This window comes from Paenibacillus sp. FJAT-27812, assembly GCF_001273905.1.
In the GTDB taxonomy this organism is placed as follows: Bacteria; Bacillota; Bacilli; order Paenibacillales; family Paenibacillaceae; genus Pristimantibacillus.
Genome location: NZ_LIGH01000001.1, coordinates 1,409,433 through 1,467,103, shown reverse-complemented (window position 1 = coordinate 1,467,103; position 57,671 = coordinate 1,409,433). Strand labels below are relative to the sequence as shown.

Here is a 57,671-nt window from a genome sequence, read left to right as displayed (position 1 = left end):
AGCTTTAATTCGCAGGCTGCATTACATGATGAAGATACAAAAACAGCAGGAGGGAGCATCTCGATTGAGCGCTCCAGCCTGCTGTTTTGTTTATAGAAATAATGTTATTGATCGTCGTCGGTTTTGTTGCTGCCCTCGTGACGGCGAGGATGCTGCATATGCGCTTCTGGATTATTGTCATCATCATGCGGCACCAAGCGCGGATCGGTATGCCCTTGATGATGGTTATTGAAGTATAGCTCGACCAGCTGCCATTCTGTTGATCCAAGCATAGGGTCTGCCGGGAACACGTCTCCGCGTTCAAGCTGTTCCTCACGGCCCCATTCGTTGCGGTAGGTACCTTTTACTTCAACCGGTTCGCCTGATAGGGGATTCATCTCATGATGGTTGTCTTGATTGCTCATTTAGTGTCATCCAACCTTCCTATGCTTATAATCCGTGCTTCGGCACCGCTGCGCGATCGGCATCTGATTGCAGCTCGCTAGCTGATTCTTTGCTTGCTTTATTGCGGTCTGCTTGGGATTGGGCTTTGCTTGCCGCTTTCTGCTGATCGGATGGCTGTTTGCCTGACATGTGGTCACCCTCCTGAGGTATTCATCGTTATCTTCGCAAGAAGATCCTCAACAGTGTGCCACAAAAGGAGGAATTGTATGAGTCCAGGCAATGGAGAGAATAAGGGAAGATTATAGCAGTTGAAGTCCGCAGGAGGGGCAATTCGAATCACGTTCAGTGACCGTTTCGCTGCAAGCCGGACAAGGCTCGGAGAAAGCCGCAATGGCGGCTTCAGCGCTCTTGTCGGATTTTACAATAGCTTTATCGGCGTTATTCTCTGGCTGCTGCCTAAGATGGGCGGGCGTGCCGAAGAGGGTCTCCACCATTTCCTTAAGCACCTTATACCGGTCAGAGTCATCCGATGCAATTCGAATGAACATGAACATGCCTGCGAGCAGCGTTCCCGCTATTAGAAGCACGATGGCGGTTGCGCCAAGGTCAAACCAAGTAAATAAGAGCGGCGCAAGCTGCGCCGCCCGATCATGTAATAAGCCCCAAGCAGCCACTTAAGCTCACCTCACCCATTCACCTGATAACGCGATTCGAGGCGCTTGCCTCCGAACCACATGACCAGAACGGCGGTAATCGAGACAAAAATACGCCAAGGCTCATCAACGAGATTGCCGATGTCGAAGCTAATCAGCGAGATGCAAAATATCATGACGGCCTTCCCAAGCAAAGTAGCAAGCAGGAAGGTGTGAAAAGGAACTTTGCTGAGGCCGGAGACAATCGTAATGACGACAGAAGGAGTGAAGGGAAAGCAAGCGAGCAGAAACAGCGGCGTGAACCCTTTGCGCTCGACCCAGTTGAAAAACCGTTCTGACTTTGGAAAACGTTTCTCCAGCCTTCCCTTAACGTTGCGCCCAAGCGTTCTGCTAATCCAAAATACGCATACAGCGCCTGCGGTTACGCCTAGCCAGGAGAATAAAAATCCAAGGCCGAGCCCGTATATGTTGGCATTAGCGGCTATGATGAGAATTAACGGAAGGAAAGGGAGGAACGATTCAGTAAAAGGAAGCAAAATGCCGGGCAAAGGGCCCCACTGCGAATAGCTTTGCAGCGTCCACTGAATGGAATCGAGATCCAAATGTTTTAAGTACTCCAGCCAATTGCGCCAATCATCCATAGATTTTACCCCGATCTATTTATTTGTAGCTTTTTCATTTGTAGCAAACGCCTTAAAAGGGAACCATAAATAAAACATGCCAATTGCTCCAAAAAGAATGGCGCTTATCCAAAAAACAGCAACTTCTCCGTTCCAAGCGGCGATCATGCCGCCAACGATCGGTCCAATCATAACGCCAACACCTTCGACAGTAGAGAGGATGCCCCAGCCTAGCCCCTCCTGATTAGGGGGAACATAAGTGGCAAGCAGCGCATTCCATGCGGGCAAAATTGCGGCATAAGACAAGCCTAACGCGACGGCAATAAGTAAACAATACCAGAACGTCTGGCCCGAAGCCAGCATATATAAGCCTAAAGCAAATATGCAAAAGCCGGTAACGAGAAACCATTTCTTGCCCCCAAGCTTGTCGGACAGCCTGCCCATCGGGATAAGCCCGGCAGCAGCGCAAAGTCCGCCTACTGTAAGGAGAATTGAGTATTGCGTGCCTGAGAGCGCTAGCTCATGATTGGCGAAGCTCGGCAGAATGGGAACCAGCATGCTTGCGCCAGTCGTTTGCAAAATCATGCCCGGAAGCAGCAGCTTCATTTGGCTGAGCCGTCCTTTTAGGATGACAAGCTGTTTGCGCAAAGGCATTCGGTTTGGCGTATCAGCCCTTTCCTTGCTCATGAAGAGCGTTAACAGGCATGCAGCCACGGACATGCTGACAAGCAGCTTGTACGTAAACGATACGCTGTAATCGAGCAAAATATTACATACAATCGGTCCGCTTCCAAGCCCAACCATCCATATGGTATAAAGCAATCCCATTTGGGTGGCGCGCTGCTGCTCGGTTACCTTCGTCAGGCAAACGATCCAAATCGGCGACATGCCGATGCCATAAAGGGCCGCCGTACCGATGAACATCCACGGAATCTCAGCGAATTGCAGCAAATAAACGCCGATAAGCGAAATAACCAGCCCGGCTTGCACGACGATGCGGATCGAAAATCGATCCAACAAGTAACCGATCGCCATTTTGAGCAGCGTATCGGTGACGTAGTGCGCGGATATAGCGGCTCCGATAACATCGGGTGAAAGCCCTAACGATTTAGCGCCGTAAATAGGCAATAAACTGACGAGTACGGCACCCCTCACAAACTCAACAACGAACAAAATAACGGAGATGAGTCGCATCTCCGCCCCAAACCAACCGCTCTGATTTGTACGCAAGGACAAGCTCCTTATCCATTTATAAAGTCGCTGCTCTCTCCATTATACGTGTATTGGATAACATATCCAAAACAATGCTGTCGGCTGCTGTTTGCGAGGCTTGAAGCTGCTTGGTGGACAGCTTGCTAATAGTAAGACGCAACGGATCATGCACGAGTTTCAAAATTTGTTCCGTCAGCTCACTCGCTTTACTCGCTAAAATAGCCGCGCCTTTGGATTCGAGATACAGCGCGTTTTGTTTTTCTTGACCGGGTACCGGCCGATAGATGAAAATCGGGAGTCCCGCTGCGATTGCTTCTGATAGCGTAACGCCGCCAGGTTTAGTAATGAGGCAGTCTGCGAGCGCCATAAGCTCATGAATAGGATCGATAAATCCATAAACATGAAGGCGCGAGGCTCCGTGATGAGCTTGAAAATGTTTTTCGATCGTATCTTTCAAGAGCAGATTGCGTCCGCACACCAGCGCAACCTGAACGTGTTCGTCTTCAAGCAAGCCGCCGCAAATACGGGATACGTCAGGCATAACGCCTTGCGCCCCCGCCATAATGAGGATTACAGGTTTATTGGGATTTAAATGATAACGTTCGTAGAGCTCGCTCGATGCTGTCGTTGCGCGGAAGCCGCGCTTGAGGGGGATGCCGCTGACTTGAATCGCGCTGCTCGGAATGCCAAGCTGCATTAGTCCATGCTTCAAGTCCTCCGTTGCGACGTAGTAACGCTCAATGCTCGGATGCACCCAGCGGCCGTGCAGGTCAAAGTCGGTGATAACGGCATAGGAGGGCGGGTGGTAGTCCCTGCGTCGTTTTAACTCCGGCAGGGCGAAGCTTGGAAAGGTGTGCATCACGATATCCGGCTGCTCCACTCTGAGAATACGCCTGATTTTATCTTTTCCAAAAGAGTGCAGCAGGCCGCCGAACAATGAGTCGTGCTTCATCAGCCTTGTGAAATCATACATCCAGCCGTAGAGCGAAGGCATATGCGTATAGCTCTTCAGATAAAACGACCGGGTTACCTGATTCAGCCATGGATGGGACTCTGCCATTAAATCCACCATTACGGTGCGATAATTGCCTTGTTCCTCGAGCGCACTTTTAATCGCATGTGCGACCTGCAAGTGGCCTTCTCCATAAGATGCGTATAAAATTAGCAATTTTGGCTGTGGATTGTTATTGAACATTATCATGTGTGCACCTCCTGCCGTTAGTTTAGCGGACGATTGTCATGCGAACATGAACGCAGTTTGGTTACTTTGTGTAATTTTTGTATAATGAATACGTAATCCATCCTATTTCTAATTTGAAGGAGCGATGATTAGAGTGCAGTATGCGAAGCTAGGAAGATCGGGGCTTAGAGTAAGCAGGTTATGTTTGGGTACAATGAATTTTGGCGTGGACACCGACGAGAAGGAATCATTTCGTATTTTAGATGCTGCTTTGGATGCAGGCATTAATTTTATTGATACCGCGAACATTTACGGCTGGGGCGAAAATGCGGGCCGCACAGAGGAAATCATCGGCAAGTGGTTTAAACAAGGCGACGGCCGGCGCGAGCGCACCGTACTTGCCACTAAAGTATATGGCGATATGCATGATGCTCATGACGGTCCTAACCGTGATGCAGGCTTATCCGCTTATAAAATCCGCAGACATTTGGAAGGCTCGCTTAAGCGCCTTCAAACCGATCATATCGAGCTTTACCAAATGCATCACGTGGATCGCAGCGTGAATTGGAGCGAACTGTGGGGAGCATTCGAAACAGCCGTATCACAAGGCAAAGTCGGCTACATAGGCTCAAGCAACTTTGCAGGCTGGGATATCGCGGTTGCACAGGGCGAAGCAAAAGCGAGAGGCTCGATTGGGCTCGTATCCGAGCAGCATAAATACAATCTGCTATGCCGTCTGCCGGAGCTGGAAGTATTGCCTGCATCGAAGGAATTAGGCCTGGGCGTTATTCCGTGGAGCCCGCTCGATGGCGGCTTGCTTGCAGGCAACCATCGCCGGAAGGACGGAGGCCGCCGCAGCGGCGATTCCAAGCGGCTTGAGCAGCACCGTGAGCAGCTTGATGCTTACGCTGCTTTCTGCGACGAGCTAGGCGAGCCTGAGGATCTTGTGTCTCTTGCATGGCTGCTTGCCAATCCAGCAGTAACTGCTCCGATCATCGGCGTCCGGACACTGGATCAGTTCGAGCGCTCGCTTCGCGCGGTCGAGATTTCATTAGACGAATCAGCGCTGAAGCGCATTGATGAAATATTCCCTGGCCCTGGCGGAGACGCGCCTCGCGCATACGCCTGGTAAAAACAAATCGCCCCGTTTCCATATGTGGAAACGGGGCGAATGCTATTTTAGATGAAGATCAAATTAAAAGGTTGAAGAGAACGGGATCCTTATTTAGCTCTAGAAACTGAAAACCTTTTTTTGTCATACGGTCGACGAGGGGATCATAGTCCTCACGGTGCTTGAGCTCGATTCCGACAAGCGCGGGGCCGTTATCCTTATTCGACTTCTTCGTATATTCGAAGCGGGTGATGTCATCATTTGGACCGAGCACCTGATCGAGAAACTCTCGAAGCGCTCCGGCGCGTTGAGGGAAGCTGACCATAAAATAATGTTTGTAGCCTTCATAAATGAGGGAACGCTCTTTGATTTCTTGCATACGGTCAACATCGTTATTGCCGCCGCTTACGACGCAGACAACTGTCTTGCCTCGGATCTGCTCGCGGTAAGCTTCAAGCGCTGCAATCGGCAGTGCGCCTGCCGGCTCGGCTACGATCGCATTCTCGTTGTACAAATCGAGCATCGTTGTACACACTTTTCCTTCAGGTACGGCAATAACATCGTCCAGCAGGTCTTTGCAAAGCTCGAACGTCAAATCGCCGATACGTTTGACGGCTGCGCCGTCCACGAACTTGTCGATTTGGTCAAGAGGCGTTACGTGTCCTGCATCAAGTGAAGCCCTTAACGACTGCGCGCCTTCCGGTTCAACACCGATGACCTTCGTTGAAGGAGAGACGATTTTGACATAGGAGGAGACTCCGGCTGCAAGCCCGCCGCCGCCGACGGTTACGAACACGAAATCGGGTACGCTCTCTGCCGCTTCCATAAACTCTTGGCCAACCGTACCGTTTCCTGCGATGATTTTTGGATCGTCGAAGGGGTGGATGAATGCCATTCCGCTGCGATTACTCTCGGCAATGGCCTCATCATAGGCATCATCGAAGGTATCGCCTGTCAGAATGACCTCCACAAACGATCCGCCAAAGAAGCTTACCTGCGTTACCTTTTGGCGAGGAGTCGTGCTTGGCATATATATTTTGCCGGGGATGCCGAGCGTTTGGCAGGAGTAGGCTACTCCTTGCGCATGGTTGCCGGCGCTAGCGCAGACAACCCCTTTAGCAAGCGTCTCCGGCGAGAGAGAACGCATCAAATGAAAGGCGCCGCGTATTTTGAACGAGCGAACGATTTGCAAATCCTCTCGTTTCAGCAGTACGTTGCAGTCATATCGCTCGGATAGCACACGGTTATGTTGAAGCGGTGTACGCGTAATGACATCCTTTAAATGCATTTGCGCTTGGACGATTTCCTCAAGCCCAATGCGGTGTAACGGTACGTTGTTCGTGTTCACGGGTGACCATCCTCTCAGCTTATCAGTTCAACAGCATAGATTATTTGAACTATTATAGCACTATCATTGTGTGTTGACGTATTTGAATATCAATTAATTGCTAATGGAGGGGAAGCCAAATATGGGGAAATGGCTCAAAAGATTTCTGACGGTTATCATTATCATCGTTTTACTGCTTGGCGGAGCAATTTGGTGGCTCCTATCCTATATTGCGCCGGATGAGAAGCTGGACATGAGCTATGCGCCTATCGACGTGAAAGAGAAGGCACTGGGTATGGTCCGTAAATTAAAGCCGGAGCTTGTCCTCTCGGAAGAGGATATCAACCATTTGATTAAAATGAACATGAAAAGTAAGTATGCGGCTGAAGGCGCTGAAGGTCCTTTCTTGGCGCTTGAGAAGGATATCCGTCTGGATGGCGCTACATTCGAGCTGGAAGAGAATAAGCTGATTGCACGCATGAACGTAACCTATAAGAATCGTATACCTGCCGAGCTGGATGCCGTATATTCGCTAGATTGGCAGTCGCCGAACATTACGCTAAGGCCCCAGTCGCTATCTATAAAGGAGATTGCTTTGCCGATCCGCATGATGGAAACGATCATCATCCCGCTTGATCTGCCGGCTCAGGATATCGTCACGGTAAGAGATGTGCAATTTGAGAATGGACAGATCAAAATACGGTTCAAGGTGAGTCTTCAATTGCCGCTTTAACGAAGCTCTTCATGTGAAAAAGGGGCACTCTCGAAAGGGTTGGAATAACCTTTCGGGACGGTTCTTTTTTAGAAGATTGGCGTAGATCCATGTACAGAAAAAATAGCGGTAGAGGTATAGCACCTGTACCGCTATTTTTAATATTAATGGCTCGCTTATTAGATGATAGATAAACCGGCGCTAGCATAACCTATTACAGCAGCAGCAAGTTCTAGATCATCTGTATCGGCAGAGTATACCAAGAGAAGGCGGGTTCCCGCGGTTACAGGAATAGCTAAAGCGGAAGCGAGGCCTGTTCTTGTGCTTCCAAGGGCAAGGAGGCCTGTAATTGGAGCGAATACGACGGCAGCGCCAGCAACGGGGTTGAAGGTATTGCTTCCCAAAGGAGCGCTGTACAATTGTGCAGTGAGCGTAACGGATGCTGTAAGAAGATTAACCGTTGCCGTGTTGCTGAAGAAGGCGGAAAGTGAATCTATCGTTCCATCGCGAGGAACGGAGAAGGCAAAATCAAGAATAGGTCCAAGAACAGTGCCTGTAAGATCAATAGATGTCCCTGAAAGCACAACGCCTGGAAGCGCGAGTCCGAAGCCCACTAGACTTACTGTACCGACCGAACCTCCTATTACGGTAGTCGCGGTAATAGGGGCGCCTGACGCAAAAGGAATAATGGCACCTCCGGATGACGGGCCAGTATTACCTGTAGCGCCAGTAGCTCCCGTAGCGCCAACAGGACCTGCTGCTCCTACTGCTCCAGTGCCGGCAGGTCCAACGGGACCTACTGCCCCGGCAGGACCTTGAGGTCCTCTGCGGCCGGAACTTCCTCTACGACCATGTTCGCCTCTCGGGGCATTTACGATTAGTTCCTTCTTGACGATAATGACTTTACCATTATGATTCTTTCTTTTTGGATGGCAGCCTGAAACCGGTTTTCTTACACAGCGTTTTTTGCGATTATCTGAATAACTCAGCGAAAGCACCTCCTTGGTATTTGCTCCTATTCTACGTTTATACTCTATCTATTGATTGGGTTTATATCTGCTATAGTCATAGGCCGTTAACTATATTTGCGGAAATGTATGTTTGCAGGGGAGCGGCTGCTTATCAGTTGTGGGAACGCCTTATAAAGAGGGAAGCTAGGAAGAGCTCATGCATAAATACATTGACATCCATGTTGAGAATGGTTATCATATTTACGAAAGTGATAATCATTATCAATACTGAGAATGCTTATATTTACATATAGCGGGAGGCAAAACTTGTGGGCTTGCTTTATGAAATGGTTATAAAAAAACGCAGCTCAGCATTCCTGCTGGAAGAGCGGCACGGCTGGAAGCAGAGCATCAAGGATGCTGCAAGAGAGAGGCTGCCGGAGCAAGGAATCAAGCATATAAAACAGCAGGGCCAGCAAACGGCTGGGAGCTAAGCTATATTTTCAAAAAGGAGCAAGAGACATGCAAACTGAAACGAGCAAGCCATGGAATTGGATGCTCTTTCCTTTCTCATCAGTAAAGGCAGGACCCGACTGCTTGTTCGCAGCTTCAGTAGGCCATGGCATTTATCAAATCGATGCGGAGAGCAATTGGAAGAAGCTCGACCATGGGATGGAAGAGCATGCGAACGTAAACCGGCTGCAGCTGCAGCATGAGCTGTTGCATGCCTGTACGAATAGCGGCTTATACGAATGGAACGGAGATGCGTGGGAGAACGACGGCTTAACGATTCCATGCTACCAATATCGCAAAATTGGCGGAAGCAGCTACGCTGCGACGGAATACGGGCTTTGGTCCAAAGCCAGCTCCAGATGGGAGCAGATCGCCTGCAACGACAAGCGTGTTTACGATTTTATCAATTTGCCTCAATATTTGATTCTGGCGCATGAGAGCGGAGTCTCGCTTTATGATCGCTTTATGGATGATTGGGCGCATTTTGAACTGGAAACCAGCGTTACGAGCTTAGCGGTGTTCAAGGGCCATCTCATCGGAACGAGCGATAAAGGCGAGCTCCTCATTGGCGATAAGAAGGGAAGGTTTGACCGCGTTCGCTTCGGCAAGCCGTTCATCTTCTCTGTGCTCGCCAAAGGAAATGACATTTATGTATGTACGGATCGCGGTTTGTTTCAGCTTGCTTATATTTGCAACCAAGTTACGCTGCTATCCGTTAAGCTGGGCTGCCCGGTAACCGATATTGACATGCAGGACGGCAATTTATATATGGCAACGCTTTTTCAAGGCATACAAACGGTAAGCGTATAAAACTAACATATAGGAAGCGGAGGAATCGCAGATGCCAAAGGTACTTGTCGTATATGCGAGCATGACGGGGAACACGGAAGAAATGGCCGAGGCTATTGTAGAGGGAGCGAAGGAAGCGGGCGCGGAGGTTGTATCCAAGGAAGCATTTGACGCGAGCGCTGATGAGCTTAATGATTATGAAGGCATCATTATTGGCGCATACACATGGGGTGACGGCGAGCTGCCGGATGAGTTTATCGATTTCTACGAAGCGATGGATTCGCTTGATCTAAGCGGCAAGAAAGCAGCGGTATTTGGCTCAGGGGACACGTCTTATCCGATTTACTGCGCAGCGGTTGATATCATTGAAGCGAAGCTGAAGGAGCTTGGCGCGGAAATTGCCGGCGAGTGCATTAAGTTCGAATACAATCCATCCGAAGCCGAGAAAGAGCAGGGCAGAAGCTTAGGCCGCCAAATAGCGGGCCTTGTAGCGGTTACCGGATAATTTAGCGAGAAGGGCGGCCATTGTGATGGAACAAATGCCAGCGGTATTAAGAATAGAAGACTATAAGCTGGAGGAACTGCTGCGCTGCCCTGAAAGATTCGCAAAAATGAAATCAGGCGGCAAACGGGAAAGCGACGTAAATTGGCGGCAAATGGTTCAGTTCGCGGCAAGCCATAGCGTGAATGATTTTTACAGGCTGCCTGAGGAAGCGCGCACGCAAGCGGCGATAGAGGCTGCGGTGGAGAAATGGTGGACAAATCGGAATTATAAATTTCATTCGGATGAGCATTATTTGCAAATGAAGCAATTGGTTAAGGCGCATTTGACGACTTTTCTGCTTGGCGGCTCGTGCCCAAGCATGCCGATTATTTTTTATGAGCAGCTCACGGCTTATGTGGATGAGCTTGATATGGAAATATCGCAAATCTTTCATTTGGTTTCCGTCGACCCGGAAGGCTCCGCTCAAGATTATATTGTACAGAAGCTGGCTATAGATACCGATCACGACTCACTCGAGCTGTTGTTTCACATGACGTCGGTGTTTTGCATGAGCGCCTTCGAGAAGCTTCCGACACGGATTGAGGTGCTGTCGCTGCAAAGCGGCAAGATTTCAGTGTTCGTACCGGATGAAGCATCGCTCGAGCGCTCCTATGATTATATGTATCTGGTCAAAAGCCTGCTGCCGGACGTGGACGTATTTAAGGTTAATCCGGGATCGCCGGTTCAGCTTGTTATGTGAAATTTGCAAGAATAGGATAGACGCTGCGAAGCTCTCAGACATTTTCCGGATGCGAAAATGATGAGAGTTTTGTTTTGTTGTAGACAAATGAAACGGTTTTCAAGTAACATGGGCTTTAGTCATTTTTTGCATATTTACACATGAAGTCTGTTTTGCTTCGCAAAACAAAGTAATGCTTACGAAAAATGTTTTGCTACGCAAAACAAATAAGGAGAGAGATTAGGTTGTCAGAGGAATTATTGCTTACATTTCGTTCACCGCCTTTGCCGTTTTTCATAGAATCAAACCGAATAACCTACCGCGCCGGCGAGGAGCACCCTAATCGGACTAACCTTGGCGTTTTTGATCTATTATTTGTAAATCAGGGCAGCTTGCATGTGGCAGAGGATAATCACCGCTGGACGCTTGGACCGGGCGATGTGCTCATTCTAAGGCCGGACCGCTGGCATTATTCGACTCGCCCTTGCGAGGAAGACACCGTGTTTGATTGGATTCATTTTCAGACGGTGGGCGCTTGGGAGGAAACGGTAGGCAATCAAAGCGGCTCGCTGAGAGGCGACTACTATACATATGCGATACGGCTGCCGAAAAAAATGAAGCTTACCTATCCGGATGAAGCGAAGCTTATTTTCTCACAGCTTCATGAAGCCGCCAAAAGCTCGTCGCATGGCGCGTTCTGGGACCGTCAGCAGCGGTTTTTGCATTTGCTGCAAATGCTGGATGAGGGCTGGCGCTCGGATGCGGCTAAAGCGGCGGTATCGGTTGCTGAACGGGCAGCTGCATATTTGAAGCTGAATTACCGCAGCCCAATCAGCAATACGATGCTGAGCGACGTGCTTCAGCTGCATACCAACTATATTACGCGCTGCATGACAGAGGTGTTTGATTGCACGCCGCAGCAATATTTGCTCTATTACAGGCTTGATCAGGCGAAGCTGCTGCTCATCAAGACGGATTGGACGATAGCGCGGGTTGCGGAGGAAACCGGTTTCCGGCAGACGCCGCATTTCTCCAGGTTGTTTGCATCGCATACAGGGATGCCTCCGCTTAAATTCCGGAAACGCTTTACGATGTAGGCTTTTAAATTAAGTGACGGTTCGGCTGCATGGTTGGAGGAATAGAAGCCGAGATTCAGAAGCAGCAGCTGCTGGTTCGATCATTTTGACTAGAAAGTTTGCATAAATTTCTTGCCTTTAACAAAAACTGGATTCAATAACGTGAAAAGGGTGGTCGCGATGATTGAACGGTTTTCGTTAACGGCAGATTTAGGCGATATGGTAGAAATGTTTCAGGTAGGCAAGGTGATTCGGGGGCATACGAACCGCTTTAATGTAGCGCCGACTCAGACGGTGTCGATCGTGATGAATGACCGTTTTGACCAAAGAACGATGGAAGAGTCGAGATGGGGCTTGTTCCCTTTCTGGGCGAAGGACGCGGTCAATGCAGATCATATGACACTGTCCGAGAAGCCTTTTTTAGAGCGGATGCTGCGGAGACAAAGATGCGTGCTGCCATGCAGCGGCTTTTTTGGGCAAAAGCAGTTCGGGAAAGAGCGTGACCCGCGGGCGATGCATATCGTCGTGCCAAGCCAGCAGCTGTTTGGCATCGCAGGCATTTATGACTGCTGGAAAAACGTGAGCGGCAAAGAGGTGCGTGCCTTTACGATGATAACCGCTGCCTCGACTGGCGCGATGTCGGTGTGGCAGCCTCGGGTTCCGGTTATTTTGGACGAGGAGGGCATCGAGGATTGGCTCAATCCGCGCATTACGGAATTTAGCAGCCTGCGCAAGCACCTGGAAGCGATGGATTCCTATCTCATGCGCGCCTACCCTGTAACGAATGCGGTGCATGATGATTTGTACGAGTCGCCGGATTGCATCCGTGAGATTCGACCGGATTTTGCATAAGCAAGAAGGAAAACGTTAAAAGGCGTTATTTCTTTTGGCTCGCTTCTAATGAAGCTGAACCGAAGGAAATAGCGCCTTTTTTGGTTTTGGGGGTTGGGGAGGCCTCTGCTAGAGCCGCTTGCAGCAGCTGGCAGGGACGCGATTAGTACTGATGTGAAAATAAATCTAGGCTCTTGCGCGCTCCAGCTCTGTCGTCAGCAATGGCACGACCTCGAACAAATCGCCGACGATGCCGTAATCCGCGACGCCGAAGATCGGGGCGTCCGGATCTTTGTTGATGGCGACAATAACGCGCGATTGGCTCATGCCGGCAAGATGCTGGATGGCCCCGCTTATGCCGCAGGCGATATAAAGCTGCGGGGTAACCACCTTGCCGGTTTGCCCGATTTGCAGCGCATAATCGCAATAGCCGGCATCGCAGGCGCCGCGCGAGGCGCCGACAGCGCCGCCGAGCGCGGCAGCCATCGCTTGCAGCGGCTCGAAGCCAGCCGCGCTGCGCACGCCCCGGCCGCCGGATACGACGATGTCGGCTTCGGCGAGATCAAGCTGGCCGCCGGTGCGGCGCACAAGGCTGCGCACGGCGGTGTAAAGCGGCGGCACCGTGAACGGCAGAGCCGTGACGGTGCCCGATATGTCGGCGGCGTCCAGCGGCTCCGCCGCCGGCAAGTTATTCGGGCGCACCGTGATAACCCACGGATGGCCCGGCACGAAGCTGCGCCGCTCGAACGCCTTCCCGGCGTAGAGCGGGCGGGTGAAAAAGACGTCATCGCCGCCATCTGCTTCAATGGCGATGACGTCAGCGATGTGGCCGGCGCCATGGTCCGCGGCCACGCGGGGCGCGAGCTCGCGCCCCATTGCGGTGTGGCCGAGCAGCAGCGCGTCCGGCTGCACCGCAGCCATGGCTGCGCCGAGGGCGGCGAAGTACGCCTCGGGCGCGAAGGCGCGGAGGGAAGGATCGTCGGCGATGTGCACGACGTCCGCCCCCCGCGCTGCCAGCGCTGCGGCTTCTTCCGCCGCGCCGCCGGTGCAGGCAAGGACGGCATGGACAGCGCCGTCCTTGCCTGCGAGCCGCCGTGCTGCGCCGAGTGCCTCCAGCGCCACCCGGCGGAGTACGCCGTCCCGGCTCTCTGCAAATACAAGAATGGTTTTGGACATAGGATGCAGCTCCTCTCCCCTAACTTTTATACTGAAACCAGGCATTGCCTTGGACAAACTTTTATTGCTGCTGCGCAGATCTTGGATAGCTGCTCAGTATGGCTTGCCAAGTGGCTGCGCTGCGGTTTATACAATAAAAACCTCACATCAGAGCTTAATTCGCTGGTTACGCTGCACCTCAGCGCAGTACGAAATCCCGCCCCGCTAACTCAAGTTCCGCAGCAACGAGCTATCCCACCCACTAACTCAAACCGTACGCCGAAGTTACATTCGCCTGTTACCTGTTACAGTTAATGCGCCGCCGCGTTGCAACGCTGTCAGCCATGATCGCACCGTCCTCCGTACAGGCTCCCTCATCAAAGCTGCACAAACTCCCACGCCATACTGCAAACACATTGCAACCTTCGCGCCGCGCTCGCAAACACACCGCAAAGCCCAACCTTCAAAGAAGCTTGGCTTCTTCCCGCAGCAGCGAAACGAGCGCTGTCGCTTGCTCCGCCGGCGCGCCGGGGATGCGCTTGCCCGCTGCGCGCGGCGGTGGCGGGAGCAGCTGCGAGCGGGCGGTGCGCGGTGCGACGCCCTCAGCCGTTAGCGCGCCGCTGCCGATCAGCTCCTCCAGCGTTACGGTGCGCAGCGGCTTGCGCTTTGCCTTCATAATGCCCGGCAGCGACGGATAACGCGGCTCGTTGAGTCCCTGCTGCGCCGTAATAAGCGCGGGCAGCGGGATCGATACGGTCTCCGTATCGCCTTCGACATCGCGCTCGACTAAGGCATAACGCTCGGCGGTCACCGATGCGGGAGCGCTAAGCACGCCATCCGCAGGCAGAGCGCTTAACTCGCCAGCAGTCACAAGGGTGAGCTTGATGGCGGAGGTGGCATGCGGCAAGGAAAGGCGCTGCGCCACTTGCAGCGCCACGCTTCCGGCGCCGCTATCGACTGCGAATAAGCCCGCCAGCAGCAGATCGGGAGCAAGCGGCTTGATCACGGCAGCCAGGGCAGCGGCGATAGAGGTACCGTCATCAGGCAGGGCTGAGCTGTCTAGCCGAACAGCCTCGTCCGCTCCAATCGCGAGCGCCGTGCGGAGCGCATCTTGCGACCGCTCGGGCCCGCAGGTGATGACGATGACCTCGCCGCCGAGCCGCTCGCGCTGGCGAAGCGCTTCCTCGAGCGCATACTCGTCGTATGGGTTAATGACAAATTTGGCTTCACTTTCATCGACACCCGTCTTTGTTACGACGATTTTTTCCTCGGTATCGAACGTTTGCTTGAGAAGCACCACTATTTTCAGCATAGAAGCTCCCTCACTTATTTCGATATTTGGTTAACACGTCCATCATTGCTACGATATGACGTTAATCAAATGAATAGACCGTACGCATTCCCCCTGCGAGCGGCATGTTCAACGCAAAAAGCTCATATACATGGAGCACCGCGGCTATTTTGAAAGCGTTCCAAAGCTTGTCCGACTACTTCACACGCAGAGGTGCTTGTTCCTTAAGCCGGCATATATGAGGGGGCGAGGCATATGCCAACGTATTTGGCGTTAAAGCAGGTCGATCAATGGCTGATCTGGGGAAGATGGACATTGTTTGCGGCGGTTGTGCTCATTGCTGTTTCTATGTTCGTGCTTGTTGTGCAGAGGCGCGTCTTGTACATGCGGCTTGGAGTGCCGACGCTGTTTAAGCGGTATGCGCGCAAGCCAAAAAGCAAAACCAGCTTCAGCGGCCAAGTGCTTGGCCATCGCAAGCTGCTTAATGACGTGCGGAGCGGAATCATGCATCTGGTTTATTTTTACGGCTTTATTGTGCTTCAGTTTGGCGCGGCGGACTTGATATGGAAAGGGTTAAGCGAAGGCGAGCCGCTTCCGCTGCCCTACTATAACGGGTTCTCGCTGACGCAGGAAATGACGGTAACGCTTGTGTTTGCAGCCGTTCTTTATGGCGCATTTCGCCGTTACGGAGAGAAGCTGCCCCGGCTAAAAAGGGGCTGGAAGCCGTCGCTCGTCATGTGGTTTATCGGCTCCTTGATGCTCACGGTTCTTTTCACCTTAGCCTTCGAGCGGCTGTCTGCCGCAAACGGTACGGGTGCCTCTGTCGTAGAAGCAAGCTATGCGCCGGTCAGCAATCAGCTGGCGAATCTCCTTGAAAGCATAGGCGTACAGCCGCAAAGCGCGGCCGCCCATGCGGGCTTTGAACTGTTTTGGTGGCTGCATCTTCTTGTGCTGTTGAGCTTCCTCGTTTATGTGCCGCAGTCGAAGCATTTTCACTTGCTGTCTGCTCCGGTCAATCTTTGGTTCCGGCGCAGCACCCCGCCCGGCCGCCTTGCGCCGCTCGATTTGGAGGACGAGGAGGCAGAGTCGTTCGGGGCTGGGAAGGTGGAGCATTTCTCGCAAAAGCAGATGCTTGACCTGTACGCCTGCGTCGAATGCGGCCGTTGTACGAATGTTTGTCCGGCAGCGAGCACCGGGAAGCTGTTGTCGCCGATGCATCTTATTGTGAAGCTAAGGGATCATTTGACCGAAAAAGGCGCCGCCATTACGTCAAAGTCACCGTGGCTGCCAGCCGGCATCTGGCAATCCAAGAGCAATGCTCCTCGCGCCCATGTGATGGGAGCGGTGCTTCCCGCTTGGGAGGCGGCCTTCGAGGGAGAAACAAATATTGAGCCGACGATGGCGGCGCAGGCAGGCGCATGGAGCGTGAAAGAGGGCGCTAAGCCGGAGGAGGTGGAACTGATCGGCGAGGTGCTGACCGAGGAGGAGCTTTGGGCGTGCACGACCTGCCGCAATTGCGAGGAGCAGTGTCCGGTTGGGAATGAGCATGTCGACAAAATCATCGATATGCGCCGTTATTTGGTCTTAATGGAAGGCAGGCTGCCGTCGGATGGGCAGAGAGCGCTTCAAAACATCGAGCGCCAAAGCAATCCGTGGGGCTTGCCGCGCGCGGAACGGGCTGCATGGATTGCCGATTGCGAGAGCCGCACCGGCATAAAAGTCAACACGATGCAGGAGCTGAAGCAGCAGGGCAAAAAAGCCGACGTCCTGCTATGGGCAGGCTCGATGGGAGCCTACGATATGCGGAGCCGCCGCGTGTTGTACGATGTGGTGCGGCTGCTTGTTCAGGCGGGCGTCAGCTTCGCTACGCTGGGCCTCGAGGAGAAAAGCTCCGGCGATACGGCAAGGCGGATCGGCAATGAGCTGCTTTTTCAAGAGCTGTGCCGCGAGAATATCGAGACGCTCAGCAAATATGACGTCAAGCATATCGTAACGGCTTGCCCGCATACCTATAACACGTTCAAAAATGAATATCCTGATTTTGGCCTCAGCACAGACATCGTGGTGGAGCATCATACGGAGCTGCTTGCTCGCTTGCTTGCGGAAGGCTCGCTGCTGCCGGTGCATACGATCGACGAGCGCGTGACCGTGCATGATTCTTGTTATCTCGGTCGTTATAACGACACTTACGAGGCGCCGCGCAATCTGCTTCGGGCGATCCCGGGCGTGACGATTGAAGAGATGGAGCGCTCGCGCTCGAACGGCATGTGCTGCGGCGCTGGCGGCGGCTTGATGTGGATGGAGGAGCATTCAGGCACCCGGGTTAACCATGCGAGAGCAGCTCAGGCGCTTGAAGTAAAGCCGTCCGTTATTAGCTCGGCCTGCCCGTATTGCCTCACGATGATGGAGGATGGACTGAAGGCTTTATCTGCTGATGAGAAAGTAATCGCGCGCGATGTGGCAGAGCTGCTGGCCGAGAGCGTATTCGGCGAGTAAGGCAGACGCATCGGATTTAGGGGAAGAAAAGAAGGAGGTCGCCTATGACATTACAAGCGTCGCAAAAAAACGCCAGTTCTATACGCAGAGCCGCCGTCATCGGCTCCGGCGTAATGGGCGCCGGCATCGCTGCGCATCTGGCGAATGCGGGCATGCAAGTCGTGCTGCTGGACGTAGTCCCGCGGTCGCTGACCGAAGAGGAGGAGCGGAAGGGGCTGACGCTCTCTGACGCCAAGGTTCGCAATCGGCTGGCGAGCGCGGCCGTTGCCAGGATGGGCAAGGCACAGCCGGCACAGCTCTATGACCCTTCTTGGTCATCCCGCATCACGCCGGGCAATTTAACCGATCATTTGGAAGCGCTGGGCGAGGCGGATTGGATCGTTGAAGCGGTTGTCGAGCGGCTGGATATTAAGCGCGAGGTGCTTGCAGCGATTGAATCGGCTCGCAAGCCGGGAGCTATCGTCTCTACAAATACGTCGGGATTATCGGCAGCTTCTATGGTTGAGGGCAGGAGCGAGGAGTTTCGGCGGCATTTTGGCGTGACGCACTTTTTTAACCCGCCGCGCTATATGAAGCTCGTCGAGATTGTTCCGACCGCGGATACGGCTCCCGATGTCGTGGCGCTGCTGAAGGAGGTTTGCGAGAAACGGCTCGGCAAAGGTGTCGTCATTGCGAAGGATACGCCAAACTTCATTGCGAACCGGATCGGAACCTACGGCATGCTCGTCACGCTCGAGGATACGATACGCTTCGGACTTACGGTAGAAGAGGCAGATGCGTTGACCGGCCCGGCGATGGGCAGGCCAAAGACGGCGACGCTGCGCATGCTTGATCTCGTTGGGCTCGATACGCTGCTGCACGTCGTGGACAATGTGCGGGAGCGAAGCGGCGACCCTGAGGAGCAGGCGATTTTTGCAAGGCCGCCGCTGCTGGAGCAGCTGGTTGCCTCGGGGAGGCTCGGCGAGAAGTCGGGAGCCGGCTTTTATAAGAAGGTGAAGGGAAAGGGCGGCAGCGAGATTGAATCGCTCAAGCTGGATACGCTCGAGTACGGGCCGAAGCGCTCCATTAATTCGCCAATCATCGATGCGTCCAAAGCGGCGAAAGGCGCGGCGGCAAAGGTGAAAGCGCTGCTTCGCACCGATCCTCGTGATCGCTACGCGAAATTCGCATGGTCGACGACCAAAAAAACGCTTCTCTACTCAGCCGCGCAAGTCGGAATCATCGCGGATTCGATCTCGGATATTGACCGCGCGATGCGCTGGGGCTTCAACTGGGAGCTTGGCCCGTTCGAGCTATGGGATGCGATAGGGCTGCGGGAATCGGTGCAGCAAATGGAGAAGGAGGGCGAGGAAATACCGGTTTGGGTGCGTGCTTGGCTCGAAGCAGGGCATGAAAGCTTTTATAAGGTCGAGGGCAATGAACGTGTTTATTCGGCGAGCGGCGCCTATAAGCAGGAGGAGGCGGAAGCGGACTCGATTTCTTTAGCGTCATTAAAGGCTTCGGGAAAAACCGTTCTATCGACTGCCGGCGCGAGCTTGATCGATATCGGGGATGACGTCGTGCTCCTCGAGTTCCATTCCGCGAACAATGCGATCGGCGGGGATATTTTGTCCGCCATCCAGCAAAGCGCGAAGGAGGTATCCCTGAATTGGCGCGGCCTTGTGGTTGCGAATGAAGGGCGGAATTTTTGTGTCGGCGCGAATTTGATGCTGCTGCTGATGGAAGCGCAGAGCGGCGAGTGGGATGAGGTCGAGGATATTATCCGCTTCTTCCAGGGCAGCATGCTGGAGCTTAAGCGGCTTGATCGGCCTGTCGTTGCCGCGCCGCACCGGATGACGCTTGGCGGCGGGGTTGAAGCCTGCTTGCCTGCTGACCGCATTATTTATTCGCCTGAGACATACTTTGGACTCGTGGAAACGGGAGTGGGCCTTATTCCTGCGGGCGGGGGCTGCAAGGAAGCGGCTGCGATGGCAGCTGAACGGGCTTTTATTGCAAATGGCGGCAAGCCGGGCGGAGACCTGCAGCCGCATCTGAATGCGCTGTTCGAGACGATTGCGATGGCCAAAACCTCCTCTAGCGGCTATGAGGTTAGAGGGCTTGGCTTGATGCGGCCGCAGGATACGGTCATTATGCGGCAGGAGGCGCGCATCGCCGAGGCGAAGCGGGCGGTGCTTGAGCTGGACCGGGCGGGTTATGCGCCGCCGGCGGAGGAACGCATTCGCGTTGCCGGACGTGAAGGCAAGGCGGTGCTTAAGGTGGCGGTGCAAGCGATGCAGCTAAGCGGCTATATTAGCGAGCATGACGCGCTTATAGCCGGCAAGCTTGGCGCTGTGCTCGCTGGCGGCGACATTCAGCCGGGCGCTGAGGTGAGCGAGCAATATTTGCTCGACCTGGAATGCGAAGCGTTCCTCAGCCTTTGCGGCGAGCGCAAAACGCAGGATCGCATGAGCCATATGCTGGCGACGGGCAAACCGCTGCGCAACTAACTTTTAAAGGGGGAGTGCGAAATGTCAGCTTCATCACCGTTTGAGGATCACGACCGCGATGCCGTTATCGTTGCTGCGGTGAGGACGGCGGTCGGCAAAGCATCGAAGGGGAGCTTGGCGGAGACGAGGGCGGAGGATCTAGGGCGGGCGGTGCTGCAAGGGGCGCTTGCGCGAGTGCCCGCCTTGTCGCCGGAGCTCGTGGAGGATGTGATTATCGGCTGCGCGATGCCCGAGGGGGAGCAGGGACTCAACATGGCCCGCACCATCTCGCTTTACGCAGGCTTGCCGGTTACGACGCCTGCCGTTACCATTAACCGGTTTTGCGCTTCGGGCCTGCAAGCCATCGCTTATGCAGCGGAGCGCATCCGGCTTGGCGATGCCGATATTATCGCGGCTGGCGGCGTCGAGAGCATGAGCCATGTGCCGATGACGGGCTTTAAGCTGTCGCCGCATCCTGCCATCGTGGATACGCGGCCTGAAGTGTATATGGGCATGGGGCATACCGCGGAAGAGGTTGCCCGCCGCTATGGCGTGACGCGCGAGGCACAGGATGCTTTCGCGTCATCGAGCCACCGCAAGGCTGCGGCAGCGATTGAAGCAGGGCGCTTCCAAGCCGAAATCGTGCCGATAACGACTAGCCGATCAGGCGTGAACGACGCCGGTCGGCCTTGGTCGAAGGTAATCCAATTCGATACGGACGAAGGAGTGAGGCCGGAGACGACCGTTCAAACTTTAGCTCCGCTTAAGCCTTCATTTGCCCGGGAGGGCACGGTTACTGCAGGCAATACCTCGCAGATGAGCGATGGGGCAGCGGCTGTCATCGTAATGAGCCGAGCACGCGCCGCGGAGCTGGGGCTGCGGCCGCTCGCCGTATTCCGCAGCTATAGCGTGGCTGGCGTCGCTCCTGAGGTTATGGGCATCGGACCGATTGAAGCCGTGCCGAAGGCGCTGCGCAAAGCAGGGATCACGCTTGAACAGGTTGATCTCTTCGAGCTGAATGAAGCTTTTGCCGCGCAATGCGTACCGATTATTCGGGAGCTTGGGATCAACCCGGAAATTGTTAATGTGAACGGCGGAGCAATTGCGCTTGGGCATCCGCTGGGCTGTACAGGGACTAAGCTAACCGTGTCGCTCATCCATGAGCTTGGCCGCAGAGGCGGCGGAATCGGTGTCGTGACGATGTGTGTAGGCGGCGGAATGGGTGCGGCAGGCGTAATCGAGGTATACGGCAGCTAAATGGCATGAACAGCTAATTCTATTAATCTTTAAAGCCCATTATGATTTACGAGCCTAATAAACGAAAGACTGAAGGGAGACCTGCGGCATGACGGAGACGATACGTTTTGGCGGTCGGTTTGTCGTGGAGGACAGTGTGCCGGAATCGGTTGTGACGCCCGAGGATTTCACGGAAGAGCAGCGGATGATGGGGGATGCGGCGCAGCAGTTTTTGGAAGCGGAGATTATCCCGCGCGATGCGGAGCTGGAGGCGCTGAACTACGACTTGACCGTGGAGCTGATGCGCAAAGCCGGCGAGCTGGGGCTGCTAGGCGCAGACGTGCCCGAGGCTTACGGCGGATTAGGTCTCGATAAGGTGAGCACGACTTTGCTGGCAGAGACGCTCTCGCGCGCTTCGTCGTTTGCACTCTCGGTAGGTGCCCATACGGGGATTGGCACGCTGCCTATCGTATTTTTCGGAACGGAAGCGCAAAAACAAGCCTATCTTCCTGCGCTTGCGACAGGAGAGAGAATCGCTGCCTATTGCTTAACAGAGCCTGCCTCTGGTTCGGATGCTTTGGGGGCTAAGACGACAGCAAGGCTATCGCAAGACGGCAAGCATTATGTGCTGAATGGCTCGAAGCTGTACATTACAAACGCGGGTTTTGCCGATTTGTTTATCGTCTACGCGAAGGTTGACGGTGAATATTTTACCGCGTTTATCGTCGAGAAAGGAATGCCGGGGTTCAGTATCGGGCCAGAGGAGCATAAGATGGGCATCAAGGGTTCCTCGACGCGGCCTTTGTTTTTTGAAGACGTGGCGGTTCCCGTAGAAAATGTGCTTGGGGAGGTTGGCAAAGGGCATCACATCGCTTTTAACATTTTGAATATCGGACGGTTCAAGCTTGGGGCAGCCTGCCTTGGCTCATCCAAGGAGACGATCGAGCTGGCTTCGGCTTATGCCAATACGCGCAAGCAATTCGGCAGGGCGATCTCCTCGTATCCGCTCATTGGCGCTAAGCTGGCTGACATGAACATTCGCACCTATGTGCTGGAAAGTATGGTCTACCGGACTGCTGGCTGGATCGATGCGATGCTGAGGACGACGGAGCAAGGCGGCGAAGCGGCAGACGATGGCATGAAGGTAGCGAAGGCGATCGGCGAGTATGCCATTGAATGCTCGATCGTCAAGGTGTTTGCATCTGAAGCACTCGATTTTGTTGCGGATGAAGGGGTGCAAATTCACGGCGGATACGGCTATATTCGCGAGTACAAGGTTGAACGCATTTATCGGGATTCGCGGATCAATCGCATTTTTGAAGGGACGAACGAAATTAACCGGATGCTCATTCCCGGCACGCTGATGAAGAAGGCGCTAAAGGGCGAGCTGCCGCTGCTGCGCAAAGCGCGTGCCCTGCAAGCCGAGTTGGTGCAGCCGATGCCGCTTCCACCATTTGAGAAGCCGCTTAGCAAGGAAGCGTACCGCGTTGCGCAGGCAAAAAAGACGTTCCTCGCCATTGGCGGGCTTGCCGTGCAGAAGCTGGGGCTGCGGCTGGAGCAGGAGCAAGAGGTGCTCTGCTCGCTTGCCGATCTCATGATTAACATATTTGCCATGGAAAGCGTGCTGCTGCGCTCGCAAAAAATGTGGAAGCAAAGCGGCGGCGCTGTCTCGGAGAAAACGGACAATGTCATTGCGATGACGACGGTTTTCGTGCAGGAGTCCATGGAGAAGGTGGAGTCGCTGGCGAAGCTTGCGCTTGCTTCCCTGGAGCAGGGAGACGGACTGCAAATGCAGCTTTCTATTCTGAAAAAGCTAATGCGCGCGCCGCTATCCGATACGGTAGCCTTGAAGCGAACGATTGCCGCACGTGTTATACGGAGTGAGCATTATGTCGTGTGAAGGGGGAGAGCATGAATGGATTCGCTCAGACCGGAAGACCCGTCTTTGCCCGAACAACCGCCCGCCGAAGCTGAAAAGCTCGCGCGTCCATGGCTACATCATTACCCGAAGGAAGTTTCTCCTTCGCAGAGCTATCCCGATCAGAGCATCGTCCAATTTTTATTAAATGCGGTTAATCGTTATCCGAACCATACGGCGGTTCATTTTCTCGGCAAAACCTTAACCTACGGGCAGCTTCATGATGATGCTGTCCGCCTCGCATACGGTCTCCTTTCACTCGGCATCGCCAAAGGAGACAGCGTGGCGATTATGCTTCCGAATTGCCCGCAGGCAGTCGTAGCCTATTACGGCGTACTGCTTGCAGGCGGCATCGTCGTGCAGACAAATCCGCTTTACGTTGAACGAGAGCTGGAGCATCAGCTGAATGATAGCGGCGCCGTCGCCATTATTACGGTCGATATGCTCTATCCGCGTTTGTCACGGGTTCGCGGCAAGCTTCCCGAGGAGGGGCCGCTGCCTAAGCTTAGGCATGCCGTCATTACGTCGATTAAGGATGGGCTTCCGTTTCCGAAAAATTTGCTCTATCCCCTTAAGCAGCGCAAAGAGGGCTTTCGCGCAGACATTCCTTATGGCAGCTTTGGCGTAGTCAGCTACAGGAAGCTGCTGGCCGCGAAGAAGCCGTCCACGCCGCTGCCCGCGCCTGCCAAGAGCGCAGAGCTAGCCGTGCTGCAATACACGGGAGGCACGACAGGTACGCCAAAGGGCGTGATGCTGTCGCATGGCAATCTCATCGCCAACACGATGCAAATCTCCGCTTGGTGCTACAAGGCGGAGGATGGCAAGGAACGTTTTCTTGCGGCGCTGCCTCTGTTTCACGTGTTTGGATTAACGGTATTAATGAATATGTCGGTGCTGCGCGCAGGCACGCTTATTTTGCTTCCTCGTTTTGAGGTAGAGACGGTGCTGCAAACGATCAATCAGCAGAAGCCGACGATTTTTCCGGGGGCGCCCACGATGTATGTGGCGCTTATCCACCATAAAGCTGCTGCCAAAACCGATCTTTCTTCTATTAATGTGTGCATAAGCGGATCGTCGGCATTGCCGCTTGAGGTGCAGGAGCAGTTCGAGTCAATGACCGGCGGCAGGCTGATAGAAGGCTACGGTCTATCGGAAGCGTCACCCGTCACACATGCAAACCCAATATGGGGACATCGCAAAATCGGCACGATCGGCATACCTCTCCCCGACACAGATGCGGCGGTTATTAGCCCGGAAACCGGTGAAAGGGTGGGGATAGGCGAGCTTGGCGAGCTAGTTGTACGCGGTCCGCAGGTTATGCAGGGCTACTGGAATAAGCCAGTGGAAACCGAACAGGTGCTGCGGGACGGCTGGCTGTATACAGGCGATCTCGGGACGATGGATGCAGACGGTTTCTTTACCGTAATGGATCGGATCAAGGATGTGATCATCGCAGGGGGATTCAACATTTATCCGCGCGAGGTAGAGGAAGTGCTGTTCGAGCATCCGGCTGTACGTGAAGCAGCCGTTATCGGGGTGAAGGATGAATACCGGGGCGAGACGGTGAAAGCATTTATCGTGTTTAAGGAGGGCTGGCAGGTTTCGAGCAGCCAGCTAGACCGATGGTGCAGAGAACGGTTAGCGTCTTACAAAGTGCCTCATCACTATTCCTTTCGGGAAACGCTTCCAAAGACAATGGTCGGGAAGGTGCTCCGCCGGAAGCTGCAGGAGGAGGAAGCGGAGAAGCAGGCCGCCAAGGATAAGGGAGAGTGAACGGCATGGATGAGGAATGGTTTATTCAGCAGGCAGACCAGGCCGGTCACTTGACAAGGCTTGCGGAGCGGGCGCAGGCAACGTTTTGGGGAGTGCTTGGCTGTGAGGTTGTGCAGGCCAGCGGCAATAAGGCCACCATCTGCTTAGATGCGACGGAGAGGCATTTGAATTTGCTTGGCATCGTTCACGGCGGCGTGCTTATGTCTCTGCTGGATAATGCAATGGGACTCGTGGTCATGCTGGCGATGCCGGATGAGCGAACGGTTACGGCGAATTTAAATACACAGTTTCTTGCCAGCAGCAAAGGCGGCGTCATCGTATGCGAGGCTGAGCTGGTGCACCGGACAAAACGTTCGCTGACGCTGCAAGCGCAGGTTAAGGATGACGGAGGCAGGCTGCTTGGGCTTGGAATGGGCACTTATCGAATCATTTAGCGGGCTGGAAGGGGCAATTTGCTTGCCCGCTTCCAATTCGCTATAATATCTAATATATGGAAAGTATAAAGGCTTTAAAAATGACTAATATTTAGCCGTATTTTACCGATAAATGTAGTAGAGGAAAGGAGGCGAGGACATGGTGCAAGGCTGGGTTACAACGTTGGTGCTGGCATTCGGAATTGTGGTTGCCATTATAGGCGTGATCGCATATTTAAGAATGTTTCGTAAAGACAGGCTCTCTTCCACTTCACATCCGGCAGCCGATGTCTCGCCTCCAACCGTTAACAATGCAGTAAAGCTAATGGATAACGGGCATAATAAGGATAGCAAACCCGAACATGTCTTGCCTCCAGATTAATAATTGTTAACTTTCATATTCGAAACCAAAATGTTATAATAGTAAGAAAAATGCGAACATTGTGACTCATTGGCCATGGAGTTACCTGCACCGAATGGGGGTTCTTGCGGTGTAACCGCCGCATGCGGTCTCGTATTATGCTGTTTAGGACGACCATCCAACGTAAAGGGGAGGAGATTTCATGGCGAAGCATAGCCAGAATGAAGTCAAGGAAAGCCTGAAGGAACTCACGAGAATTTTTCAACCCAAGGACCCGCGTAAATTTGTTAAGGAGTATATTCGCAAGTACCGGATCACCGGAGGCTACGAGGATGAATTGACGACATTGGTGGAAAATGAATTAGGCAGAATGAACTCCTCGGTCAGCTAACTCATCATGTATAATACGGCTTTGTAAACTGCCTTCCGGCAGGGTACAAAGCCTTTTTTGTTTATCTCCTGCCTTATTGTTCATTTTCTAAAAGCTTATTCCTCTGTCGTAATCGTAACCCGCCCGCCAGAGAAGAGTTATTATTTTACATAAAACCATACTTTAGGAATTAAAGGGCAGACCGCCTTATTAAATATTCGGATTTAACCCACGCAATCATAATTTCGCCATATATGTTCGGCATGTGGCACCTTTTTCCCGAATAAGTTATACATAGACAAATCTACTCGTTATCGCAGGTTTGTTAATCGTACGAAGTGAATTTTGCTACCTCAAAACCTAGGTCTAAGCTTACGGAGTGGATTTTGCTTCGCAAAACCTTAAGGAGGTTAGTACACACATGGCAGTGGATTTGAAAACGAAGGAACATATTCGGGGTATTCGCAAGGCTGGACGTATCGTCGCTGCCTGTCACAAGGCGCTCTCGAAGAGGATCGCGCCGGGAGTTACGACGCAGGAAATTGATCGATTTGTTGAACGGTTCATGCTTGACCGGGGAGCAACGCCAGCTCAGAAGGGCTATAAGGGATACCCGTTTGCCACGTGTGCTTCCGTTAATGAGGTTGTCTGCCATGGCTTTCCTGATTCAGAGCCGCTTGAAGCGGGTGATATCGTTACGATTGATATGGTTGCTGACTTGGATGGCTGGAAGGCGGATTCCGCATGGACTTACGCGATCGGCAAGACGAACTATGCTACCGAAAAGCTGCTGCTTGCAGCAGAGCAAGCGCTGCTCGACGGCATAAAGCAAGCTAAGCTTGGCAATCGGCTGGGCGACATCGGTTATGCGGTGCAGACGAGAGCGGAGAGGGCTGGCTTTGAGGTTGTGACGGCGTTCGTTGGCCATGGCATCGGCAGAAGCATGCACGAATTTCCGGAGGTCATGCACAGAGGCATTCCTGGACAGGGAATAGAGCTGGAAGAAGGCATGGTCATTACGATAGAGCCCATCATAACGGCAGGAAGGGCGGACGTATACATTACGCAGGACGGCTGGACGGCGCGCACGAGGGACGGGGCATGGGCAGCACAATTCGAACATACGGTAGCGATTACAAAGGAAGGCCCGATTGTATTGACACGCTGGGATTAACGAGGGAAAACCAATTGTTATACAAGCCCGAAAAAAGCCGAGCGAGCGCAGGATAACCAGCCTGCACCTGCACGGCCTTTTTAAATAGATAAACAGGCGTATTTAATCCAGAGATGCTTCAACTTCTATTTCAACGAGCATAAGAGGGTCGATCAGCGCTTTTACCTCCACCATCGTCGCAACAGGCTGAATCTGTTTGAAAAACTCGCCGTGCGCCTTGCCGATCTCTTCCCACTTGGAGATGTCCGTTACAAACATTCTTGTGCGTAAGACATGGGACATATCAGCCCCCAGCTCATTCAGCGCTTTCTCGATCGTTTGCAAAATATATTTCGTTTGCTCGTATGGATTGCCGATCCCGACAACCTCGCCGTCCTTCATCGCCGTCGTTCCCGCTACTTCGATGCGATTGCCCACCCGAATAGCGCGGCAATATCCTACAAGTGGCTCCCAAGGCGAGCCGGTAAAAACCTGCTGTCTATTCAAAATATCTACTCCTACCCCGTGTTAGTATGATAAGTACGCTTTAACCGAGCTTCATTTTCCGGTAGTCGGAAGGCGTCACGCCGAAGCTCTTCTTGAACATGCGATGGAAATAAGAGCTGCTTGTATAGCCGCTCTTCACCGCGATGTCGACGATGGACCAGTCGGTATTCTCCAAATGCTCCTGCGCCCGCTCCAGCCGCACATTATTAATGACATCAACGATTGCGCTTAACGTCTGCTGCTTATAAACCCGGCTTAAGTAGATGGAGGACATATCCAGCTCGTCGGCAATCCAGTTCAAGCTAAGGTTCGGATTGGCGTATTCCCGTTGAATAAGCTCGTTGATCTTGCGGATCAAATCACTTTGCTTCGTCGAGCGCTTCGCTGACAGCTTCGTCTGGATATCGTCGAACAACGAGAAGAAAATGTCATTCACTTCATTAATCGTTTCAAAATGGTCAGGCGATGGAATGTGGATGCTGAGGCTCGCTTCAACGTCGAGACAGTTATTTTTCTGTATCGTGAACAAAATGTTGTTGACTGTCATCGTCAGATGGGAGATGGCAAGCTGCACGACATGAATGGGATACGCCGCTGTCTCCTGCACGATTTCCGCGAACAGCTTCTTCGCTTCCTCCGTCTTGGAGGTCATCAAGGCGTCCGTCAATTTCCGTTCACGGTCAACCGGGAAAATATACTCCTTTGATTTTAAGCCCATGATATCCTGGGCTTCAATCAAGCAGCCATGCCCATAAAATAAGCGATGCTGCGATGCTTCCTTCACCAGCTTATAGAGATGGGATAGATGCTGCGCTTGGTAAGCTTCCGGGCTGTAAGTAACGGAGAGGCCAATTTTCAAATAATCCAGCGACGATTGTTGAATTTGGCCGAGCACCGTCCGAAGCAGCTCATCATCAGATTCATCGGTATCATCGAGACGATTAAGAAGCATAATAACATAATCGGCATCCATATCGACCGTTTCTACCCGGTAATGCTTCAGTCCGATTTCCCCGCTGATATTCATAATCGCGAATTTGTAGACATGCAGATCATCGCCGCGCGTTTGCCGCAGGGCGGCAAGCTGGTCTATTTTTAACAGGACGACCCGGTAACGTGAATTGAAATCAAAGGTGATCCCTACATGGGATAGCCTTTGAAGCTGGGTACTCGTCTGCAGCGACTGCGAGCCTTGGATAAGGCTGCGCAGCATATTTTGCCTGATCGTATAGGAGCTGTTACGTTTCTCTGTCTCCAGAATGTTCATTTTGCTCATGATCTGATGGATCGGGCGATACAGCATGCGAGAGAGCAGCCATGATATGAATAAGCCAATGACCAAAATAACCGCAGCGATCAAGATCGTCATATTGCGGATGGAATAGATCGCTTTGGTTACCTGCTTGTAAGGCGTAACGCGTACATATTGCCAGTCCAGCGAATCCGGCGAGGTATAGGAGACGAGAGATTTTTTGCCTTCAAAATCCGCAACGATATAGCCGGATTCCTTATTTCTTATTTTATTGGTAAGCAGCGCATTGTCCTTATCGCTTAATTGCCTCGGCAGCAGTGAATCGCCTGACAGCAGGCGCTCCTGATTGTCCAATATAAACGATTTCCCCTCGCTGTCGCTCTTATTCACGCCAATGTCCTTATTGATCCAAGCGGATGAAATATTAATGATAACGGCGGAATTAACCGTTTGAGTTTTGCCTATGGCATCAAACCCTAAATAAGTGTACGCCTTCGTTAACTGCTCTCCAGCCAAGCTGACCGTTGTGTACGTTCTAGGGATTGGCGTAAACGGACGGTACTGCTGGAAATTGCCGAGTATATCGAGTATCCCCTTATCCGCAAGCTCCTCTTTGCTGAACGTGCCGCTCTCTCCCTGCCGGCTGGCTGTGTAGAAGAGGCCATTCGCTGAATTGTATACATAGATGGATTCGATAAAAGGCATCGAGTTCAAATAGTTGTTCAGCTCGTTCATCGCAGCGGTCACATCGTAGATGTTAGGCTCCGTGTAGAACATCAGCTTAGCGACATTGAAGGTTCTATACATTTGGAAGGATAGGGATTGCGCGCTCTCAGTCATGCTGATCACTTCTTTGCTCGTTTGGGTTAAATTGCTCACGTCGGATTGATATGCCTTCTTCAAATCGATTTGCATATAGGTGAAGAAATAAAATAAGGAGGATACCAATAACGTTAGTACAATGCATAAGGTAATCGTGAACAGCAGCTTGCTGTACAATTTTCCGTTGTTTTTCAAATGAACTGCTGACATGCTAGCCCCCCTCTATGTATATAAAGCTTCTTTAAGATAACGCCGTGGCAAAACTTTCGTAAGCGCTTCCTAATTTAAAATGCCGTTCATCCGGAGCTTCGGCCCATTAGTTTGAATATTTCACTCCATAGGCGCTTGATACATTCATCATTATAATCGGCGTGAATCGCTGGTTGCAATGAACCAAATAAATGAAGGTGAATGAACCTGATATTCGGAAGTGAACAATCCATACCCTAGTGAAATTATTGGCGAAACCGCGCAATATAGGTGACAATGCGCTGTTCAATCCGTTAGAATGTCACGGAATTCCATGATAATAGCGGAAGGGACAGTGAAACCATGATTAGTTCGAAGCTGAAACAGATTTGGTATGGGGGAGACTATAATCCGGATCAATGGCCGGAGGAAATATGGCATGAGGATATGCGTTTGTTCAAGGAGGCGGGCATCAATGTCGTGACGCTTCCTGTATTCAGCTGGGCGAAGCTGCAGCCCTCGGAGGATACATACAGCTTCGAGTGGCTGGACAAGCTGCTGAACTTAATTGCGGATAATGGCATCTATGCTTGCCTTGCGACCTCGACCGCCGCGCAGCCGGCGTGGATGTCCCGCAAATACGACGATGTGCTGCCGGTCGACGTTGACGGCAGGAAGCGCACGCATGGCGCGCGCACCAACTTTTGCCCGAATAGCAAGACGTACCGCCGTTTGTCTAGCCAGCTCGCACGGGAGTTGGCCGAGCGTTACAAGGACCATCCGGCGCTCCTTATTTGGCATATTAATAACGAATACGGCACGCATTGCTATTGCAGCCATTGCGCCGAGGCGTTCCGCGAATGGCTGAAGGTGAAATACGGGACGATCGAGCGGCTGAACGCCGAATGGAATATGAGCTTCTGGGGCCATACCGTCTATGAATGGGAGGAGATCGTGCCGCCATCCAATCTGAACGGCGATAACCGCAATTTTCAGCCGATGGCGATCGACTACAAAAGGTTCATGTCCGATTCGATTCTCGGCTGTTATCAGGGCGAATATGACGAGCTGAAGGCCGTTACGCCGGATATTCCGATTACAACGAATATATGGGGTCTGTTTAACGGGCTTGATCTGCAAAAATGGGGAGAAGCGATGGATGTCGTCTCTTGGGACAGCTATCCTCAAATGAATGAGCCGATGGGCAACGTTGCGATGCGGCATGACTATATGCGCGGCTTAAAGGAAGGCAAGCCGTTCATGCTGATGGAGCAGACGCCGAGCCAGCAAAACTGGCAGCCTTACAACAGCTTAAAGCGCCCCGGCGTCATGCGGCTGTGGAGCTACCAGGCGGTGGCGCACGGCGCGGACACGGTAATGTTCTTCCAGCTTCGCCGCTCCTTCGGGGCATGCGAGAAATATCACGGAGCCGTCATCGAGCATGTCGGCCATGAGGATACGCGCGTATTCCGGGAATGCGCTGCATTGGGACGGGAGCTGGACTTGCTTGGCGATCGTCTGCTGGATGCCGAGGTTCATGCCGAGGCTGCGCTATTATTCGATATCGACACCTGGAATGCGGTTGAGATTACGAGCGGGCCAAGCGTTGATCTGAACTATTTGGACCAAGCGCAAAAATATTACAAAGCCTTCTACGATCAGAACGTTGCTGTGGATGTACTTAGCCCGCTTAGCGATTTCTCGAAATACAAAATCGTGGCCGCTCCCGTACTCTATATGCTCAAGCCGGGCGTTGCCGAGCGGATAGAGGCGTTTGTGCAGGCTGGAGGCACGTTTATAACGACCTTCTTCAGCGGCATCGTCAACGAAAATGATCTCGTAACGCTGGGCGGCTATCCAGGCAAGCTTCGAAGTCTTCTTGGCTTATGGGTTGAGGAAATCGACAGCCTGCTGCCTGAGATGCGCAACAGCGTTGAAATTGGCGAGGCATTCGGTCATGTGCAAGGAACGTATGAATGCGGATTGCTTTGCGATCTTCTTCATTTGGAGGGCGCGAAGGCGCTTGGGACATACGGCACCGACTTTTATGCGGGAATGCCAGCTTTGACGGTCAATGCCTATGGCAAAGGCGAAGCTTATTACGTGGCGACGGCGCCTGAGCAAAAGCTGCTCGGAGACTTGATCCGTACGTTGTGCGAGCAGCGGCAGATTGCAGCTCCGTTCCGAGCGGGAGCGGGCGTTGAATTGGCTCAGCGCGTGAAGGAAGGGCAGACCTACACCTTCGTGCTCAATCATAACAGCGCGCTAGCCGCCATCGAACTAGGAGAAACCGGTTATATCGACCTGTTATCGAGCCGAGAGGTGAGCGGGACGGTTGAAATCGAGCCGCATGGCGTCATGATTTTGCAAAAAGCATAAGGTTACGAATGAAAAAACCATGAAATCGCAAGACTCGAGCAAGGCTCGAGCCGGCGGGTTCGTGGTTTTTTTGGGGCCGTAATCAGGTGAAATGGCTTGTTAATGCATAAAAGTTTAAATCGTTCACTCGTTCAGTCGCTATTTCGTTCACTGACTTTGCTTTCTTACTCTTTTCCGCAGCATCAGGCGAGACGTACAGTGGGAACAGAGCAGACAACGCAAAAAAAGAACAGAACGCTGTGAGAGGAGACATCATCTGCATGTTGAAAAAAAATGGGCTGCTAAAGGAACTGGTGACGAACCGTTTACTCTTCCTTATGTTAATGCCGGCGCTAATCTTCTTTATTGTAAACTCGTATGTACCTATGGTGGGCGTCTACTACGCCTTCACTCGATTCGACTTCAATACGAGCTTATTCAATAGCCAGTTCGTGGGACTCGAAAACTTCAAGTTTTTGTGGCAATCGGGGGTTCTCGCTAAGCTAACCTTAAATACGGTCGGCTACAACATTGTATTTATTTTACTTGGCAACGTACTTGCGATTGCACTTGCCATCCTGCTGAGCGAGCTGCGCTTGCAGTGGTTCAAGAAGCTGACGCAATCCATCATGTTCCTGCCTTATTTCGTTTCCTTCGTTATATTAAGCGTTATCGTCTACAACGTGTTCAACTACGAAAGCGGATTTCTGAACTCGACGCTGAAGTCATTCGGATACGAATCGGTAGACGTCTACAATACGCCTTGGGTGTGGGTATTCCTCATTATCATTTTCTACCTGTGGAAAAATATCGGCTACAGCATGGTCATCTATTTGGCATCGATTACCGGGATCAGCGAAGAATATTACGAGGCTGCCAAAATCGACGGCGCGAACATTTTCCAGCGCATCTGGTACATTACCGTTCCGATGCTGAAGACGACGTTTGTTATGCTTCTGCTATTTGCGCTCGGCAGCATCATGAAGGGCCAGTTCGACTTGTTCTATCAGCTGATCGGCAACAACGGCGTCCTGTACAATACGACAGATATTCTCGATACGTATGTGTACCGCTCGCTGAAAGTAACGTTTGATATCGGCATGTCGACGGCAGCAGGGCTATACCAATCGTTGTTCGGCTTTGTCCTGATCATGACCGTCAACTACATTATCAAAAAAATCAACGACGAATACGCATTGTTCTAAGCGATTAGCTTGCAGCTCACAGCCCACAGTAGGAGGTACCTATGAAAATCAAAGACGACAATTATATGAAGTGGTTTAGACTAATCGCATTTGTAGTCATTCTGCTTTCAACCGTAGCTTGCTTGTTTCCGTTCCTGCTGATCATCTCCGCTTCCTTTACGCAGAACGAGGCGATCATTAGAGATGGCTATCATCTAATCCCGACCGTATTTTCCTTCGAGGGTTATGAGACGGTGTTCCGTTTTCCGAAGCAGGTGTTAACGGCATATGGCGTTACGACCTTTACGACCGTGATCGGAACGACGCTAGGTTTGTTCCTGATGACGATGGCAGGTTACGTCCTGCAGCGCAAAGATTTTAAATACCGCAACTTCTTCGCCTTCATGATCTATTTCACGACTTTGTTTGGCGGCGGGCTTGTTCCTTGGTACATCCTGATGACCAAGTATTTGAAGCTGACCGATACGCTTACGGTTCTGATTTTCCCGGGCCTCATGACGCCCTTCCTTATTATATTGATGAAAAACTTCATTCGCTCCGCCGTGCCGGATGAGGTGATCGAATCAGCGAAAATCGACGGAGCCAACGACTTTACGATTTATAGCCGGATCGTGCTGCAGCTGTCGATGCCCGGCATCGCAACGGTTGGTTTGTTCCTTGCGCTTCATTATTGGAATGACTGGTTCACCTCTTCGCTGTTCATTAACGATACGACGAAGTACCAGCTGCAATACTATCTGTACAACGTCATTAATGCGATGAGCTTTATTGCGCAGATGGGCTCGGGCACAGGCGTATCGCTAGGCTCCGACATGCCGACGGAATCGACCAAAATGGCGATGTCCATCATCGTAACTGGACCGATCCTGTTCCTGTATCCGTTCGTGCAGCGTTATTTTGTCAAAGGATTGACGATTGGTGCGGTTAAAGGTTAGAACTAGACAAGGGATTGGTTATTCCGCGTTTAGCTAACATAGATAAGAACTTATTAAAGGGAGGATTCACATGACAAGGAAAGCAGCAAAAGCCGTCTCCATGTTACTATCGATTATCGTATTTATTACGGTTCTGGCAGCCTGCGGATCGAACAACAATAACGGAGGCAATGCCGCAGACGCAACAAATGCGCCAAAAGAGACAGAAGGCGCGACTAATGCGGGCGCTGAGGAAAAAACGGGAATTGATACTTCGAAAAAAGTGGAATTGCAATTTTATATGCTGGGCGATGCTCCTAAAGACATTGCTTCCATCCAAGAGCAAGTAAACAAGATGGCATTGGAAGATTTGAATGCTACAGTTAAATTCAATTACACGTCTTGGACGGATTGGGATCAAAAGTATAAGCTGCTGCTTGGTTCAGGCCAACAGGTTGACTTGATCTTCACAGCTGATTGGACGCAATACCAATCGTATGCGAAGAAAGGCGCTTTCCAAGCGCTTGATGAAATACTTCCGGCAGCTGCGCCTACGCTGAACTCTTTCGTGCCTAAAGATATGTGGGAAGCTGTAAAAATCGACGGTAAAATCTACACGGTACCAGCTACTTACAAAGAGTATGTAACAGACGGCTTTGTATGGCGCGAAGATCTTCGCGAGAAGTACAATCTGCCTACACCGGTAGATATACCAACATTCGAGCAATACCTAGATGGCATCAAGAAAAACGAGCCTACAGTTACACCGCTTTCCATGAACTCTGACGTAAAAACAAACCTAATGGACCGCTTCACAGGCATTTCTCACTCTCCTGTCGGCGCGCTTCCATACGGTATCGGCATCAAATATGCAACGCCTAACGAGGTATACTCCTACTGGGGTTCAGACGAGCAAAAAGAAGATTTGACCGTCTTGAAGCGCTGGCAGGATAACGGCTACATGGTGAAAAACGTGCTGGCTGTTAAAGATACGCTTCAGGATCAAATCACAAGCGGCAAAGCAGCAGCTATTCTTGGCGACAACCCGACTCGCTACAATGATATGGTTATCAAGATTCAAGCGACTCACCCGGATTGGAAGCTCGGTTACACGCCGTACCCGGAAACAAACGGCATTGCAACGCCGGTTCACCCCATCCACAACGGCTTTGCAATTCCAGCTAGCAGCAAAAACGCAGAGCGCGCGCTTGCGTTCTACGAGAAGCTTGTTACGGACAAACGCTACAACCTGCTTACGCAATACGGCGTAGAAGGCAAAAACTATGAAGTGAAAGACGGCTACTACTCCATGATTGGCGATTCCACTTCCAACGGCTTCCCTCGCGAGGGCATGAACGGCTGGGCTTGGAGAAACCCTGAGTACATGCTGTTTGACAAAAACTATGACGGCGTAAAAGCAATCTTCGAAAAGCTTGATAAAATTCAAGTGCCTGATAAATTTACAGGTTTCGCTGAAGATTACACCCCATACCAAGCAAAAAGAGCAGCGCTTGAGCAAGTGGAGAAGCAATACCTGTTCCCGCTTAACGCTGGTCTTGTGAAAAACGTAGAAGAAGGCTTGAACACGTTTATGGAAAAAGCGAAGCAAGCCGGTCTTGAAAAAATTCAAGCGGAATACACGAAGCAATGGCAAGCGTACGTAACGGCGCAAGGAATTAAATAATCGATTGAAGAAGGCTGTCTCAACGGCGGATGATTTGCCGTAGAGGCAGCCTATATGAATGGCTTTTCGGAGATTTTCGGGAGACAGATCATTCCTCATGGAGGATGGTCTGTCTTTTTTATGCGAGATGCCGTGAGCCTTGCCAACCATGCATGGAGATGGGAGAGGCGAGAAAAACAACTGGGATCGTATCCGCGTCCGAACGGCGTTATAATGAAGGAAGAGGGCTTAGGCCAGCGAATACGAGGGCGTGCTTGTGGAGCTTTTTCCATCGGTCTCGAAGGTGCGGGAATGGGCTTTTTGGCTAATGATTTAACGGAGGAGGGGAGGCAAGGTAAATGAGCGGACTATTGGAACGGCTACGCAAGGGCTATGGGAAAAAGCTTGTTTCGCTCCATGCTTGGAACGGCTGGATTGTCGTGATTTTGGCGCTGACCGGGCTTATACTGATCGGCGGCTTCTGGCGCGGCATTCTCGGTGAAGGCAGAGTATGGATCAAGTGGGCTCATGTTGTCGTAGGAATTGCATCCATCTTGCCGGTTATCTATTACCTGCTGCTTGCGGGCAAGCACTGGAAACAGCTCAAGCAAAAACCGTGGCAGCGATTTAATGTGCTTGTTGTGCTTGGTTTATTGCTTGGCTGGTTCGTATCCGGTGTGCTGCTATGGCAGTTCAGGGCGGTCGGCCCGGGTGTATCCAATGTTGCGCTGGCCGTTCATGATTTGCTGACTTGGGTCGGGCTTCCGTACATCATTTACCACTCGATCACCCGGGTTAAGTGGCTGAAGGAGCCGAATCGCCGCACCATCAAAAATGAGCGGGAAACGGATATTATTCATCCTGCCGGCTCGCCTCAAGCCGTTTATACGCGCAAAGCGTTTATTCGCGGAGCCATAGGCATTGGCCTTGCGGTTACCGTCGGGCCTTCCTTTCTAAAATGGCTGGGCAACTCGCTTTTAAATGTGGGGGGAAGCCAGTCCATAGATAAACTGATTGAGAGCGACAGCAACAAGCTGCTGCCGGCACCGGAGCCTCTGCCTGCGTCCGCGCCGCCGCTTGGGGGAGGCGCAGTTGGGCAGTTTCGTGTATACACGGTAACGCCGATCCCTTCTTTTACGAATGCGGATTGGTCGTTTACGATAGATGGTTTGGTCGAAAAATCGTTCAAATGGGATTGGAAGCAATTTGTGGCGCTTAAGCGAACGGTGCAGGTTAGCGATTTTCACTGCGTGACCGGCTGGTCCGTGTACAAAAACACGTGGGAAGGCATTCCGCTCAAGGAGCTGCTGAGGATGGCGGGCGTGAAGTCTAGCGCGCAAACGGTAAAGCTGTATTCGGGCGATGGCGTATATACCGATACTTTAACGCTTGAGCAAGCCGACATGGACGATGTCATGGTTGCGGTTATGCATGACGGCAAGCCGATTCCGAGCGATCTGGGCGGGCCTGTCCGTCTTATCGTTCCGAAGATGTACGCCTACAAATCGGTCAAATGGCTAAATCGAATTGAGCTGATCGAAGGCGAGCATGTCGGGTATTGGGAAGCTCGCGGTTACGCGAATGATGCTTGGGTGTAAAGTGTAATGGGAATCGAATCACACATTAATCCTACAAATATACTATGAATAAATGCTATGATGATTGCAGCAGAGGTATTTTTCAGGGCTAGCCAATCAACTTTCATTTTTAAAATAGGGATAGGGAAGGTGCAGCGGATGACTCATTTGGGCATTTTACATCAAACGTTTACGTTAGAGCTGGGCGCGGGCGTGTTTATTAAAGGCGATGTAAGAGTGAATGAGGAGGGAGGGCGCAAGCCTGTCCTTCTTTTTGCGCATGGCTTTAAAGGCTTTAAGGACTGGGCGTTCTTTCCATATGCTTCCGAACGATTCGCGCGGCAGGATTTTGCGGTTGTTACGTTCAACTTCTCACATAACGGCGTGAATGAGCATGATTTTGACGAGCTGGATAAGTTCGGGCAGAACACCTACTCGCAGGAGCAGCAGGATCTGTCCGCTGTTCTGTCAGCAGTGCTTGAGGGGAAGCTTCCGCTTGCGGAGCGGCTGGATAACGAGCAGATTGTTATCGTTGGGCATAGCCGGGGAGGCGGGAACAGCGTGCTGCTTGCGGCGGAGCATCCCGAAATACGGGGCGTTGTGACTTGGAACGGAATTGCCGACGTCAACTTGTTCGGAGCGGCGTTCCGCGAGCAGGTGCTGCAGGACGGAGTCGGCTATGTAGAGAATGCGAGGACGAAGCAGCAGATGCCGATCGGCGCTGTATTTTTTGAAGATCTGGACCGCAATAAGGAGCAGCTCGATATTACGGCCAAAGCGGCGGCGCTTCGCACGCCCGTGTTGTTCATTCAAGGCACGCAGGATTCGGAGCGGCTGCTTGAGGGCTACCGCAGCTTGCAAAAGGCAGCTCCGCACCATCGCTTTGCGACGCTGGAGGGGGCGACCCATACATTCGGCGCGGTGCATCCTTTTGCTGGGACGACCGATGATTTGGAGCGAGCGATTGCGCTGACGGGCGCTTTTTTTGCTCCGTTGTTGAAGCGAGCTGCGGCAGGCGAATGATTATAGGAAAGATATGAAAACTCGCGGTTGATATTTAATAAAGTGCAGAGAAGCTGGCTGTAATGACTTATTATAAAAAAGCGGATTGGGTGCTTGAGCAGTTAGGCGTGGAAGGCACGGTTATCGTCGATGCGAGGTACGCGCTAAACGATTCAGAAGCGGGCGAGAGGGCGTATGCGGAAGCGCATATTCCAGGCGCTTATTATGTAAGTTTAAATCATGATCTTTCAGCGCCGAATCGTCCGAATGGAGAGGGCGGCCGCCACCCGCTGCCGGGGGCGCAAGCTCTGGCTGCTGTACTTGGTTGATTAACGTAATTTCAACATTCGAGTAATGAAAGCATCATAAAACTAAAAGGAGTAGCTGTTACTATGAAGGATTTACATAATTTTGTTTCAGATTACACGAAAGATAAGAAACATTTACATCTTGCGATCGGGATTATTAGAGAGGGCGGTATTGAATAATTTTCGTTCAGTAATAATCAAAAGAGAAGTACGATTCCTCCTGAGCATATGTTGTTTGAAATCGGCTCCATAACCAAAGTTTTCACATCCATTCTCTTATTAGAAATGGAACGGGAAAAACGGCTTTCCTCGGATGACATGGTTGGTAAGTTTGTGCCAAACGTTAAAAACGATTATTTGAATAAGATTACCTTGAAAAGCCTTGCTACTCAYACCTCTGGTTTACCTATATTGGCAACAAACCACAATCTGGCTAAAAAAAGATCGAATCCTTATTCAATGTATACCGAGCAAGATTTAACTGCTTTTCTATYTAATGCTGACTACACGGATAGTATTGGTTCATTTGGATATTCCAATATCGGTGTGGGCTTACTGGGGAATATTCTATGCAAGGTGTCAGGAAGCAAGTATGATGAACTGTTGAAAAAATACATAACGAGCCCATTAAAGATGAATGAGACAGCCGTTACACTTGATTCAGAACAGAATAGAAGGTTTTTGAATGGACATGCTTCAACTGGGAAGAGAGTCCCTCACTGGGATCTCTCTATACATGAAGGAGCTGGGGGGATTAAGTCATCGGTTAACGATTTGAGTTTATTTGTCCAAGCCAATCTAAATGATGATAATCCGATAGCCTCTACACTGCAAAAAAGTCATATCCCTATATGGATCGGARATTCAAACCKTTATTTTGGCTGGGGTGAGGATAARCTTCTAGATAAWGGTATCCTCTGGCATAACGGGGGTTCAGCTGGTTTTAACAGYTATCTAGCTTWCAACAAGGAACTCCGTGTAGGAATTGTATTGCTATCCAATTATTCTTTTTTCTCGAATTCTCTTATGGATTATTATGTTGCTCAATTAATAAAATGGATTACTAAAAAAGAGCCATCTCAAGGAACTATGATAGACTCTACAGGGTTAAAAATATTTGAAGCAATCATAGGTAGAGAAAAGTCATTAAAATAACGGAGACATTAGTGTAATAAAAGAGAAGTTGTTAAAGAAACCACTCCATTGTCAGGAGTGGTTTTCACTTTATATACTGATGTAGATATTATGGTCAAATTGTACTTTGTGCTTAGATACATTGCGGGAACCGTATCATAAGTAGGGCGAATTTTTTGGAAATGCCTAACCATACGATCGGTTAGGGTTATTCGATGTGGATAAAGAAAACAACACGTAGTGCGCTATGCACTCGTGTTGTTTCGTTGTTAGATGGAGTTTGCGTTCAGCAAAATTTTTCCCCATCCAGGTCTTGCTTCTCTTTACTCCAGCGCTTTATCCGCTAAAACATCCACCCTCTCCTGCAAACTCTCCAAAATCTCTTTCGGCACCTCCCTAACCTTGATGTCACTACCTAGAAAAAGCAGCCAATTTGTTATTTCAGCCAATTCCTCCGCATGATGAACATTGATAAATGTTTTTAGAACGGCTGTAGTTTGATAAGGATTTGTGTATGAAATGGAAATATGTAAAGGATAGTATTTTTTGTACTGGGCAATCGCCTTTGGTCCGAGTTCGAGGACTAGGTTGATGGCTTCTTTCTGCTTGCTTAATTGTTCGACAATCTTCTTCTTGCTTATTCTTTTTTTCTCAGGGTATGGTTTGACATCGGTGAGATTATCGACAGAAATTATCCGCCTCTTTTCCTCATCTAAGTCAAAGCCTTCAATTTGCCATGAGCTTTTTTCACGATATAGATGCATGAGGTAAATGGGATAAGACTTTATTTCTCTTCCTTCTTCGACGGAAACCACTAAATAGCTGTCGATAAGAAGGATTTGGATGAGTTGTTCTAACATAGGATGGGGCAGATCTGTCAGATCGAGCAGGTCGGGATTATGGGGGTTGGTTCCTTCGAACAGCAAAATTTGATTTAACAGAACAAGATCATCCTGCTGGTTATTCGAGATGAGGCCGAGTATTTTTTCCGCTAAAGATTGGCGACTCTTAAGATAGGGGAGTTGTTGATTTCTTGTAGCCATAAAGGCAATAAAAAGAGCTTTAATTTCATTATCGGTAAAGCGGACAGCGGGTAGGACAGAGTTATTCATGACAAAGTAGCCCCCGTCCCTCCCGACTTCGGCGACAAGCGGCATTCCCATCGCTTCAATTTCTCTGACATCTCTAATCGCCGTCGAACGAGAGATGTTGAATTCTCGCATGATTTCAGAAATGGTAAAGTGGGCGCGGTTGTTGATGTACCGCATGATGATGTTAATCCGTTCAACTTTTTTCATGTGGCCCTCTAAACAGTATCATATTTTGACATGATTTATAGCTATTATAAACGTATCAAGTGAAATAACAAATTATTTAATTAATTCAAAAAAGGAGTGTCGATCATGGTAGCATATTCCCTTGAGGAAAAAGACAGCTTTATTATTCTGGGGATTGGAACGGAGCTAAAGAGCGATTACACGGACTATAACGGTATGAACAAGGAAAAGGAAAACTTTTGGCGAGCAGTGGAGCAGGATGGAAGGCTTGACGATTTAAAGGCCATTGCCGCGAATGACTACATTTTTGCCGTGAACGAAGCTGTAAATCACAAGAGGATGTACGAGGAATGAAGATGAGTACGATCGTGGGTAATGAAAAAATCGCGAAAGCAGGATACCGTCCTATTGGAAGGATGGTCGCTTATTGGACTGTCACAATAATACTGGCATTCTCAATTGCATTAAGCGGTATCGGGCAACTGATACGATATGGGGGGAATGCCGATCTAGTGACGGATATTGGATTCCCGTTATATATCACGAACATTCTCGGAGGTTGGAAATTGCTTGGAGTCATTGCGATCGTAATGCCAGGTTTTCCACGGCTTAAGGAATGGGCTTATAGCGGTATCTTTTTTCTAATGACGGGTGCGGTCCTGTCTCATGCGTTCGCTAATGATTATGGCGATTACGGATTCCATATTATTCTTCCGCTTTTCTATGCAGCGCTTGGCATTGCCTCCTGGGCACTGCGTCCGAAAAGCCGCAAACTTTAATGGGTAGTAAAATTAACGCCAGCCCATTTATGGCTCCAATAGACTTCTACTACCTATAGCACTAATATTAGGAAGTGGCGCTGTGGAAGAGAACATTCGGTTGCGGGATATATCTGAAGCAATAGCAGACATGTCATCGGGCCCTTTAAACAGCTTCATAATTTGGCATGATTAATAGTTATTATAAACGCATCAAGTGAAAAACAAATCATTTGATCCATTCAAAAAAAGGAGTGTTGATCATGGCAGTGTATACCCTTGAGGAAAAAGACAGCTTTATCGTTCTAGGTATTGGCACGGAGTTGAAGAGCGATTACACAGATTATGCCGGCATAAATAAGGAAAAGGAAAACTTTTGGCGGGCAGTGGAGCAGGATGGAAGGCTTAACGCTTTAAAGGCCATTGCCACGAATGACTACATTTTTGCCGTGAACGAAGCTGTAAATCACAGGATGATGTATTATGCCGGCGTGATGACAGAAGCATCGGTACCGGAAGAGCACAGAGTTATTCAATTCCCGAAGGGGCAATACCTTGTCGTTAAAGGCGAAGGAAATACGGCCGAAGAGATGAGCAATAAGCTTACAGGTATTGCCTTTGGTCAAGTCTTGCCAGAAGCCCAAATTTTCGCCTATGTTGGTGGACCCAATGCAACGGTTGAGATGGGGCAGCGAGACGGCCTCGTCTATGGTGAAGTATGGATTCCAGTTGTTAGAAAATAAACGAATTCATTGGAGAGATGAGAATGTCCTATATCGTTGATTTCAAAAATGTATCTACGGTGGGTTTAGAGTCTTCACCTGTAGCAGAAGCGTTAGCTGGTTTACGTGCGAATGAAGCCCGTTACTTTATGAACAAATACAAACATGAATTTACGATCGTACCCGCAAGCGAAAGTCAGGAAAACCTTGAGTATGTGAACCGCATTTTGAAAGAGCGTGATATAGTGTTTACGGCCAAACCTTTAGAAACGTCGCGTTTTCAAGTGGAAAATATCCAATTTACCTACGTCTTTTATGAGGATGGTCTTGGAATTAATGTCATGTATACGGTTGATGACCCTAAGAAGCGGGCCGTTGGTTTTAAGCTTGCTGAGGGTATGGAGGTACCAAAGGAGTTGGAAGGGAAGTTTAAGTTTGCTAGGCAGAAGTCTAAACTAGCTGGAACCATTCGGGGCTCGTTTTTTGTCATTAAAGGACAATATTAAAGGAAGTAAAAACGTAAGCGGGGGGATTGGAGGCTACTAAGCTTACTTAAAGGCGTCCAAGTATTTTCCTTTCGTTCAAAAATGATTGCCATGAGCACCTAAAGTAAAAGAATGCATACGTTACTGTTCTTCATGACTCGATCCTTCTAAAAGCAGTAGTTCAAGTGAGCTTTAGCAGGAGCGATTGGATTTCTTACAGTAAGAATTCTATTGCGACTGGGGAAAAGTAGAAGGCTTAAGCAGATATACAGTATGTAATTTGGAGTACATCGTTGATGTGGCGATGTACTCTTTTGCGTTATTCCAAGGAGTATCGAGGTCAACACGGAGTCAACGAATGGGGGTGAACGTGCTTACAAAACGGTAATGTTGGGTTTGCTCGTGGTCGGACGACCGTCATCGTCATGCTGGAGCTTTATATTGCACTACAGCACTTCACGTACTGATTAAAGACCTCACGCGCGAGAAGCAACGGGAACATCCCTCGAGTAGTCCTAAAATCGGGAGAGTCGACAAGGGTCTAATTCACTTCTTGATTCCCGATCGATTATTTCGCTTGCAGCCAGATGCGCAATCAGCGGCGCCAGCGTAATTGCAGAATGCATCACCGCCAGATAAAGTCCTTTTATATGATCGTGGAAGCCCACGATCGGATAGCCGTCTTCAGGCATTGGTCTCATCCCGACCTTTATGCTTTCCAGTTCCAGTTGATCCCCGTCTTTCAGACTGCGGCGCAACGTGTCGAACGCTCGCTTACCGACCGCCTCTGGTCCGTTTTCCTCCGACTCGTCGATATAATCTTCCGCAGCCAGCAGCGTATGATCTGTCAGTTGACGCGCTTCAAATTGCGCATTTGAGATTAATGTGCTTATCAGTTTATTTGCAGTTTTCATCCGAATCAGAATGGAAGGCGACGACGTTACCGGCACGCGACAACCTAACGGGTTGCAAAGTTCGGGTATGCCTGTACCTGCTGCCAATACCACGACATCCGACTCCAGAAAACCATTGGACGTATGGACGCCGACTAGACGGGAATCTTCTTGCTGCAGCTGTGTAACGTTGGTACCGAACTGAACCTTCGCTCCGTACTCCCGCGCTTTGTTGAGCAACAGCTCCGTTACCCCTATAGGGTCCAATGCACCTTCTTCGCTGACAAACATCGCTTCATCCGGATATTCCTTCAGATTCGGCTCCAATGCCTCAAGCTGCTCCCGGTTTAATTTTTGAAAGTGGAGTTGCTCCCTTAGGGACGGAGTACCCCAAGTCAGCGCTCCATGCCAATGAATTTTCAGTTCGGACAGCTCTTGCTGAAGCGTATGGTATTCTTCCAAAGCCGTATCGTACAAATGCCAATATTCGGGAGCCACCCTATGAGTCGTATGTATCCAGGCAAAAGATTTTTCCGTGACTTCACGCGCCGCGGAGGAGTGTCGTTCAATAACGGTTACATCTTGATTTCGTTTGGCCAGATAATAGGCGACGGACGCCCCGACAATCCCTGCGCCAATAATCACGATTTTTTGTTTATTCAATAATGACTCCTCCTTTGTCACCCTAGTGTAACATAGGCGTCATGATAATCCGACGTTATAACATATGCAGGCAGCTGGAGCGATTGGAGTAGTTATGAGGGGAATACGGTGGCTGTTGGCAATGAGGAAATCCCGAAGGACATATAGTAGTACTTTCACAATGAATACATCGCTATGTAGCCAGTTGGCTCAGGCGATGTATTTTTATTCTCCGAAGTCAACACGTAGTCAACATTCGGCTCCTGAAAGTACTTACAGAACGGTCAACCCGAATATACTTCACAATACGCGATACAGACTGACAAGGGCCTGAGTCATAGCGGTGCTGCAAACCCAGCCTGCTGATACGAGTCAATAATTCTGTGAGATGCAAACAACGATCAACAGAAAATCAACAAGTATGCATGTGGAATAAAGAGTACGGTCAGTTCATGCCGTTGCTCTTTATTTTTTATGAGTCGAAGCCAACGCGGAGTCAACCTGCAGTAAAGAAGAACTTGGTGGCACTGTATCGATTACCGACAGCAAGCTGACTGTTCAAATTTAAGAACCACACGCTTAGTTATGAACTCGGCAAAGATACGGTAACTTACAATGCAGATGAAGCCAGTCTCTTTGCGGAAATACGAATAAGGATGGCGTTTGGATGGCTCCAATCCGTGCTTTGGTTGATGCGTCCGGCAGACGCTTGTCCTCGATTCTAAAGACTTGAAGATCGTGGTTGAGTAATAACAAAACGGCTCCCTGGGAAGGCTAAGGGAGCCGTTTGTGTGCGTCTAATAAGGAACAAATTCCCTATGTGGGTTTAAACGGAAGGAATGTTGTCTAATGGACGTATAAGTTATAAAAAATACGGGAATGAATATAACATTTTTACATAGTGTAAAAATTGCTTTTACATTTTACCTAAGTCCTGTATAATGAATGTATAAATTAGAAAAGAGGTGGCTATAATGACGATCAACTTTTTCGACCACCGGACGCAAATTGCAGAGAACATCAAGGCGTTTATGAGGTTCAAAGGTTACACCAAGATTTCACTGTCTAAACTAACAGGTATATCGCGACCAACCATCGATCTAATCCTGAAAGCAGAAAGCCCAAACTCCACCATCTATAATAACCAAATTGCTACGATCAATCAAAGGTTTGACTTGCCGGAAAATTACTTCTTGGAGAGCAGAATTATAATAACGCCTCCTGAACCAGTATATGCATATTCCGACCACGGAATTGGCGAAGCAAGAAGCGAAAGAGCACAGCATTTGTTGGATGGGCTGGACAATATTCTGGACATCTATGCCCTTTACCAGAAATAAGAAAGGGTGATATCGAGTGAGAATTACGAGTGCAAACTTGGATGAAACAGTTGAACTAAATGCTCAAATAAGCAAAGAAGTTGAAGACCATATTGCGTATATAGAAAAACGTCTAATTAAATGGCGTACCTTCCCTATTGAGCAACAAGCGTTTGAGATCTTAAAGCTAAATCAATTAATTGAGGTCCCTATTCCTGACCTCAATTGGGGAGGAGCTATTCGCAGGTTTCCTAACGGGCAAAACGTGCCTATTATTAATACTGCCCAACCTCGCGTGTATCAATACTTTATCTATTGGCATGAAATCTATCACCTTACCGAAAGTGAAGAGTTAAAACTTCATGGGAATGGATATGACATTTCCATTGAATTCGATTTAACCGAGCGTAAGGCAGATTACTTTGCAAGCCAAATGATCTTCGGTAACGGCGAACTGTATGATTACTATCACACCTTGGAATTTGAAGACTTCTACGTTAAAATTGCTCATTGCATGAAGTCATATAAGTCTCCCTATAAAGCTGTCCTTATTCAGCTCTATCAGCTTGCCAAAAAGAATCAAAATCAGGCTCTTCAAGAAGTGATTAAGTCTCATTTCGATAAGCAATTGACGACTCAAACATGGGAAAGTCTATTTCAAGAATACTCTTTGGACGATACATTAATCAAACCTTCGAATGTCACAAATTTGAATGCGATAAAAGGACCCATTAAGGAAGAGATCAAACAACATTCCGATGTGGAGTTATTCGCAGAGAACCTCCGAGTTGTTGAAGGATGGGAGAAAGAATTTAAACGTGAATTAAATAAATCGTAAAGGAGCGTTTCGATGGCTAACTACGAAGCACTAGAGGACAAGCTTCGAAACGCGACAGAAGCGAAAGTCTTGATTCTCGACTCAGGCAAGCTTCAATTCCTTTATCTGCATCAAGATGTACTCAAACAAGATGAGGTATTTGAAGGATACGATTTAGTGTTAATCCCTGGATGGGTTCAAGCGGAATATGGGCATCATACGGGCAAGGTCGAATACGTAGCTTCCATTCCAATCGATGTGATTATTCTTGAAGAGGCAGAAGACTATCCGGCAATGATCTCATACGATGCGAGACGGTTGATGGAGCTGTTTAAGCTTTCTGCTCCTCATGGTGAAGCTTTGAAGTTCTTATCCCTCTTGTCGAGGAAAGACCTTATCAATTGGGATGACTGGATCAACCAATTTTACGATGAGGGTTTTCCGATGAAAGAAGCAGAAACAAAAACGACGAGGAAAAATGCCGGAGAAGTTTCCATTTTGACTCTTGCCTACCTACTCCTTTCTCACTATCCAACACAGATTCACAACATCGCTATTGCTACAAGTGATTTTGGACTCATTCGTATTAGAGATAACATGGAAAAGAACGCAAACGGTCCTAAGACAAACCTCAACATCAGTGTTCCGGCGAACATCTCGTTCATGAGTAAGGATGTTACGATGTTCCAAGCCGTAAAACGTGGAAGATTACAAGTTGAAGACATTCCTCGACTACGACCAAACGATAGCTCTTCCTTTTACCTCGAACTTTTTGAGGACGGTACAAGTGTCCCGCGTGCTCTTAAACTTGAAACTACGAAGTTTGTTGATATATGCAGGCATTATCATCGTTACATAATGATTTATTAGGCGGAGCAGGACATGCTCCGCTATTTTATGTCTATTGCATTAACGAGAGCGTGGTCGTCAGGTGTTTCTTGGTTGGTCGGTAGGCTGGCCCCATCCATCCATCCTCGGCCTGTACACTCTCGGCATTTCTCTGTTTCGCCAACCAATGGTGCTGACGCTCCTCCGCCCCGATAATGACTCTCCCCGGAGCAAAGTAACGCCCCGGCACTTGTCGCCGTTCGGCATAATGAGTCTAACGGAACAATGGCAAGTGTCCCGGAGCAGCATCTCCGGTAGTCTCGATGTACTTCCTGAAGGCATTTTCAAGGAGAATCCGACAGCTGGAGTGATTGGAGTTGGTATAGCGAGAATCCGGTTGCGACCTTTGTTATAACTCTATCGGATAACAAATCGCGTATATAAAATATAAATGGAATTTATGGTAATATAGTTTTGATAGATTGACCATTTTATTTTATGGAGGCGCTTACTTATGGACCAACAGTTGCAGCAAGAGGGGTACTTCGGGGAGTTTGGAGGCAGCTTCGTTCCGCCGGAATTGCAGGAAGTGCTGAATTATTTGAGTGAGCAATTTTACAAGTTCAAAGACGATCCGGAATTCCAGGAAGAGCTTAGCTATTACCTGCGTGAATATGTTGGCCGCAAGAGCCCGCTGACGTATGCGGAGCGGCTGTCCAAAGCGTGGGGAGGACCTAAAATATACTTGAAGCGCGAAGACCTGAACCATACGGGGGCGCACAAGATCAACAACGCCATTGGTCAGATTCTGCTCGCCAAGCGGATGGGCGCCAAGCGGATTATTGCTGAGACGGGCGCTGGACAGCATGGGGTAGCAGCGGCTACGGCTTGCGCCATGTTTAATATGGAATGCGTCATCTATATGGGAGCCGAAGATATGCGCCGTCAGGCGCTCAACGTGTTCCGGATGGAGCTGCTCGGTGCTACTGTCGTGCCGGTTGATAAGGGGCAGGGACGACTGAAGGACGCCGTGGACGAAGCGCTCGGCGATCTGGTTCGCAATTATAAAAATACGTTTTATTTGCTCGGTTCCGCGGTTGGTCCGCATCCGTTTCCGACAATGGTCAAGCATTTTCAGGCGGTCATCAGTGAAGAGTCGAAGCAGCAGATTTTGGAGAAGGAAGGCCGTTTGCCAGATGCGGTGATAGCCTGTGCGGGTGGCGGCAGTAATGCGATTGGCGCATTTGCTCATTTCATCGACGAGCCGGGCGTTCGCCTGATCGGCGTTGAACCCGATCAAGCCCCGACCTTAACGGAAGGCGTGCCGGGCATGATTCACGGCTTCAAGTGCTTGGTACTGCTGGACGAGGAAGGAGAGCCGCGGAAGACGTATTCGATTGCCGCGGGGCTCGATTATCCGGGCATCGGGCCGGAGCATAGCCACTTGAAGGTGACGGGGCGCGCCGAATATGCGACGGTTACCAATGAGGAAGTGCTGGAAGCATTCCAAGAGCTTTCCCGTACGGAAGGGATTATCCCTGCTCTGGAGAGCGCGCACGCGGTGGCCTATGCCAAAAAGTTGGCGCCGAAAATGGATCAGGATCAGATCCTGATCATTAACCTTTCCGGCCGCGGAGACAAAGATGTCGAGCAAGTATTTCAGATGATTAAATAATAATAATCGTCGGCTGCATCTATGCGGGATAGGGTGCGGGACGCTGAGAACAATCACGATTGCAACTAAGTAATCTAGCATTAGGAATAGCAGGCCGGGAGCCTCCTTAGTGGAGAGACTCCCGGTCTTTGTTTTATAATAGGCTGAAGCATCCATTGAAGATTGGAATCACACCATATACTATAGATAGGAAGGCTAACGGAGCAATCTCAGGTTAAAGATTCCATAATGGATTACATAAATGAACGAAAGAGGCGAGTTGTAATGAATAATATCGTGTCGTTGGAATGGCTGAAGGAGAAAATGGGTGAGCCGAAACTAGTCATCGCGGATTGCCGTTTTCGCTTGGACGATCCGGGTGCTGGGCTCAGAGCATACGAGGAGTCGCATATTCCGGGGGCTGTTTATATGGACCTGGAGAAGGACCTGTCCGGCGAGATCGAGGAACATGGCGGACGTCATCCGCTTCCGGATATTTTTGCGATGACGGTGACGCTCGGCAGGGCTGGCATAAGCAACGATTCGATTGTGGTCGCTTATGATGATCAAGGCGGAGCGATGGCTTCCCGGCTGTGGTGGCTGCTGAAGTATATGGGGCATGAGCAGGTCTATGTGCTAGACAATGGCTTCTCGGCTTGGCTCAACCAAGGGTTGCCTGTAGCAACTGAGAAGGAAGTGGTGCAGCCTGCGACATACCTTGCAACGGTGCAGCACAATATGCTAGTGGAAATGGCTGAGGTCAGGGAACTGCTGGGTAGCGAGGGAGTAACGCTCATCGACTCGCGCGAAGCACCTCGCTACCGCGGCGAGGTTGAGCCGATCGACCGCGTCGCAGGCCACATTCCGGGCGCGATTAACCGGTTCTGGAAAGACAGTCTAACGGAATCCGGCGCGTGGAAGGACGTCTCTGCTCAATCTGATCGGTTCCATGATCTGGACAAGAACCGCGATCTGATCGTGTATTGCGGCTCCGGCATCACGGCCACGCCAAACGTCATTGCGCTACAGGAAGCAGGCTTTACAAAAGTGCGCTTGTATGCGGGGAGCTGGAGCGATTGGATTTCGGTTGAGGGGAATCCTGTAGCTGTCGGTGACGAGGAGAAGGCTTAGACCTGTGTATAGTATGTGGATCTTGAATACATCGCCATGTGGGCCGAGTGCCTTGGGCGATGTATTTTTTATGCCCAAAGTCAGCACGGAGTCAACGCTTGCTTCCTGTACACACTTTCAGAAGGCTCCGCACCGAGCGCTTGTTTCTATGCTTCGTCACGTATCGTACAGGCCCTCGCGTTCATACGACCCCGCTGCTGTACCCACACAAAAAAAGCCGGTCTGCCCCTCCTCTTGGGAGTGGCTGATGCTTTTATCATCTGTATTAGTGTGGGCAAAAATTCATAGTTTCAAGTTTATTGAATCAACGTGCTATGAAAAGATTATTTAGTCAACATAGAATCAACATTACATTAAATAAAAGTTTTCATATTAATGGTTATCTGTAACCAAACAAAGTAAGTGAAAACCTAAAGCGCGTATACCTTGTAATGAGGCAGAGGGATTCATAGTACTTTGGAATTGTTATTCTACTCCTTAAGGACTATATTGATAAACTATGGTATAGTAAGTGTGTATAAATTTGTTAATTAAGGTAGATGCAGTAGACTCTTTCCATCATTACTAATATCATAAATGGGCAAACAATATACTTGAAACAGTATAAATGATCAAAGAAATGAGGAGTTCAAATGTCCTTTTACAATGTAGATTGGGGAAAAGATGAGGCAAATGGCGATGAAAAACTGAGTGAATACTTCTATCCAATACCCGGTTTTGAAGATATTTTAAATGGTAATAAAAGATATGTAATTGGAAGAAAAGGGACCGGAAAAACAGCAATATGTGAGAAGCTTAGAATAGAAAGCAAGTTAAATCATCAATGGCATACTGCTAATTTATCACTAAGAGGATTTCCAATAGGGTCTTTTCGAGTCTTGAGAAATCGTTCCTTTAGAGATAAATCACAATATGTCCCAATATGGAAGTTTCTGATGCTTATTGAAATGTCAAGATTAGTATTAAATGATCCGATGCATACTCTTTCAACACAAACAGTGAGATTAAAGACATTTCTTTACTCTAATTTTCCGTTCGGTAGTTTTTCTGAAACATTGCAGTCGTTGGAAGAGCAAAATGGGAATATCATTATGAATGCTTCATTAATTAATCCCACTTTGGGGGAAGAAATGATTTCTGTACGTTTCGAGAAAGTAATACCTTGGTTGATAGATGAATTAAAAGAAATCAATTCTGACTCCAAATATTTCATATTGATGGATGAGCTTGATGAGGGTTACTCTGCTGGGGATAGTAGTTTAAGGCTCATATTATTAGCGTTGTTAAGATCTACAGAAGAGCTGTCAGTAATTTTGCAGAGAGAAGAAATAAAAACCGCATATAGGTTCCTTGTAGTATTAAGATCTGATATCTATCAAAACTTAGAAGATAACGATTTGAATAAATTAGATGATGCTTTAATAAAATTACGCTGGAATTCGAGTCCAACCGCCGCTTACTCTTTGCGATCGGTTGTTAATGCTCGTATAAAAGCCTCCCTAGGAACAGTAACTGATGATTCTTGGAAAGATATAGTTGTTGACAGTGATTCAGAGTTGCCAGCTTCAGTTGCCACAGTATGGAAGTATTTATCTAATCGTACATTTGAAAGACCACGTGATTTATTGAAATTTTTAAAGTATTGTAATTCAATACAAAATGCAAACCCAAAACTATTATTTAAAGTTGTTAGAGAAGCAGAGAATGAATATTCTGATTGGTTTTATAATGAATTGCGTGACGAAATACAAGCACATTTAAGTGTATGGGGAGAAGCACTATCCTGCTTAACAAGAGTAGGGAAGGGAATGATGAATGTTGATGACTTAAGAAGAGAATTAGGCAAAGATAGAGTTATTCGTGATTGGATGAAGAATAACAATAAATCTGAAGAACACATATTAGAAACATTATTTGACTTTGGGGCCATTGGGACACTTGTTCGTAATACAACATGGGCATTTAAATATAAGGATCATACCTTAAAATGGAACTCAAATGGAAAAATAATTGTGCACTTTGGCTTACATAAGAAGCTTCGTTTGAGGCAAGGTAGAAGATAACAATTAAGGTGGAATGATGAATGTATAATTATTATAAACCTGTATTTCAAAGTGGCGCATTCAATTGTCCCCATTGCAATACATACTCACAGCAAACATGGGGAAATCTTACTTGGAATACTGATAGTGAAATGGGAGAGGTATTAGAAGATTGGCAGTCAAATTTGTGTCAAAAATGCAAAAAGTTTTCGATATGGATATCGAAAGAGTTATTTTACCCTCTGGGTGGAAATGTGCCACAACCTCACAAAGATATGCCCGAGGATATTAAAGCAGACTATATTGAGGCATCAAAAATAGTGAATATCTCTCCTAGAGGTGCTTCTGCTCTGCTGAGATTGTGTGTTGAAAAACTTTGTAAGCAACTGGTTGGAGATTCGGAGAACATTAATGATGCAATAAAAGAATTGGTGAAGGCTGGTTTGCCAGAGCTTGTACAGCAGGCACTAGATAGTCTCAGAGTAATAGGGAACCAAGCTGTCCATGCTGGTAAAATGGATTTAAAGGATGATGTTGATACAGGGTATTCTCTATTTCATCTATTAAATTATGTAGTGGAAGATAGGATAACTAGGAACAATTTAATCAATGATCTTTACTCTTCATTACCAATAAGTATAAGAGAAGCTATTGATAAAAGGAACAATGCATTGGTATAAGGTATATGTTGTCGCAGCTTGAGCTGGGTCCGGTGCTCCCGCAATGGACGAAGTGGTACAAGGGCCGTTTTCGCTTTGACGATCAGCCTACGCTCGCCAACTCAAGCCGTTACATTCGATAGTTCTTTTAGCTATTTTGCCTGATGGTGAGTAAGTGGTTTAACTCATTAGCAGCCTTATAGTCTACACCATACGTATGGCTGTACCTACCCAAAGTAATGCCGATGCTTGAATGACCGAGCCGCTCACTAACCAGCTTAGGGTGTACGTTCTGCTGGAGCAGAAGGCTCGCGTGCGTATGGCGAAGATCGTGGTACCGAATTTTAGGTAGTCCAGACTTCTGAAGCATATCGCGCCAGCGAGATTCAAAATAGTAAGGATTTACTGGGAAGCCAAACTTGGTTTGTGTAACCAGCCCATGATCCTGATACTTTGCTCCAGCGGCAAATTTGTCCTGCGCAAGCAGGACCTTTTGCTTTTTTAGAGCTTCTATCGTCATTTGTGGCAAGGCGATAGTACGGATTCCCGCCTTTGTTTTTGGTTCTTGGAAGATATGACCACGTTCCCCGCGAGTGTATGACTGAACTACTGTGATCGTCCCCTTGGCAAGGTCTATATCCTCCCAGCGAAAAGCAATAGCTTCGTCGCGTTGTAAACCGCAAGTAGCCGCTAACAAAATGATCATGTAGTAGCGATATTGCTTAGCGTAGTTAAGGAATTCTACAAGTTGTTCATCTGTCCACGCGTTTATCTTGGTTTTTGGTACTTTTGGCGGTTGGACGAGTGCGGCAACGTTACGATGTAGCGATTCATGCCGAACGGCTGTAGCGAGTCCGTCATGTATAACCTTGTGACATGATTTACTGTTTGCGGAGAAAGTTGCTTCTCCACCCGAAGTGTCTCGTACATGCCGATGAGATGGCGAGGAGTAAGCATAACAAGCGGGATTTGCCCAAGTTTTGGGATGATGTGATAGTTGATCAGCCACTTGTAGACCTTGACTGTACCTGGTCTAAGGTTCGGACGCTTCATAGCAAGAAACTTTGTAAAATACTCTTGCACAGTTTCCTTGGTCTGCTCAATGTAGTTACCACGCCCGAGTTTGGAGAGGGCGTGGGCAAGCGCCGCCTCAGCTTCTTTTCTTGAGGTAAAACCCGCCTTCATCTTTTGTCGTCTTTTCCCTGTTTCCGGGTGCTTGCCCATTTCTATCGTGTAGGCGTACGTTCCGTTCTTTCGTTTAGAGATACAACCTCGCATAATCGCCAGCCTCCTTGTTGATTTTCTTCACAATTAAAAATTTTAGAAAATTCAGAGGTCTAGGAAATCTCTTGTTAGAAACTGCTTTCAAGGCGATAGGAGTATCAATCGTCGTAACATTGCATTCGGATGAGATCCTGTGTGGTGGGCGATGGGAGGGAAATGGAAGTATGGGAAGGGTCTACAGGCCTTTGAAACGCTTGCCAAAGAAAACAGCACGATATAAAATTAAAGAGTAAACATCGAGCAAGACAAGCATAAATAGGATGGACCTGTTTCGGAATTTATGATTGCTAGGACAGACAATGAATTGGATGATGCTATTGCCAGACATGGAACAGAGAATAAGATAAACATCTTTGATGTGAGAGATGGAGACAAAAAACAAAAGAGTAAGAAGAAACGTTAAAAGTGATAAGAGCCAGTTAGCCAATCCCACGAGGAGGGGGCAGACCGGCCTTCTTTGTGTGGGTACAGCAGCGGGGTCGTATACACGGGGACTGACCCCCTTTTGTGAGACAGGGATCAAAACACCTTTCAAGTTTAAACGGCCAGTCGCCTGTAATCAATCGGCGACTGGTTGTTTAGTTTCGTTTGAATACGAATTGCATTATAGTAAGTGATGTAGTCTCGAACGGTCTGTTCAACGATTGCAGTCGTTGTATGGGTTAGCCCTTCGAGGTAGAACGTTTCAGACTTTAGTGTGGAATGAAACGATTCAATGGGGGCATTATCAGCGGGCGTTCCCTTGCGGGACATGCTCATGGTAATGCCTTTTCCTTTTACARCTTCYTGATACCCMTGSGACGTRTAGACGCTGCCCTGATCGCTATGGAGRATCGCACCWGGCACAGCTGGCAATTGATTRWGTGTATCCAGRACAAAGKCCGTRTCTTGYGTATCDGATAGACKGCTAGCTACGATCTCTCCRTTATATAAATCGAGGATGCTMGATAGGTACATCATTTTTCCGCCGAATGGTAAATACGTAATATCCGTGACGAGTTTATGCATMGGTGCTTCRGCTTGAAATTGCCGCTTTAACAGGTACTCAGCTACATAAGCAGGCTGCCCTGTATGCTTTCGTTTCTTTACTCTGACTCGACATTGAAGCTGCTMACATTGCATGATTCGTTGTACGCGCTTGTGATTAATCTTGTACTTTTTTCGAAGCAGTGCAGTAATCTTTCGGTATCCRTAACGGAATTTATTYTCAGTGCAGAGTTCTCGAATCTCTTCAACCATGCTGTCCAATGGCCGAGTTTCGTTTTTTGCTCTCCATCGGTAATAGGTAGCACGTGGCACACCCAGCCATGAACAAGCTTTGGTGATCGTAACTTCCCCGTGAATCAACTCAACCAGTTCAACTATGATTTTTGGTGACAACTCCTTTCCATCTCCTTGTACTTTTTTAGCACATCTAATTGTTGCTTTAAGAACCGATTCTCCGCCTTTATTTGCTCCAGCTCTGAGGTAAACTCAGGTCCTTTACCGTAGCTGTATTGTTTGCCGACGGGCTGCTCTAAGCGGTTCAACTCGCCGCTATGATACCACCGCATCCAAGTTTCTACTTGCGTCTTATTTCGTATGTTGAGTTGCTCCATTACCTCCTTGACCGGTATGCCTGCTATTCTCATTTCAATTGCTTTTGCCTTTATTTCCACGGGGTAACTCACTCTTGTTGCCAACGTAAAAACACCTCCAAGGTTGTCTCCATATCTTACGACATGGTTCCACCTTCTTGAAGGTGTTTTGATTTGTCTCACGTTATGGGTCAGTCCCCAGCTTGTAAACTACGGCGATGTATTTTTATGTCTTGAACTCAACACGAGGTCAACAAATGGATTTCGAATGATGAAATGAATCATTTTCAGAGACCTAGCGTACGCTCGTATTCATCCTAATGTGTTAAACACAGAGAGAAAGGGCCGGGGCAGACACCATTAAGGTGACTTCCCGACCCCTTTGCTATAAACCAACAAGCAAAAAGCTTAGAGAGACCCAGTACAAAATACACAAAGATGCCGGACCCTTCGCCCGTAATTGGCCAGCGTCTTGATTAGACAACGTGACGTTTCTATGATACGGTGTGGGTTACAGATAGGCATTCCACTTTCCGAAGTGGGGTGCCTTCCTGTATATTTACGGAGGTTTTACATTAAATGTATTGTGCCGTAATCGGCAGAACATGGAGGTGGTGATGCTATGTTTCGCTCTTTATCCCCTATCGGGGAAGATTCAGCGACTAAGGAACCAGCGCTAAGATCTTTTAATAAAGAGGTGAGAGTTAAGCATGACAACATTTATGCAAGCAGAGAAACGTACACATTTGAATACATCAGGGCTTCGTAATCTACGTAAATCAGGACGTCTGCCAGGTATTGTGTTTGGTAGAAATGTAGAAAATGAGATGGTTCATATTTCAACGATAGAATTTCATAGGTGGTTGAAGCAAGGTGCATCCGGTTTTATCCATATACAGCTTGACGGGAAAGATTCGGTGTCCGTACTGCTTGAGGATCTCCAGCGAGATCCGTTAACGCGTGACTTGATTCATGTTGATTTCCAGCAAGTGCAGACTAACGAAATCGTATGCACAAAGATTCCGGTAAAGTTCATAGGCAAACCAATCGGATTGAAGCAGGGCGGGGTCGTGCAACTTCAGTCCGAGTTTATTGAGGTAGAAGCTTTGCCAAGGCATTTGCCGTCGGTGATAGAATATGATATCAGCGGCATGAATATCGGTGAATCCGTCTATGTAAAGGATTTGGATTTGTCATCAGAAGTTACACTTATTTCCGGCAAAAACGAGTTTCTAGTATCTGTACTGAAGCCTTAACTCATCCTATTAGGTTTCAACTATTAAAAACACGTCGTATCTGCAGCGGGACTGACCCCCATTTATGAGACAGGGATCAAAACACCTTACAAGTTTAAACGGCCAGTCGCCTGTAATCAATCGGCGACTGGTTCTTTAGTTTCGTTTGAATACGAATTGCGTTATAGTAAGTGATGTAGTCTCG

Annotated in this window: 55 protein-coding genes and 1 pseudogene (1 of these 56 only partly in view); 38 read left to right on the top strand and 18 right to left on the bottom strand. The window is 49.4% G+C overall.

Annotation, left to right across the window (positions count from 1 at the left end; all coding sequences use genetic code 11):
- On the top strand, window positions 1-8 hold the 3' end of the coding sequence (locus ADU23_RS06200; RefSeq protein ID WP_053372947.1) for an FUSC family protein. The gene continues 1,060 nt to the left of window position 1, outside the view; 8 of the gene's 1,068 nt are visible here — the last part of the coding sequence; the start codon falls outside the window, past its left edge; its stop codon occupies window positions 6-8.
- A gap of 96 nt (window positions 9-104) precedes the next feature.
- Here ADU23_RS06200 and ADU23_RS06195 read toward each other — a convergent pair whose 3' ends face one another.
- From ADU23_RS06195 to ADU23_RS06175, 6 genes are all read right to left on the bottom strand, one after another.
- The gene (locus ADU23_RS06195) at window positions 105-404 is read right to left on the bottom strand and encodes a hypothetical protein (RefSeq protein WP_053372946.1); all 300 of its coding nucleotides are present in this window, start codon (window positions 402-404) and stop codon (window positions 105-107) included.
- Between the two features lie 25 nt (window positions 405-429).
- Entirely contained in the window at window positions 430-573 is a 144-nt protein-coding gene (locus tag ADU23_RS33125) for a hypothetical protein (RefSeq protein WP_176707788.1), read from the bottom strand.
- 110 nt (window positions 574-683) lie between these two features.
- Complete coding sequence (locus ADU23_RS06190) at window positions 684-1,058, bottom strand: zinc ribbon domain-containing protein (RefSeq protein ID WP_053372945.1); 375 nt, start codon at window positions 1,056-1,058, stop codon at window positions 684-686.
- A gap of 11 nt (window positions 1,059-1,069) precedes the next feature.
- Window positions 1,070-1,678, bottom strand: coding sequence for a TVP38/TMEM64 family protein (locus ADU23_RS06185; protein WP_053372944.1), 609 nt, complete (start codon window positions 1,676-1,678; stop codon window positions 1,070-1,072).
- Window positions 1,679-1,693: 15 nt separating this feature from the next.
- Complete coding sequence (locus tag ADU23_RS06180; protein WP_331459224.1) at window positions 1,694-2,887, bottom strand: MFS transporter; 1,194 nt, start codon at window positions 2,885-2,887, stop codon at window positions 1,694-1,696.
- A gap of 19 nt (window positions 2,888-2,906) precedes the next feature.
- Complete coding sequence (locus ADU23_RS06175) at window positions 2,907-4,070, bottom strand: MGDG synthase family glycosyltransferase (RefSeq protein ID WP_053372943.1); 1,164 nt, start codon at window positions 4,068-4,070, stop codon at window positions 2,907-2,909.
- A 133-nt stretch (window positions 4,071-4,203) separates the two neighbouring features.
- On the opposite strand from ADU23_RS06175, the gene ADU23_RS06170 reads away from it, so the two are divergent.
- On the top strand, window positions 4,204-5,181 hold the full coding sequence (locus ADU23_RS06170; protein ID WP_053372942.1) for an aldo/keto reductase: 978 nt from the start codon (window positions 4,204-4,206) through the stop codon (window positions 5,179-5,181).
- A gap of 58 nt (window positions 5,182-5,239) precedes the next feature.
- Here ADU23_RS06170 and ilvA read toward each other — a convergent pair whose 3' ends face one another.
- On the bottom strand, window positions 5,240-6,508 hold the full coding sequence (gene ilvA / locus ADU23_RS06165) for a threonine ammonia-lyase IlvA (protein WP_255314465.1): 1,269 nt from the start codon (window positions 6,506-6,508) through the stop codon (window positions 5,240-5,242).
- Window positions 6,509-6,629: 121 nt separating this feature from the next.
- Here ilvA and ADU23_RS06160 point away from each other — a divergent pair, with 121 nt between their 5' ends.
- Window positions 6,630-7,220, top strand: coding sequence for a hypothetical protein (locus tag ADU23_RS06160; protein WP_053372941.1), 591 nt, complete (start codon window positions 6,630-6,632; stop codon window positions 7,218-7,220).
- Between the two features lie 158 nt (window positions 7,221-7,378).
- On the opposite strand, the gene ADU23_RS31755 is transcribed toward ADU23_RS06160, so the two are convergent.
- Window positions 7,379-8,197, bottom strand: a complete 819-nt coding sequence (locus ADU23_RS31755) for an exosporium glycoprotein BclB-related protein (RefSeq protein ID WP_157265645.1) — start codon at window positions 8,195-8,197, stop codon at window positions 7,379-7,381.
- Between the two features lie 281 nt (window positions 8,198-8,478).
- Between ADU23_RS31755 and ADU23_RS32675 the strand changes: the two genes are divergently transcribed.
- The 6 genes from ADU23_RS32675 to ADU23_RS06130 all read left to right on the top strand — a co-directional run bounded on the left by ADU23_RS32675 (window position 8,479) and on the right by ADU23_RS06130 (window position 12,602).
- Window positions 8,479-8,643 carry a hypothetical protein gene (locus ADU23_RS32675; protein WP_157265642.1) on the top strand — a complete coding sequence of 55 codons (165 nt, stop codon included), beginning with the start codon at window positions 8,479-8,481 and terminating at the stop codon, window positions 8,641-8,643.
- Between the two features lie 28 nt (window positions 8,644-8,671).
- A complete protein-coding gene (locus ADU23_RS06150; RefSeq protein WP_053372940.1) occupies window positions 8,672-9,472 on the top strand; it encodes a hypothetical protein in 801 nt (266 codons plus the stop codon).
- Between the two features lie 31 nt (window positions 9,473-9,503).
- On the top strand, window positions 9,504-9,956 hold the full coding sequence (locus ADU23_RS06145) for a flavodoxin (RefSeq protein WP_053372939.1): 453 nt from the start codon (window positions 9,504-9,506) through the stop codon (window positions 9,954-9,956).
- A gap of 25 nt (window positions 9,957-9,981) precedes the next feature.
- On the top strand, window positions 9,982-10,695 hold the full coding sequence (locus ADU23_RS06140; RefSeq protein WP_053372938.1) for a hypothetical protein: 714 nt from the start codon (window positions 9,982-9,984) through the stop codon (window positions 10,693-10,695).
- Between the two features lie 224 nt (window positions 10,696-10,919).
- Window positions 10,920-11,771 (top strand): AraC family transcriptional regulator, encoded by an 852-nt coding sequence (locus ADU23_RS06135; RefSeq protein WP_053372937.1) that lies wholly within the window; start codon window positions 10,920-10,922, stop codon window positions 11,769-11,771.
- Window positions 11,772-11,930: 159 nt separating this feature from the next.
- Window positions 11,931-12,602 (top strand): SOS response-associated peptidase, encoded by a 672-nt coding sequence (locus ADU23_RS06130; protein WP_053372936.1) that lies wholly within the window; start codon window positions 11,931-11,933, stop codon window positions 12,600-12,602.
- Window positions 12,603-12,767: 165 nt separating this feature from the next.
- On the opposite strand, the gene ADU23_RS06125 is transcribed toward ADU23_RS06130, so the two are convergent.
- Both ADU23_RS06125 and ADU23_RS06120 read right to left on the bottom strand, forming a co-directional pair.
- Entirely contained in the window at window positions 12,768-13,757 is a 990-nt protein-coding gene (locus ADU23_RS06125; protein WP_053372935.1) for an electron transfer flavoprotein subunit alpha/FixB family protein, read from the bottom strand.
- A 442-nt stretch (window positions 13,758-14,199) separates the two neighbouring features.
- Window positions 14,200-15,045, bottom strand: a complete 846-nt coding sequence (locus ADU23_RS06120) for an electron transfer flavoprotein subunit beta/FixA family protein (protein ID WP_053377491.1) — start codon at window positions 15,043-15,045, stop codon at window positions 14,200-14,202.
- Window positions 15,046-15,282: 237 nt separating this feature from the next.
- Between ADU23_RS06120 and ADU23_RS06115 the strand changes: the two genes are divergently transcribed.
- The 9 genes from ADU23_RS06115 to map all read left to right on the top strand — a co-directional run bounded on the left by ADU23_RS06115 (window position 15,283) and on the right by map (window position 27,233).
- Window positions 15,283-17,523, top strand: a complete 2,241-nt coding sequence (locus ADU23_RS06115; protein WP_082311016.1) for a (Fe-S)-binding protein — start codon at window positions 15,283-15,285, stop codon at window positions 17,521-17,523.
- A 44-nt stretch (window positions 17,524-17,567) separates the two neighbouring features.
- Window positions 17,568-20,009, top strand: coding sequence for a 3-hydroxyacyl-CoA dehydrogenase/enoyl-CoA hydratase family protein (locus ADU23_RS06110; RefSeq protein WP_053372934.1), 2,442 nt, complete (start codon window positions 17,568-17,570; stop codon window positions 20,007-20,009).
- A gap of 21 nt (window positions 20,010-20,030) precedes the next feature.
- On the top strand, window positions 20,031-21,245 hold the full coding sequence (locus ADU23_RS06105) for an acetyl-CoA C-acyltransferase (RefSeq protein ID WP_053372933.1): 1,215 nt from the start codon (window positions 20,031-20,033) through the stop codon (window positions 21,243-21,245).
- Between the two features lie 88 nt (window positions 21,246-21,333).
- The gene (locus ADU23_RS06100) at window positions 21,334-23,124 is read left to right on the top strand and encodes an acyl-CoA dehydrogenase family protein (RefSeq protein ID WP_053372932.1); all 1,791 of its coding nucleotides are present in this window, start codon (window positions 21,334-21,336) and stop codon (window positions 23,122-23,124) included.
- A 15-nt stretch (window positions 23,125-23,139) separates the two neighbouring features.
- Window positions 23,140-24,915: a long-chain-fatty-acid--CoA ligase gene (locus ADU23_RS06095; RefSeq protein WP_082311015.1), complete on the top strand. Its 1,776-nt coding sequence runs from the start codon at window positions 23,140-23,142 to the stop codon at window positions 24,913-24,915.
- A 5-nt stretch (window positions 24,916-24,920) separates the two neighbouring features.
- Window positions 24,921-25,349 carry a PaaI family thioesterase gene (locus ADU23_RS06090; RefSeq protein ID WP_053377488.1) on the top strand — a complete coding sequence of 143 codons (429 nt, stop codon included), beginning with the start codon at window positions 24,921-24,923 and terminating at the stop codon, window positions 25,347-25,349.
- A 139-nt stretch (window positions 25,350-25,488) separates the two neighbouring features.
- Entirely contained in the window at window positions 25,489-25,710 is a 222-nt protein-coding gene (locus ADU23_RS06085; protein WP_053372931.1) for a hypothetical protein, read from the top strand.
- A 181-nt stretch (window positions 25,711-25,891) separates the two neighbouring features.
- Entirely contained in the window at window positions 25,892-26,080 is a 189-nt protein-coding gene (locus tag ADU23_RS06080; protein ID WP_053372930.1) for a hypothetical protein, read from the top strand.
- A 400-nt stretch (window positions 26,081-26,480) separates the two neighbouring features.
- Complete coding sequence (gene map / locus ADU23_RS06075) at window positions 26,481-27,233, top strand: type I methionyl aminopeptidase (protein ID WP_053372929.1); 753 nt, start codon at window positions 26,481-26,483, stop codon at window positions 27,231-27,233.
- Window positions 27,234-27,335: 102 nt separating this feature from the next.
- Here map and ADU23_RS06070 read toward each other — a convergent pair whose 3' ends face one another.
- The gene (locus tag ADU23_RS06070; RefSeq protein WP_053372928.1) at window positions 27,336-27,719 is read right to left on the bottom strand and encodes a RidA family protein; all 384 of its coding nucleotides are present in this window, start codon (window positions 27,717-27,719) and stop codon (window positions 27,336-27,338) included.
- Window positions 27,720-27,759: 40 nt separating this feature from the next.
- Entirely contained in the window at window positions 27,760-30,003 is a 2,244-nt protein-coding gene (locus tag ADU23_RS06065; protein ID WP_053372927.1) for an AraC family transcriptional regulator, read from the bottom strand.
- Between the two features lie 342 nt (window positions 30,004-30,345).
- Here ADU23_RS06065 and ADU23_RS06060 point away from each other — a divergent pair, with 342 nt between their 5' ends.
- From ADU23_RS06060 to ADU23_RS06020, 8 genes are all read left to right on the top strand, one after another.
- Complete coding sequence (locus tag ADU23_RS06060; protein ID WP_053372926.1) at window positions 30,346-32,361, top strand: beta-galactosidase; 2,016 nt, start codon at window positions 30,346-30,348, stop codon at window positions 32,359-32,361.
- 260 nt (window positions 32,362-32,621) lie between these two features.
- Window positions 32,622-33,545: an ABC transporter permease gene (locus ADU23_RS06055; protein WP_082198389.1), complete on the top strand. Its 924-nt coding sequence runs from the start codon at window positions 32,622-32,624 to the stop codon at window positions 33,543-33,545.
- A 41-nt stretch (window positions 33,546-33,586) separates the two neighbouring features.
- Complete coding sequence (locus ADU23_RS06050) at window positions 33,587-34,480, top strand: carbohydrate ABC transporter permease (protein WP_053372924.1); 894 nt, start codon at window positions 33,587-33,589, stop codon at window positions 34,478-34,480.
- 70 nt (window positions 34,481-34,550) lie between these two features.
- The gene (locus ADU23_RS06045) at window positions 34,551-36,143 is read left to right on the top strand and encodes an extracellular solute-binding protein (RefSeq protein ID WP_053372923.1); all 1,593 of its coding nucleotides are present in this window, start codon (window positions 34,551-34,553) and stop codon (window positions 36,141-36,143) included.
- Between the two features lie 338 nt (window positions 36,144-36,481).
- Window positions 36,482-37,720, top strand: coding sequence for a molybdopterin-dependent oxidoreductase (locus ADU23_RS06035; RefSeq protein ID WP_053372921.1), 1,239 nt, complete (start codon window positions 36,482-36,484; stop codon window positions 37,718-37,720).
- 138 nt (window positions 37,721-37,858) lie between these two features.
- Window positions 37,859-38,722 (top strand): alpha/beta hydrolase family protein, encoded by an 864-nt coding sequence (locus ADU23_RS06030; RefSeq protein WP_053372920.1) that lies wholly within the window; start codon window positions 37,859-37,861, stop codon window positions 38,720-38,722.
- Window positions 38,723-38,784: 62 nt separating this feature from the next.
- The gene (locus ADU23_RS06025) at window positions 38,785-39,030 is read left to right on the top strand and encodes a rhodanese-like domain-containing protein (protein WP_053372919.1); all 246 of its coding nucleotides are present in this window, start codon (window positions 38,785-38,787) and stop codon (window positions 39,028-39,030) included.
- Window positions 39,031-39,240: 210 nt separating this feature from the next.
- Window positions 39,241-40,164 (top strand): serine hydrolase domain-containing protein, encoded by a 924-nt coding sequence (locus tag ADU23_RS06020; RefSeq protein WP_197286044.1) that lies wholly within the window; start codon window positions 39,241-39,243, stop codon window positions 40,162-40,164.
- A gap of 302 nt (window positions 40,165-40,466) precedes the next feature.
- Here the strand turns inward: ADU23_RS06020 and ADU23_RS06015 are convergent, their stop codons facing one another.
- Window positions 40,467-41,441 carry a helix-turn-helix transcriptional regulator gene (locus tag ADU23_RS06015; RefSeq protein ID WP_053372917.1) on the bottom strand — a complete coding sequence of 325 codons (975 nt, stop codon included), beginning with the start codon at window positions 41,439-41,441 and terminating at the stop codon, window positions 40,467-40,469.
- Window positions 41,442-41,546: 105 nt separating this feature from the next.
- Here ADU23_RS06015 and ADU23_RS06010 point away from each other — a divergent pair.
- The 4 genes and pseudogenes from ADU23_RS06010 to ADU23_RS05995 all read left to right on the top strand — a co-directional run.
- Window positions 41,547-41,765 (top strand): annotated as a pseudogene (locus ADU23_RS06010) (effector binding domain-containing protein); the annotation flags it as partial.
- A gap of 11 nt (window positions 41,766-41,776) precedes the next feature.
- Window positions 41,777-42,199: a DoxX family protein gene (locus ADU23_RS06005; RefSeq protein ID WP_053377487.1), complete on the top strand. Its 423-nt coding sequence runs from the start codon at window positions 41,777-41,779 to the stop codon at window positions 42,197-42,199.
- Window positions 42,200-42,441: 242 nt separating this feature from the next.
- Window positions 42,442-42,921: a GyrI-like domain-containing protein gene (locus ADU23_RS06000; RefSeq protein ID WP_053372916.1), complete on the top strand. Its 480-nt coding sequence runs from the start codon at window positions 42,442-42,444 to the stop codon at window positions 42,919-42,921.
- 23 nt (window positions 42,922-42,944) lie between these two features.
- Complete coding sequence (locus tag ADU23_RS05995; protein ID WP_053372915.1) at window positions 42,945-43,406, top strand: hypothetical protein; 462 nt, start codon at window positions 42,945-42,947, stop codon at window positions 43,404-43,406.
- Between the two features lie 494 nt (window positions 43,407-43,900).
- On the opposite strand, the gene ADU23_RS05990 is transcribed toward ADU23_RS05995, so the two are convergent.
- Window positions 43,901-44,941 (bottom strand): NAD(P)/FAD-dependent oxidoreductase, encoded by a 1,041-nt coding sequence (locus ADU23_RS05990; protein WP_053372914.1) that lies wholly within the window; start codon window positions 44,939-44,941, stop codon window positions 43,901-43,903.
- A 953-nt stretch (window positions 44,942-45,894) separates the two neighbouring features.
- Here ADU23_RS05990 and ADU23_RS05985 point away from each other — a divergent pair.
- From ADU23_RS05985 to ADU23_RS05955, 7 genes are all read left to right on the top strand, one after another.
- Complete coding sequence (locus ADU23_RS05985; protein ID WP_053372913.1) at window positions 45,895-46,260, top strand: hypothetical protein; 366 nt, start codon at window positions 45,895-45,897, stop codon at window positions 46,258-46,260.
- Between the two features lie 16 nt (window positions 46,261-46,276).
- Complete coding sequence (locus ADU23_RS05980; RefSeq protein ID WP_053372912.1) at window positions 46,277-47,077, top strand: hypothetical protein; 801 nt, start codon at window positions 46,277-46,279, stop codon at window positions 47,075-47,077.
- 12 nt (window positions 47,078-47,089) lie between these two features.
- Window positions 47,090-47,926, top strand: a complete 837-nt coding sequence (locus ADU23_RS05975; protein ID WP_053372911.1) for a hypothetical protein — start codon at window positions 47,090-47,092, stop codon at window positions 47,924-47,926.
- A 472-nt stretch (window positions 47,927-48,398) separates the two neighbouring features.
- The gene (trpB, locus tag ADU23_RS05970) at window positions 48,399-49,559 is read left to right on the top strand and encodes a tryptophan synthase subunit beta (RefSeq protein WP_053372910.1); all 1,161 of its coding nucleotides are present in this window, start codon (window positions 48,399-48,401) and stop codon (window positions 49,557-49,559) included.
- Window positions 49,560-49,823: 264 nt separating this feature from the next.
- Window positions 49,824-50,669 (top strand): sulfurtransferase, encoded by an 846-nt coding sequence (locus tag ADU23_RS05965; RefSeq protein WP_053372909.1) that lies wholly within the window; start codon window positions 49,824-49,826, stop codon window positions 50,667-50,669.
- 632 nt (window positions 50,670-51,301) lie between these two features.
- Entirely contained in the window at window positions 51,302-52,732 is a 1,431-nt protein-coding gene (locus tag ADU23_RS05960) for a P-loop ATPase, Sll1717 family (protein ID WP_053372908.1), read from the top strand.
- Window positions 52,733-52,752: 20 nt separating this feature from the next.
- Window positions 52,753-53,391 (top strand): DUF4145 domain-containing protein, encoded by a 639-nt coding sequence (locus tag ADU23_RS05955; RefSeq protein ID WP_053372907.1) that lies wholly within the window; start codon window positions 52,753-52,755, stop codon window positions 53,389-53,391.
- Window positions 53,392-53,518: 127 nt separating this feature from the next.
- Here ADU23_RS05955 and ADU23_RS33120 read toward each other — a convergent pair whose 3' ends face one another.
- The 3 genes from ADU23_RS33120 to ADU23_RS05940 all read right to left on the bottom strand — a co-directional run bounded on the left by ADU23_RS33120 (window position 53,519) and on the right by ADU23_RS05940 (window position 56,336).
- Window positions 53,519-54,076 (bottom strand): site-specific integrase, encoded by a 558-nt coding sequence (locus tag ADU23_RS33120; protein WP_053372906.1) that lies wholly within the window; start codon window positions 54,074-54,076, stop codon window positions 53,519-53,521.
- Window positions 54,077-54,138: 62 nt separating this feature from the next.
- Window positions 54,139-54,648: an Arm DNA-binding domain-containing protein gene (locus ADU23_RS31990; protein ID WP_053372905.1), complete on the bottom strand. Its 510-nt coding sequence runs from the start codon at window positions 54,646-54,648 to the stop codon at window positions 54,139-54,141.
- Between the two features lie 543 nt (window positions 54,649-55,191).
- A protein-coding gene (locus ADU23_RS05940) for an IS3 family transposase (protein WP_157265639.1) occupies window positions 55,192-56,336 on the bottom strand; the annotation gives its coding sequence in 2 pieces (ribosomal slippage) (window positions 55,192-56,063 and window positions 56,063-56,336; 1,146 coding nt in all).
- Window positions 56,337-56,941: 605 nt separating this feature from the next.
- Between ADU23_RS05940 and ADU23_RS05930 the strand changes: the two genes are divergently transcribed.
- Window positions 56,942-57,487, top strand: coding sequence for a 50S ribosomal protein L25 (locus tag ADU23_RS05930; RefSeq protein ID WP_053372902.1), 546 nt, complete (start codon window positions 56,942-56,944; stop codon window positions 57,485-57,487).
- A 94-nt stretch (window positions 57,488-57,581) separates the two neighbouring features.
- Here the strand turns inward: ADU23_RS05930 and ADU23_RS34185 are convergent.
- On the bottom strand, window positions 57,582-57,671 hold a 90-nt coding region (locus ADU23_RS34185; RefSeq protein ID WP_442950646.1), incomplete at its 5' end, for an IS3 family transposase.

Bases quoted from the DNA above. Each gene is read 5' to 3' on its own strand.
- ADU23_RS06195 (WP_053372946.1), bottom strand. From the start codon at position 404: ATGAGCAATCAAGACAACCATCATGAGATGAATCCCCTATCAGGCGAA.
- ADU23_RS33125 (WP_176707788.1), bottom strand. From the start codon at position 573: ATGTCAGGCAAACAGCCATCCGATCAGCAGAAAGCGGCAAGCAAAGCC.
- ADU23_RS06185 (WP_053372944.1), bottom strand. From the start codon at position 1,678: ATGGATGATTGGCGCAATTGGCTGGAGTACTTAAAACATTTGGATCTC.
- ADU23_RS06175 (WP_053372943.1), bottom strand. From the start codon at position 4,070: ATGATAATGTTCAATAACAATCCACAGCCAAAATTGCTAATTTTATAC.
- ADU23_RS06160 (WP_053372941.1), top strand. From the start codon at position 6,630: ATGGGGAAATGGCTCAAAAGATTTCTGACGGTTATCATTATCATCGTT.
- ADU23_RS06150 (WP_053372940.1), top strand. From the start codon at position 8,672: ATGCAAACTGAAACGAGCAAGCCATGGAATTGGATGCTCTTTCCTTTC.
- ADU23_RS06145 (WP_053372939.1), top strand. From the start codon at position 9,504: ATGCCAAAGGTACTTGTCGTATATGCGAGCATGACGGGGAACACGGAA.
- ADU23_RS06140 (WP_053372938.1), top strand. From the start codon at position 9,982: ATGGAACAAATGCCAGCGGTATTAAGAATAGAAGACTATAAGCTGGAG.
- ADU23_RS06130 (WP_053372936.1), top strand. From the start codon at position 11,931: ATGATTGAACGGTTTTCGTTAACGGCAGATTTAGGCGATATGGTAGAA.
- ADU23_RS06125 (WP_053372935.1), bottom strand. From the start codon at position 13,757: ATGTCCAAAACCATTCTTGTATTTGCAGAGAGCCGGGACGGCGTACTC.
- ADU23_RS06115 (WP_082311016.1), top strand. From the start codon at position 15,283: ATGCCAACGTATTTGGCGTTAAAGCAGGTCGATCAATGGCTGATCTGG.
- ADU23_RS06110 (WP_053372934.1), top strand. From the start codon at position 17,568: ATGACATTACAAGCGTCGCAAAAAAACGCCAGTTCTATACGCAGAGCC.
- ADU23_RS06105 (WP_053372933.1), top strand. From the start codon at position 20,031: ATGTCAGCTTCATCACCGTTTGAGGATCACGACCGCGATGCCGTTATC.
- ADU23_RS06100 (WP_053372932.1), top strand. From the start codon at position 21,334: ATGACGGAGACGATACGTTTTGGCGGTCGGTTTGTCGTGGAGGACAGT.
- ADU23_RS06095 (WP_082311015.1), top strand. From the start codon at position 23,140: ATGGATTCGCTCAGACCGGAAGACCCGTCTTTGCCCGAACAACCGCCC.
- ADU23_RS06090 (WP_053377488.1), top strand. From the start codon at position 24,921: ATGGATGAGGAATGGTTTATTCAGCAGGCAGACCAGGCCGGTCACTTG.
- ADU23_RS06085 (WP_053372931.1), top strand. From the start codon at position 25,489: ATGGTGCAAGGCTGGGTTACAACGTTGGTGCTGGCATTCGGAATTGTG.
- ADU23_RS06080 (WP_053372930.1), top strand. From the start codon at position 25,892: ATGGCGAAGCATAGCCAGAATGAAGTCAAGGAAAGCCTGAAGGAACTC.
- map (WP_053372929.1), top strand. From the start codon at position 26,481: ATGGCAGTGGATTTGAAAACGAAGGAACATATTCGGGGTATTCGCAAG.
- ADU23_RS06065 (WP_053372927.1), bottom strand. From the start codon at position 30,003: ATGTCAGCAGTTCATTTGAAAAACAACGGAAAATTGTACAGCAAGCTG.
- ADU23_RS06060 (WP_053372926.1), top strand. From the start codon at position 30,346: ATGATTAGTTCGAAGCTGAAACAGATTTGGTATGGGGGAGACTATAAT.
- ADU23_RS06055 (WP_082198389.1), top strand. From the start codon at position 32,622: ATGTTGAAAAAAAATGGGCTGCTAAAGGAACTGGTGACGAACCGTTTA.
- ADU23_RS06050 (WP_053372924.1), top strand. From the start codon at position 33,587: ATGAAAATCAAAGACGACAATTATATGAAGTGGTTTAGACTAATCGCA.
- ADU23_RS06045 (WP_053372923.1), top strand. From the start codon at position 34,551: ATGACAAGGAAAGCAGCAAAAGCCGTCTCCATGTTACTATCGATTATC.
- ADU23_RS06035 (WP_053372921.1), top strand. From the start codon at position 36,482: ATGAGCGGACTATTGGAACGGCTACGCAAGGGCTATGGGAAAAAGCTT.
- ADU23_RS06030 (WP_053372920.1), top strand. From the start codon at position 37,859: ATGACTCATTTGGGCATTTTACATCAAACGTTTACGTTAGAGCTGGGC.
- ADU23_RS06025 (WP_053372919.1), top strand. From the start codon at position 38,785: ATGACTTATTATAAAAAAGCGGATTGGGTGCTTGAGCAGTTAGGCGTG.
- ADU23_RS06015 (WP_053372917.1), bottom strand. From the start codon at position 41,441: ATGAAAAAAGTTGAACGGATTAACATCATCATGCGGTACATCAACAAC.
- ADU23_RS06005 (WP_053377487.1), top strand. From the start codon at position 41,777: ATGAGTACGATCGTGGGTAATGAAAAAATCGCGAAAGCAGGATACCGT.
- ADU23_RS06000 (WP_053372916.1), top strand. From the start codon at position 42,442: ATGGCAGTGTATACCCTTGAGGAAAAAGACAGCTTTATCGTTCTAGGT.
- ADU23_RS05995 (WP_053372915.1), top strand. From the start codon at position 42,945: ATGTCCTATATCGTTGATTTCAAAAATGTATCTACGGTGGGTTTAGAG.
- ADU23_RS05985 (WP_053372913.1), top strand. From the start codon at position 45,895: ATGACGATCAACTTTTTCGACCACCGGACGCAAATTGCAGAGAACATC.
- ADU23_RS05975 (WP_053372911.1), top strand. From the start codon at position 47,090: ATGGCTAACTACGAAGCACTAGAGGACAAGCTTCGAAACGCGACAGAA.
- trpB (WP_053372910.1), top strand. From the start codon at position 48,399: ATGGACCAACAGTTGCAGCAAGAGGGGTACTTCGGGGAGTTTGGAGGC.
- ADU23_RS05965 (WP_053372909.1), top strand. From the start codon at position 49,824: ATGAATAATATCGTGTCGTTGGAATGGCTGAAGGAGAAAATGGGTGAG.
- ADU23_RS05960 (WP_053372908.1), top strand. From the start codon at position 51,302: ATGTCCTTTTACAATGTAGATTGGGGAAAAGATGAGGCAAATGGCGAT.
- ADU23_RS05955 (WP_053372907.1), top strand. From the start codon at position 52,753: ATGTATAATTATTATAAACCTGTATTTCAAAGTGGCGCATTCAATTGT.
- ADU23_RS33120 (WP_053372906.1), bottom strand. From the start codon at position 54,076: ATGATCATTTTGTTAGCGGCTACTTGCGGTTTACAACGCGACGAAGCT.
- ADU23_RS31990 (WP_053372905.1), bottom strand. From the start codon at position 54,648: ATGCGAGGTTGTATCTCTAAACGAAAGAACGGAACGTACGCCTACACG.
- ADU23_RS05930 (WP_053372902.1), top strand. From the start codon at position 56,942: ATGACAACATTTATGCAAGCAGAGAAACGTACACATTTGAATACATCA.